The sequence below is a fragment of the Alkalibacterium putridalgicola genome, assembly GCF_040959045.1.
GTDB classification, from domain to species: domain Bacteria; phylum Bacillota; class Bacilli; order Lactobacillales; family Carnobacteriaceae_A; genus Alkalibacterium; species Alkalibacterium putridalgicola.
This window is the reverse complement of sequence record NZ_CP162615.1, coordinates 2,018,092-2,075,762: the sequence shown is the minus strand read 5'-3', so window position 1 is coordinate 2,075,762 and position 57,671 is coordinate 2,018,092. Positions and strand designations below refer to the sequence as shown.

Here is a 57,671-nt window from a genome sequence, read left to right as displayed (position 1 = left end):
CTGCATCAAAGTCATACATAATGGTATCCGATTTTCTGACTCCAAGGAACGATCCGCATCTGTCAGTCAGAAAAGGTTTACCCTTGTCACGGTGGGAAGGTTAACTAAAATAAAAGGGTACGACGTTCTCATGGATGCTCTAAGTGAGTTCACAGAACAGAACTGGCAGTGGGACATTTGTGGAGACGGAGAAGAGATGAATGCATTAAAGAGAAAAGGTGAAGCATACGATCTTATGGACCATCTCAACTTTAAAGGATGGCTGTCAGGTGCTGAGATAAGGGAAGCGTTACGGGAGGCGGATGTTTTTATATTACCGTCTTTGAGCGAAGGCTTTCCGATGATCCTGTTGGAAGCAGCGGATGAAAAGACGCCCGTCATTGCAACGGATGTGGGAGATGTCAGAGAAGTGATCAGAGATGCCAGTATGGGCTGGCTTGTTGCTCCCGGAGATGCGGATGCATTGAAGGACGCTCTGTCAGAAGCTTATGACCTTTGGAAAAAAGATCAGTTAAGTATAAAGGGTCATCACCTGCGAACCTTTGCCTCGCGTTTTTCAATAGAAAAACAGTCTCAGTCTGTCCTTGTTTTTTATAATGAAATCATGGCAGAACACCGGAAATAGAGAAAGTTTCTATTTCCGGTGTTTTGTTTTTTTATATGATATGTATGCGCATACTTCTGTCAGAATCGACGCAGGGAAGCGTGAATTATGATATACTTCAATACAGAGACACCTTATAATGAGGAGGAAAAAAGATGTTACAGACCTATGCAGATGACAGCATGGCATTGCATACTGATTTCTATGAACTGAATATGATCTACACCTACTGGAAAAAAGGGAACCATTTAAATACAGCTGTTTTTGAAGTGTATTACCGGAATAATCCTTTCGATATCGGCTACACTATCTTTGCGGGACTGGAAAGAGTCGTTGATTATGTTAAGAACCTCTCCTTCAGTGAATCGGATATCCAATACTTAAGAGAAGTAAAAGAGTTTCCTGAAGACTTCTTAATGTACTTAGAAAATTGGAAGTTTAAAGGGACGATCCGTGCATTTAGAGAAGGGGAAGTTGCTTTCGCTGATGAACCGCTTATCCAGGTAGAAGGGCCCATTGCAGACTGTCAGCTGATCGAAACAGCTTTGCTCAATATCATCAACTTTCAGACACTCATTGCCACGAAAGCTTCACAAATCAAGAGTGCAGCTGGAGATGATCCTGTCCTGGAATTCGGGGCCAGACGCGCTCAGGAATTTGACGCAGCCCATTGGGGAGCACGGGCGACTTATATAGGCGGGTGTGATGCGACAAGCAACACGAGAGCCGGTAAAATATTCGGGATACCGGCTTCAGGTACGCATGCGCATGCGCTCGTCCAGGCCTACAGAGATGAGTATCAGGCATTTAAGGCCTATGCTGAAACCCATAAGGATTGTGTGTTTTTAGTGGACACGTACCATACTCTGGACTCAGGTGTTCCCAATGCCATACGGGTAGCAAGAGAAATGGGAGATAAAATCAATTTTCTTGGTGTAAGGCTCGATTCCGGTGACTTATCTTACTTGTCAAAACGCGTGAGACAACAGCTGGATCAGGCAGGATTCCCTGATGCAAAGATATATGTCTCTAATGATTTAGATGCAGAAACGATTTTGAACCTTAAAATGCAGGGGGCAAAAATCGATGTCTGGGGAGTGGGTACCAAGATGATCACGGCGTTTGATCAGCCCGCACTGGGTGCTGTCTACAAAATCGTATCGGTTGAAGGTAAAAACGAAACAATGTACCCGACCCTGAAGCTGACCGCTAATGCGTCAAAGATCACGACACCCGGCAAAAAACAGGTCTGGCGGATCCGGTCACATGATAACAAAAAACCTGAAGGGGATTACATCACTCTTTATGAAGAAAGACCTGATCTTCAAGATGAGTTATTCATGTTCCATCCCCAGTACACGTATATAAATAAAACGCTGGATGATTTCCAGGCACGACCACTGCTGCATGATATTATTGTTGACGGCCAGCTTGTCTATGATATGCCTACGCTTGAAGAAATCAAAGCGTATGCCAAGGATAGTCTTTCTGAACAATGGGAAGAACATAAACGACTTTTAAATCCGGAACCTTATCCTGTTGATTTGTCACAGAAACTCTACGATGCAAAAGTGGAAACAATCAAATTGTTCAAAGAGATAGCTAAAGACCAGCCGAATGATCAGTCTATTTTTTAAGCCCTGACTTTAAATGTCAATTATAGAGGAGAGTAGATAAGATATGATATCTGATTTACAGAAAAAAATAGTAGAAGAAATGCACGTTTCACCGACGATCGATCCTGAAAAAGAAATTCGACGATCGATCGATTTCATGAAAGCCTATATGAAGAAGCATCCGTTCCTGAAATCATTTGTTCTGGGAATATCCGGCGGACAGGATTCGACCCTGCTTGGGAAACTGGCTCAAATGGCAGTCGAAGAACTGCGGGAAGAAACAGGGAACCAGGATTATCTGTTTATAGCCGTTCGTCTACCTTATGGCGTGCAGGCGGATGAAGCAGATGCGATGGATGCGATCGAATGGATGCAGCCAGATAAAGTGATGCGCGTAGATATCAAGCCTTCAGTCGACGCCACTGAAAAGAGTGTGGAAGCGAATCTGCTGACTTTGAGCGACTTCAATAAAGGAAATATCAAAGCGCGTGAACGGATGATCATTCAATATGCCATAGCCGGGGATACGAGCGGGGTCGTGTTAGGAACTGACCATTCTGCTGAATCTGTAACTGGTTTCTATACAAAATACGGTGATGGTGGAACGGATATCAATCCGCTTTTCCGTTTGAATAAAAGACAAGGGAAACAGTTACTGATCGAATTGAATGCACCGGAACATTTAGTTGAAAAAGTACCGACAGCCGATCTGGAAAGTGATAAACCCGGTATTGCAGACGAAGTCGCTTTGGGTGTGACTTACCACGACATCGACGATTACCTTGAAGGAAAAGAAATTTCAGAAGAGTCAGCAAAAAAAATAGAACAGTGGTATCTGCAGACACGGCATAAGCGTCACTTGCCAGTAACGGTTTTTGACGAGTTCTGGAAATAAAAAGACGGTCTCCATGCTCTTAAAAAGAGAATGGAGACTTGTTCATGTCGGAGAAACTGGTTTTCAGTTATAGAATAAAAAGGAGGAACACTTTTGATTAAAGTATACATTAACGCACATATATTCACGGGTGAAGGAGAAATCGAAAATGGCTTTATCCGATTCTCCAATGAGATCCTGGATGTAGGTAAAATGGAGCACTATGAAAAAAAGATAGACGAAGAGGAGTCGGATCTTAAAGGAAATTACATCATCCCCGGCTTTATCGATGTTCATAGTCATGGTGGCTACGGTATAGATAATATGGATGCGGATCCAAAAAAAATAAGCGACATGACTTATAAAATGCTGGAGGAGGGGATCACATCCTACTTCCCGACGACTATGACCCAGTCTGATGAAAATATTGAAGCGTCATTGAAAGCAATCAATGAAGCAGCACAGATGAATCCGATGATCCAGGGCATCCATGTTGAAGGTCCTTTCATTTCAAAAGATTTCAAAGGCGCTCAGCCGGAAGAATTTATTCGGCCCGCCCAGCTCGACACGTTGGAAAAATGGCAGAAACTGAGCGGTGAACGTATCCGTCTCATCACTTATGCGCCTGAAACAGGTGATGTGAAAGATTTCGAGACCTATTGTCAGGAAAATGATATTATATTGTCTGCGGGACACTCCGGGGCAACTTATGAACAGCTGAAAGAATCAGGAGCTACGCACATTACGCATCTGTTTAACGGTCAACTGGGACTGCATCACAGAGAAATAGGCGTCAGCGGTTTCGGCCTGCTGGAAGACAATGTAAAGGTTGAAATGATCGTTGATGGTCACCACATTTCCAAGGAAATGGTGAAACTTGCTTACAAAGCAAAAGGTGCCGAGGGTATCGAGCTGATCACGGATTCCATGCGTGCAAAAGGAAGCCCAGAAGGTGAGAGCGAATTAGGCGGACAGAAAGTGATCGTCAAAGACAAACAAGCCCGACTAAGCAACGGATCTCTGGCCGGTAGTGTCTTGACCTTTATCGATGCTTTCAACAATATGATGACATTTACTGAGTGTTCCATGCTTGAAGCAGTGAAAATGAGTTCATATAATCAGGCAAAAGAATTCAACTTGACCACCAAGGGAGAATTGAATCCGAACTTTGATGCCGATATGGTCATTTTGGATAAAGATCATAAACTGCAAGAAACCATTTTAGGAGGAAATATCCATGCATTCAACTAATTCATCCAACATCAAAATCGAAGTGGTGAAAAATAAAGAAGAAGGCGGCAAAGTAGCCTACCGACTGATAAAAGAGGCCTTGGAAGAAGGGGCTGAAGTTTTCGGACTGGCAACCGGCAGCACGCCGGAAATGCTTTATAAAGAACTGAGGGAAAGCGATCTGGATTTTTCAGATAAAATAGCTGTAAATTTGGATGAATATATCGGTTTAGAAGCGGATCATCCGCAAAGCTACGAACACTTTATGAAGGAACAGCTCTTCAATGACAAGCCTTTTAAAGAAACGCATATTCCCGACGGACTGGCTACTGAAGAAGATGAAAATGAACGTTACGATGAGATCCTTGAAAAAAATCCGATCGATGTACAAATTTTAGGTATCGGAACGAATGCGCACATCGGTTTCAACGAGCCGGGCACGCCATTCGATACAAAAACACATAAAATAAAACTGACTGAAGATACCATCCAGGCAAACAAACGCTACTTTGAATCTGAAGACGAGGTTCCTGACTATGCATACTCCATGGGGATAGCATCGATCATGGCCGCTAAAAAAATCATTCTGATGGCCTATGGAAAGAATAAAGCAGAAGCTATCGAAAAGACCGTGAACGGTCCTGTATCAGAAGACGTTCCTGCCAGTATCCTCCAGAAGCATCCGGATGTTGTTATTATTGTGGATGAAGAAGCTGCCAGCCAGTTATAAGCAGCCTGCTAATTCATTTTTAGGAAGGACAGACCATGTCAAAAAAAGTACCTGTATACATTGCAATGCATAATAAGCTGAGACAGAAAGTAATGTCAAATGAATGGAGCAAAGGGCAGAAGATCCCTTCTGAACGGGCACTTGCAGCTGATTTCAATGTCAGCCGCATGACAGCGAGGCAAGCAGTGAGTTCCCTGGTGGAAGAAGGACTGCTTGAAAGGAAACAGGGGGCTGGGACATTTGTAGCCTCTGACAAAGTCCGTGAAAAGCTGAGTGGTATCCCAAGTTTTACCGAAACGATCGAACGACTGGGGAAAACGCCATCAAGTAAGCTGGTTTCTTTCTACACTAAGTATGCAAGCGAGAGTGAATCGGAGAAACTTAAAATAGGTCAGAATGAAGAAGTGCTTGTTATGGAACGCATACGCTTTGCGGATGACCAACCGATATGTTTTGAAGTGGCAACGATTCCTTATCATATCGTGAGTGATATCAATAAAGATGAACTGAAACAGCACCTCTATCAGTCTCTTTCCGATAGAGGCTACCATGTTGCCCGAGCGGAGCAGATCATATCGGCTACATGGGCATCAGAACAGGTTGCCGATATGCTGAATGTGAAACGTGAGGCTCCGATCCTCAGACTGAAACAAGTCAGCTATACTCAAGAGGAAAACCCGTTCGAATATGTCAGGGCCCAGTACGTCGGGTCACGCTATGAGTTTTTTTTAGAAGCAAAAAGCAACTAAAAAATGTCACTTTTCTATCCAAGCTGACTGGGCTGTTTTGCTCCAGTCAGATTTTTAGAGAAGTGACATTCTTTTTTATCTAGTCTTCGTCCAGCAAATCTTCCGGATTTTCTATATCTTCCGGCTCGGTTCCTTCATCCAGTTCCAGATGTTCACGCAGAGTGCTGCGTGCCTCTTCCAGAGATTCATCGTAGGGATTCCAGACGTAAAGCTCCTGATTGTATCGTTCGATATACTCATAAGAAGCTTCACCTGAAAGAACGACTGATTCGATCGTATTTGCAGCCGGTCTGTAGTTTGTTGCGACTGTCATCATCTGCTGACCGGACATGTTTGTCTGAAGGTTTTGTCCGATGGCATCAAGGATGTCTGTGAAATTCGTGACTGAATTGATCGAGGCTAATTCATCGACGACCGCAGCGATCACCTCACGCTGTCGCTCTTGTCTGCCGAAATCACCTCTGGGATCCTGTTTTCTCATCCGTGCATAGCCGAGGGCTTCTTCGCCATCCAGTTCCTGTATACCTTCTTCGATAACGATAGCATCCGCGGTCTCTTCACTGTCCTGGACCGTGAACGAGAAGGGAGCATCTACAGTGATGCCGCCAACAGCATCCACCAGATCAACAAGACCTTCAAAATTCAATGTGGCATAAAACGAAATAGGGATCGTCAGGTAATCTTCTACAAAATCAATCAGCCCTTTAATGCCCACTTCAGGATAAACAGCATTGAATTTTTCCTGGGTATTGCTGTCTGGTAGAGTGATCAAGGTATCTCTGGGAATCGAGATGATTTTTGTCGATTCTTTATCAGGATTGACAGTGGCGACCATAATGGAATCTGAACGTCTCGATTCTCCTGCACCTTCTGCATCCAGACCTAAAATCAGGAAGGAGATCGGGTGGAGTTCACGCAGAGATTCATCCTGTTCACTTGTATCTCTCAACTCGTCAGGTGTCTCTTCATTGACGTCGTTTAAGAACACTCTGACTTCATTTGCGTAGTAGCCGGCGATGACGCCGATAACCAGAAAGATGAGTAGGCCTAAGCCCAAGGCTACGCCTTTTAAACGCTTTACTTTTTCTGCTTTATTTATGTGTTTGTCTGATCTCATATGGACCTCTTTTCTAAAGGGTGACTGATAGGATTTATCTTTTATAAGTTTAATCTAGTTACAGGGTAAATGCAATTGTATTTTGAAAGTTTAGAATGCTATAATGAGTGCAAAACAGCATGAAAAGAGAATGATTATGTTTGATATGTTCGTTGTACTCCTCGTAAGTATTTTTACTATGATCACGTCCCTGATCCTTACTCCAGTCTTTACTTGGCTGGCACATAAGTGGGGTATCATAGACGATCCTGAACCTAAAGAACGAAGAATCCATGAAAAAAGAATGCCGACAATGGGTGGGATAATCATTTACCTGTCCTTTTATCTGGCGGCTTTTTTTCTGCTGCCCATCCCGGACAGTCAATTGATCCCCTTATTTATTGCATCTACGATTATTGTCATTACTGGTGTCATCGACGACATATTTGAATTGTCTCCCGTCCTTAAATTACTTGGTATTGTTTCGGCAGCAGCATTAATGTATTTTCTGGGGGATGTGGCCTTGCAGACAATGACTTTTCCTTACTTTGGGACCTTGTCATTCGGTATATTACAGCTTCCTTTAACTATTCTGTGGATCATCAGTTTTACGAATGCCATCAATTTGATCGATGGACTGGACGGTCTGGCCAGCGGGATATCTGTGATCGCTTTGACTACTATGGGGATCATTGGTTTTTTCTTCCTGACTATTGAAGAAGTTTCTGTTTCAGTCATGATTTTTATTTTAGTGGCGGCTATTGCTGGTTTCTGGCCCTATAACTTTTATCCGGCCAGTGTTTTTCTAGGAGATACGGGAGCCTTGTTTTTAGGTTTCATGATAGGCGTGTTCTCACTCCAGGGTTTGAAAAATGCCACATTGATCTCGCTGGTCCTGCCCATTATCATTATGGGGATCCCTATTACGGACACTCTGTTTGCCATGATTCGAAGAAAAGTGAATAAACAATCTATTGTCGTGGCTGATAAAAGTCATATCCATCATCGTCTTATGACCCTCGGTATGTCACACAGACAGACAGTGCTGGCCATTTACAGTGTGTCTGTTATCTTTTCGATCATAGCGCTGCTATATAATTTCTCCACGCTGCTTGGTTCTGTTCTCCTTACGATCTTCGTCATCGTCGGCATCCTTCTGTTTGTGGAAATCATCGGTCTGGTAGGTGAGGACAAGCGGCCGATCCTCAATACATTAAAACGGTTTACCAAGAAGCTCAATAAGTGAACATAGTTAAAGACCTCTCGTATCGTTATCCAGACGATACGAGAGGTCTTTTATATTTGCCGATGCTGTGTGTACTTATGAGGCGGTATCATCAGATCGAGCTGAACCGGTTGAATCATTAGCCTTATTTAAAGTATTTTTCAATTCGGTTTGAATGGCCTCAAAGCTGTCTGGCTGGATACGGACAAGATCCATTCCCCGTTCAGTAAAACTCGACCATTCAAAGATGTGGGTCGAGATGGAAAAAGAATCGTTCAATCCCGTCTGAGCAATAGCAGTCATATCCTTCAAGCGCATATTCGTCTGCATATTGCTTCCGACAGTTTCAGCGATGCCTGTGTACTTCGTAATCGATTCAAAATTCAGTGCTTTTCTGATGATGGCCTCAATGATCAGCTGCTGACGTTCTCCACGCTTGACGTCATTGTCGATTTTACGAGTTCTCGCAAGGGCAAGTGCTTCTTCTCCGTTCAATGTCTGATAGCCGGGCTCAAGTTTAATGGACCCCGTCTGATCATCAGAATTCATCTCATTGATAGCTACCGGAACATTCATTTCGATACCACCAAGTTCATCTATGATATCAAGAAAAGCGGCAAAATTGAAAGTCGCATAATAATGTATAGGAACATCCAGCCATTCTTCAACAGTCTGTACCATGGCGCTCTCTTCCCCGACAGCATAAGCGGAATTTATCCGGTCATAACGGAGGGTCGTTCCTTTGTTGATGATGGGAACGAAAGTATCTCTAGGAATGGAAACCATATTCATTTCGTGTGTTGTCGGATTAAGCGTCGCATAAATGATCGAATCGGCACGGGTCGAGCCAAGCTGCCGGTCTTCATTATTGTCTACTCCAAGAAACAGGAACGAAACAGGTTCGTCTATCGGATTGACTTTTTCAACGGGTTGCTGGCGCTCGATTTCTGCAAAAGAGGCGTCGATTTCATTTTCCACTGTAGCAAAAAGTCTGGCAAGATAGACAGCACCAATGAGGATCAGGGTGAAAAGCGGGATCAGGATGCTTAAAATAATACGCTCTTTTCTTTTTTTCTTATAATTGTTTGTACGGGACGGATCAGACTGCTTTTTATATTTAGACACGTGAGTTACTCCTTTAAGATAAGTTGAAACACCTTGTTATTCATTACTATTATTATGGTAAATCGGACACTTGTCAATGCATGAAGACATACTGAGTGAACGATTCCTTGATCAGGAGCCAAATCCTGATCAAGGGACCCGAGTCTTCTGCCACTTTGACTCAGGCTCATTTTTCAACAGGGACTTCGATCCAGGCTTTTGCACCAACTTGAAAGGCTGCCTGTGCGCTTGTCCATTCGATGATTTCTCTTTTGAAAATATCTGTTTTATCAGCAGGAATCAGACAATGAAAGGTAACCTCCGCAGTGTAGTCGGTTGAGTGTATGGTATAAGCTGATTCTTCCAGTCTGTTTTGAAGCTTTCCACTGACAGGATAAGAAACAGTCACTGCTACAAACTGCTGAAGCTGCTTCTCGACGATGCCGATATGGTTCAGGGCCTCACTTGTCACCTGTCCGTATGCCCGGATCAGTCCCCCGGTCCCCAGTTTCGTACCGCCGAAATAGCGAGTCACGACAGCTGTCACATTCTGAAGGCGCCTTTTTTTCAGCACTTCCAGCATCGGTACACCGGCAGTGCCACTGGGTTCTCCATCATCGGAGGCACGCTGAATATGGTTGTTTTCACCGATCAAGTAGGCTGAACAGTTATGATTGGCTTTCCAATGTTCTTTTTTCATTTCTTCGATAAAGGCCTGTGCCTCATCTTCAGATTCAGTTCGTCTAAGGGTGCAGATGAATCGGGATTTTTTTATGATCAGTTCATGAGAACCGTATTCTTTAATTGTTCGATAATTTTTCATTTTATAGTCCCTTTCAAATCGTCTTTATGTTGGTGTATAATAAGAAACATGCTATAGTGTAAAGGTGATTACCAGGTTAACTCTTTTGGAAGCGAGGTGAAAAAATGCGTATAGCTATTGTAACAGATAGTACAGCTTACTTAAACAGGGAAGAATATGAACAGGACAACGTTTATATGGTCCCATTATCAGTTATTTTCAAAAATGAAGTCTATAAAGAAGAAGTGGATATCACATCGGATGATTTCTTTAAAATGGTGAGAGAATCAGAACAGCTTCCGACTAGTTCTCAACCGACCGTAGGGGAACTGACTACGCTTTATCAGGAACTGGAAAAAGAGTATGATGCAGTGATCAGTATCCATCTTTCCAGCCGGATTTCAGGTACGTTCCAGAACGCTTACAGTGTGGCTAAAACAATGGAAGGTCTGAATGTTTATCCTTATGATTCGGAAATGGCCGGTGCAGGTCAGGCTTTTCTAGTCAAAGCAGCTGCAAAACTGGCAAGAGAGAACCACTCAGTGAATGAGATCATTGAACAGCTGGATAAAATCAAAAAAGAAACAGCCATCTACTTTGTTGTCGATGATTTGACCAACCTGATCAAAGGCGGGCGATTGTCCCGAGTGGCAGGTGGTGTAGCAACAGCTTTGAAAATCAAGCCTGTTCTGACATTCAGAGGCGGAGAAATCATCGCCTACGATAAGATCAGAACAAAAAAGAAAGCATTGAAAAAAATCGAATCGCTGCTTGAAGAATCAGTTAGAGAAATGGATTATCCGATCGTTGCCACGATCGTTCATGCCTATTGTGAAAATGAAGCCGAGGCTTTTAAAGAACAGATGGAAGACAAGTTTCCTGATGTCCGGTTTACATCAAGCTTTCTGGGACCCGTCGTCGGTGTACACACTGGGGAAGGTGCTGTAGGGATGTCATGGACTATGGATATCAACAGACTATAACACGCTATTATTTTATATCGATTATTAAAAGTGCCAGTTATCTGGTGCTTTTTTTTAAAAAAAAAAGTCATTTTTCCTCGCGTTTGTAAATATATAGAGTAACGAATGTATTAAGGAGTGGAAAAGAATGACGAAAGAATCATTGGTTTACGGCAGAAGTCTGCTGAAAGAAGAGCTGCCGTTTTCACTGACAGATGAGAATATGGGGAAAGTGATTACAAAGCCGGCCTTCATGACTGTAAAAGGTGAACGTGTGTGTGCCAGATGCTCCACTGTGTCGACCTTGACCAGAGGCTATCCCTGCACCTGCGGGGGAGTTTGTCTATATTGCCGGGAGTGCATTGGCATGGGAAAAGTGAGAGAATGCGCCAAATTATACACCATGATCGATCCACGCCAGTTTGTATCCTTTGATAAGCCCTGTCTCAAATGGGAAGGTCAGCTGTCAGCCCAGCAAAGTGACGCATCAGATAAGGTCATAGAAAGTATACACAGCTGTAAAGAAACGATCCTCTGGGCCGTCGCGGGAGCTGGTAAAACGGAAATGCTCTTTCGCGGCATCCAGGAAGCTCTTGAATCCAACAAGCGTGTCTGTATAGCTTCTCCCCGAGTCGATGTCTGTCTGGAGCTGGCTCCGCGTATCCAAGAGGCCTTTCCTGATGTCCCTTTAGCTGTTTTATACGGTGGAGCAGAAGAGAGCTACGTGTATACACAGCTTGTCATTGCCACGGCACATCAGCTGTATCGGTTCGAAGCGGCTTTCGATATCCTGATCATAGATGAAGTGGATGCCTTTCCTTTTTATATGAACAAGGCTCTGCTCTTTGCAGCAGAAAAAGCCCGCCGAAACCCATCGTGTCAGATCTATTTAACGGCCACTCCAGATAAGCTCATGCAAAAGCGGATCAAAAACAAACAGATAGAGGCAGTGATCCTGCCGGCACGCTATCATGGGTTTGCCTTACCGGTACCCAAGGCTATATATCACAAGAACGATATCCTTGGTAACAGGTATGCTGAAAATACGATACTCATCCGGCATATGCTAGTGCTTATCGGACAGAAAAAGAGATTCCTCCTTTTTATTCCCACCATAGCTATGATGGAAAAGATGAGACTGATCTTTCAGAATGTATTCAAAGATGTGTCCTTTGAATGCGTTCACTCAAAAGATGACCAGCGCAAAGAAAAAGTGCTGAATATGCGTAAGGGGAAACTTGATTTTCTCGCCACCACGACCATTCTTGAACGGGGTGTGACATTTGATGATATAGATGTGATCGTGTGGTGTGCAGATCACACAGTTTATACTGAAGCTGCTTTAGTGCAGATTTCAGGGAGAGCCGGTCGTTCAAAAGAACACCCGGATGGACACGTCACTTTGTATCATCAGGGCTGGACGAAGGCGATGAAACGGGCACTCAAACAAATCAGAAGGATGAATGATCTGGCGCGCTGCCGAGGGCTGATTCAGTGAACAGGTGTCTGTGGTGTCAGGGAGCGATCGAGACATCCGTGACTTTTTCACAGATATTTTATGAGAAGCCACTTCATACTCATCTTTGCAGTGGATGCCGTCAGCTTCTGAAAGCTGTGGCTGATTCAGGGAATAAATGTATCAGCTGCTGCAAACTGTCGGAAAAAGAACAGTGTCTTGATTGTCTGAGGTGGAAAAAGATGTACCCCGACTATCCGTTCAAGCACGAAAGTCTGTTTTACTATAACAGCTTTGCAAAAGAATACATGGAAAAATATAAAATCATGGGGGACTGTGAGCTTTCCCTGCTCTTTGCCTGTGAGCTGCAAACATATTTCAAATCCAAGCTGAAGCAGTCTGTTATCGTACCGATCCCTACCAGTGAAAAGAGCCGGACAGCAAGAGGATTCAATCAGGTGGAACTGCTGCTGGAGAGTGCCGGACTACCGTATATAAAAGCATTGAGTCACATTGGTAAAGGCGAAAAACAGGCCAGGAAAAATAGGGGCGAACGGATGGAAATGACTCAGCCGTTCTCTCTGAATAGCAAGGAGATACCAGAACTTGAAGGTTACTCTGTCATACTGGTGGATGATCTCTATACAACGGGGCGGACAGTTTTTCATGCTGCTGATGCCCTGAGAAGTTGTTCTCCCAGAAGCATTCAAACGTTCTCTTTGTTCAGATGATCTTAATCATTTTTATAAGTGTACTTTGATTGAGAAAGCAAACGCTATCATGTATAATTAATTTAAGCAAACATAGTAGTTTTGCTTAGAGATGGTCCTGGTCAGTGTGTTATGATTAAGACTATACTAGATTTGGAAGGGTGAAGTATTATGCTTAGATACAATGTTAGAGGAGAAAACATTGAGGTGACTCAAGCCATAAGAGAGTACGTAGAGAAGAAAGTCGGAAAGATAGAGAAATACTTTAACGATGTGCCGGAAGCCAATGCACATGTTAATCTGAAAACATACTCTGATAAAACGGCAAAAGTTGAAGTCACTATCCCACTGCCTTATGTGGTTTTACGTGCAGAGGAAACTTCCCCAGATTTATATGGAAGCGTCGACTTGGTCGTCGACAAACTGGAACGTCAAATGAGAAAATATAAAACAAAAATCAACCGTAAGAACCGTCGTTCACAAGGCGTCGACGCACCACAGCCTGTCGATAATGACTTGTGGGCTGACCTTAATATCGAAGGTGATGAAGAGGACTTAAGCGCTGCGATCGTCCGTACGAAACGTTTGAGCCTGAAACCGATGGATGCAGAAGAAGCCGTCCTGCAGATGGATATGCTTGGACATAACTTCTTTATCTTTGAAGATGCAGATACAAATGGAACAAGCATCGTCTACAAGCGTAATGACGGCAAATATGGATTGATCGAAACAGATTAGATCGTCAAGAACCTGTGGTATTTATACTGATATATGAATGGAAAGAGGGTGGGACAAAAAGTCCCACCCTCTTTCCTGCGTTTAGCTAAAGTATAATCTCCGTCCATCGGAATTGTGACTAGTTCAATGACGTCCATTCACTTAAAGTAGTCACAAAAGCCGTTTAGTGACCAGTTTAGGCTGTGATTCTTCAGGAAGGAGTCTCAACACCCTTATAGTGACCAGTTGATACAATGATCTGCTGCTAGGAAGTAGTTGTTATGCAACGAAATCGATCATCAGAATGTTCTCACTTTCTAACAATTTCAAAAAAGATAAAAAGGCCGGGAACATTTGAGCCGGCCTCTATTTTGGTCTGTATTCATTCATTTGTTTCTTCCAAGTGTTCAGTGCCGTTCCACTTTTCCAGGGTGAAATGACCGTCTTCGCGGTTCAGTATGGTGATGCTGGTGTTATTGAGCGGTGGGAATGACCGGTAATCTTCCACACCTTTTCCCAGCAGAGAAAGCACTGTGCACATGATCAGGATACTGTGCCCCACAAAGAGGATATCTTCTTCGGGATACTCAGCAATAGCGTCCTGTATCGTTTTTCTACCTCTAGCTGTCAGCTGTTCATAGGTCTCACCACTGATCGTTTTTGGATCATATAATTCCGGCTGTTTCCTCAAGTGATGGAAAAGTGTGGGATACTGTTTCTCAATGTCTGGAATCAGTAAACCTTCCCAGTCACCATACATCATTTCTTTAAAGTCCTCAACGAAATCTACGGTATTAGATAATGTGAATTCTTTTGTGATCAGTTCAGCTGTTTGTACGGCACGCTCCTGGGGACTGACAATGACATGTCTGATGCCTTCAGTATTCAAGAATTCACCTGTCTTTCCAGCATCTTTCCGGCTTTCTTCCAGTAAAGGAGAATCGATGCCTCCTCCTTGAACATAATTCCCCTGATTCAACTCTGTTTTTCCATGTCGGACAAAAAATAAGCGCTGCATAACTCGTCTCCTTAGTATTATTATAGGTCGATTTTAACATAGATAAGCCATCGTTTGAAAACCCTTTCCCTCTATTGTCTGCAGGACACAGGAGTTCTATTAACTTCGGGTATATATGTATTAAGAGGCCTTTTATTTGCCCTTTAATAATGGTATGATAATACAGTATGAGAAATTCGAGAAGTATAGTAGTAGAAATGAAACAATAGAGGAGATTTACATTCATGGCTCACTTATTAAAGAGGATATTTGAAAACGATAAAAAAGTATTGAAAAGATATGGTAGAATCGCCGATAAAATCGAAGCATTAGGCAGTGAAATGGAAGCTTTGACGGACGATGAGTTGAAAGCTAAAACAGAAGCATTTAAAAAGCGCTATGCTGAAGGGGAAACACTTGACGACCTGCTTGTTGAAGCCTTTGCTACAGTGAGAGAAGCTGCACGCCGTGTGCTGGGACTTTATCCATTCAGAGTACAGCTTATGGGTGGCATCTCCTTACATGAAGGCAATATTTCCGAGATGAAAACAGGTGAGGGAAAGACCCTGACAGCCACGATGCCTGTTTACCTGAATGCCATCGCCGGTGAAGGTGCACACGTCGTCACGGTCAATGATTACCTGGCCACACGTGACGCGGAAGAGATGGGCGAACTTTACAGATGGATGGGACTGACTGTTGGTCTGAACCTTAACGCCAAGACGTCTGCCGAGAAAAGAGAAGCTTACCTGTGTGACATTACCTATTCAACGAATAATGAACTTGGGTTTGATTATCTAAGAGACAACATGGTTGTATATAAAGAACAAATGGTTCAGCGTCCCTTGAACTTTGCGATCCTGGATGAGGTCGACTCTATCCTGATCGATGAAGCCCGTACACCGCTGATCATCTCAGGACAAGCCAATAAATCCACGTCTTTCTATACACGCTGTGATTTCTTTGTCAAAGGACTGAAAGAAGAAGAAGACTATACGATCGATCTGTCATCTAAATCGATCTCCTTGACAGAAGAAGGTATCGAAAAGGCTGAACGTACTTTCCACGTACCGAACTTGTATGATATCGGCAACCAGGCTCTTGTGCATCACCTGGACCAGTCGCTGCGTGCCAACTACATTATGCTGCGCGATATCGATTATGTTGTCGACGATAATGCAGTTAAAATCGTTGACCAGTTTACCGGTCGTATCATGGAAGGCCGCCGCTATTCAGATGGACTGCATCAGGCGATCGAAGCGAAAGAAAACGTCGAGATCCAGAAAGAATCCAAGACGATGGCAACGATCACCTTCCAGAACTATTTCCGTATGTATAAAAAACTGTCCGGGATGACGGGTACAGCTAAAACGGAAGAAGAAGAATTCAGAGAAATCTACAACATGAACGTTATTGCTATTCCAACGAACCGTCCACTGATCCGTGATGACCGTGATGATCTGCTTTATCCAACGCTTGAAAGCAAGTTCAACGCTGTGGTATCGGACATCAAAGAACGTCATGCCAAAGGCCAGCCTATTCTTGTAGGTACAGTAGCTGTCGAGACTTCTGAACTGATCAGTGATTTGTTGAAAAAAGAAGGCATTCCTCATGAAGTGCTGAATGCGAAAAATAATTTCCGTGAAGCAGAAATCGTCGTTAACGCCGGGCAGCCTGGAGCTGTAACGATCGCTACCAACATGGCCGGTCGTGGTACTGACATCAAACTAGGCCCTGGTGTGAAAGAACTGGGTGGTCTGGCAGTTATCGGTACAGAACGTCACGAATCCCGTCGTATCGATAATCAGTTGAGGGGACGATCCGGTCGACAGGGAGATCCTGGTGTTTCTCAGTTCTATCTATCACTTGAAGATGATCTGATGAAACGTTTTGGTTCCGAACGTATCCGAATGGTTCTTGAGCAGCTGAAAATCGCTGAAGATGATGCTGTCATCCAAAGCCGTATGATCAGTCGCCAAGTGGAATCTGCCCAGAAACGTGTTGAGGGTAACAACTATGATACCCGTCGTAACGTTCTGAAATATGATGACGTCATGCGTGAACAGCGTGAAGTGATCTATTCTCAGCGTCAGGAAGTTATCATGGAGACAGAATCACTGAATTACGTGACCGTGCCTATGATCAAGCGTACGATCCAGCGTTATGTTCAGCTGAATACACAGCAGGAAGATTCGTCTAAATGGAATCTGGACCATATCGAAGACTTTGCGCACACGACACTTGTGCACCCTGAGGATTTGAGTGTAGAAGACTTGAAAGGCAAATCAGCCGACCAGATCGAAAAACTTCTCGTTGATCTGTCACTGGCCAATTACGAAGAAAAAACATCTCAGTTAAATGGGAAAGAACAGGTTCTTGAATTTGAAAAAGTTGTCGTTCTGCGTGTCGTTGACAGAAAATGGACAGATCATATCGACCAGATGGATCAGTTGAGACAGGGGATCGGCCTGCGTTCTTATGGCCAGTTCAACCCGCTAACTGAATACCAGCAGGAAGGCTTCACACTGTTTGAGGAAATGATCGGGGAGATCGAACACGATGTTACCCGTCTGCTGATGAAATCTCAGATCAGACAAAACCTTCAGCGCGAACAAGCTACACCAAGCTCGGATAAAAAACAAGTGAAACGCAAGTCGGAAAAACCAACATTTTCTCATGACGAAAAGACACATACACGCATGGGATAATAAAAACCTGGAAAAGGAACGGATAGCTTATCTGTTCCTTTTCCGCTATGTAAAATGGAGGGGCAATATGGAAATAAGTGAAATGACAAATAAATTAAATGAAGCCAGAACAAAAGTTGAAGACTTTAGGGGGTCTCTTTGACTTAGAAAAACTGGAAACAGACATAGCTGAATTCGATCATATGATGGCTGACCCCACTTTCTGGGACAATCAGGAAAAGGCTCAGAAAATCATTCAAGAAGCCAACGAAAAAAAAGATGTCTATCAGACGTTCAATAAGATGGAAGAAATCATTGAAGAGACGTCTATTCTGTTGGATATGCTGCGGGATGAAGATGATGAAGACGTCCGCTCTGAGATCGAATCGAATTTAACAGAGCTTGACCAGACGATCAATCAGTTTGAATTGGACTTACTCTTGAGTGAACCCTATGATAAAAATAATGCGATCGTAGAACTGCATCCGGGAGCCGGCGGGACGGAATCGCAGGACTGGGGTGAAATGCTCTACCGTATGTATACACGCTGGATAGAAAAGAGAGGCTTCTCATATGAAGTTTTGGATTATCAGAGCGGAGACGAAGCGGGCATCAAGAGTGTGACGATACTGGTCAAAGGGATGAATGCCTATGGATTATTGAAGGCAGAAAAAGGTGTTCACCGTCTGGTTCGTATCTCGCCTTTTGATTCAAGTGGAAGACGCCACACCTCATTTGTCTCCATCGATGTGATCCCTGAAATCAACGATGAGATCGACATTGAAATAAATCCTGACGATATCCGTGTCGACACATTCCGTGCAAGTGGCGCCGGTGGACAGCATGTCAACAAGACAGACTCCGCCGTACGTATCACACACAAAGAGACGGGATTCGTCACTTCCAGTCAGGCTGGCCGTTCACAAACTGCGAATAAAGAGCAGGCAATGAACATGATGAAAGCCAAGCTTTATCAAAAGGAAATGGAAGAGAAAGAACAGGAAATGGCTGAGATCAGAGGCGAACAGAAAGAAATCGGCTGGGGTTCTCAAATCAGATCTTATGTCTTTCATCCTTATTCTATGGTCAAGGACCATCGGACAGATGAAGAGACAGGGAATGTGGATGCAGTCATGGACGGGGATATCGATCCATTCATCGATGCCTATTTAAGACTCACGATGAACCGGTAGTAGCTGAACTAGTTTAGAGTGAACTCCAAGGAAAGAAATAAGCTTAGTACTATATGCTTTTATAAAATGTCGAAAGAGGTTGGGACAAAATCCCCAGCCTCTTTCCCATGTAGAGATTAAAATCACTAAATTAAAGTGAAGCGGGTCATGCCGTTTTCTTTATCCGTCACTGGTACTGGATAAATGTAAGTGTTTCACAGACAGAACAGGGATGGCACAAGTTATTGAGTGTAAGGAGATAGAAACATGTCACTAAACCGGGATTAGAACATGTTTTTGAATGCAAAGTGGCAGAAACGTGTTACTAAACGGGGATTAGAACATGTTTTTGAATGCAAAGTGGCAGAAACGTGTCACTAAACAGGGATTAGAACAAGTATTTGAATGCAAAGTAGAAGAAACATGTCACTAAACCAGTATTAGAACATGATTCTGAACGCAATGAGACAGAAACATGTCACTAAACGGATATTAGAACATGATTCTGAACGCAATGAGACAGAAACATGTCACTAAACTCGCATGAGAGCAAATCACCTGAACCACATCATAAACAGTATAAGTCGACCGGTGGTTACTGGGGTCTTTGAACCGTTCAGGGAAAAATAAAACTCCAGCTCCTCGTCTTTTTGAGAAACAAATCACATTCTGTCACATTTCAGACATAGACGAAGGGGCTATGCGGCGTCTTGTAATATTCAAAAAAAGCCTCTATATCGTGACTTTGCTGTAATCATCAAAATGTGTGTGGGCCATACAGCCTGTTCTTATAACAATTTGAGCATCAGATAGAAGTTTTTCAGCAAATTGACCATATATTGATTTCAACGACTCGAATGATTTTTTGTCTCTTGCATTGAAACAGAATTGTAATTTTATTAAAACAGACATCTGACAAAATGATGATATACTAAGTAAGGTTACAAAAAGCAAGTGAAACGCATTATAGATTGCTTACCAGAGTGAATCAAAATAAAAAATAGATAGGTGATATATTTAATGATAGAGATGAAAAATGTCTATAAAAAATATCCAAATGGCATTACAGCTATTAATGGGTTGGACGTCACGATCGACCAGGGCGAATTTGTTTATGTCGTTGGTCCAAGTGGTGCAGGGAAATCGACCTTTATTAAAATGATCTACCGTGAAGAACTGCCAACTAAAGGAACAGTTAAAGTCGGCGAATTTGATTTGATGAATTTAAAGAATAAAAAAATCCCTTTCCTGAGAAGACACGTCGGCGTGGTTTTCCAGGATTTCAAACTGCTGCCGCGTTTGACGGTATATGAAAACGTGGCATATGCCATGCAGGTCGTGAACAGAAATCCAAAGCAGATCCAGAAAAGATCACTTGAAGTTCTGGACTTAGTCGGCTTGAAGCATAAAGCCCGCATGTTTCCTAATGAACTTTCCGGCGGGGAACAGCAGCGTGTAGCTATAGCCCGAGCGATCGCCAATATGCCGCGTGTCCTCATTGCTGATGAACCGACAGGTAACCTGGATCCGGAAACGGCTTGGGGCATCATGGACCTGCTTGAAGAAATCAATAATCAAGGAACAACGATCATTATGGCCACACACAACAGCGAAATCGTTAACCGCGTGAGACACCGTGTCTTGGCTGTTGAAAATGGACGCATAGCCCGTGACCAGGAAAGAGGGGAGTACGGTTATGAAAATTAGAACCGCAGGAAGACATATAAAAGAATCATTTAAAAGTATCATTCGTAATGGATGGATGACGTTTGCCGCTGTCAGTGCCGTAGCGATCACATTATTGCTTGTAGGCAGCCTGATCGCACTCTTGATGAACGTGAATAAATTAGCTTCAGATGTAGAAGAAGACGTAAGCGTCAGAGTTTATGTGGCAACAGGAACAGAAGAAGAAGAACGTGAAGCTCTAAGAAGCGAACTCGAAGGAATCGACAATGTTGATACGATCGAGTATTCCAGCAGGGAAGATGAGCTGGATAATGTTATGGGCAGTTACGGTGAGGAATTCGGCCTGTTTGAAGGTGACGACAACCCACTGCACGATGTCTTCATCCTGAATACGACAGAACCGGATTTAACGTCAGAAGTTGCGGAAGAAGCTGCAGCGATCGGTCCAGTTGTAGACGATGTCAACTATGGCGGCGCAGAAGCCGATCGACTTTTTGAAATTATGGAAACCGTAAGAAATATTGGAGCAGTTATCATTATCGCACTGATCTTTACCGCCATATTCCTGATCTCAAACACGATCCGCATCACGATCTTTTCTAGAAGAACAGAAATCGAGATCATGAAACTTGTGGGTGCAACAAACTGGTTTATCAGATGGCCGTTCCTTATTGAAGGTGCGCTTATCGGATTCGTAGGAGCCTTGATTCCGGTATCGATCATTTCATATCTATATTTAAGCGGATTTGATACATTGATGGGTTATCTATCCGGGACTTACTTCGGTCTGCTTCCACCTAACCCATTCCTGATTCAGATCGTCGCCTTGCTTTTAACTATCGGCGTGGTCATAGGAAGTATCGGTTCATCATTATCTATACGAAAATTTTTGAAAGTTTAACAAAAAGGAGGGACATATTCCCTCTTTTATACATATAAAAGACATATAAAAGATATTAGCAGAGAAGAGGAACGCAGTCGTGGGAAAGAAAACAGTATTGAAGTGGGTCATGATAAGTATCACAGGTTTGATTATATTAGGGGTATCTCCAGAGTCGATTGAAGCAACACCTTCTGAAGCGGATCATTCAGAAAAAATAACGGAACTGAAAGCCCGTGAAGAAGATGCACAGGACGAGCTGGTATCCATCATTTCAGTCATTGAAGAAACAGAAGCAGAGGCTGAAAAGCTAGTTGATGTTATGGAAGAAACGAGCCGGGAACTCGAAAAGACACAAGAAGAGATTTCGGTCCTGACCAATCAAATCAATCAGAGAGAAAGTAAGTTAGATGCTCAAGTAAGGTCGGTACAAGTATCAGGCCGGTCATCAGAAATATTGAACTTTCTAATCGAAGCGGAATCCCTGTCAGATATACTGGCACGACTAGGTGTGGTCAATACCTTGTTTTCTGCTAACCATGAGGTAATGACCAGCCAGATCGAAGATCAGGAAGAAGTCAGAAAAAAAGAACAGCAAATGATTGAGAATCAGGAGAAACAGACATTGCTGGCTGCAGAACTGGAAACAAAAAAAGCAGAACTAGATGAGAAACGACTGGAACAGGAAAGTCTAGTGGCTGCTATTGCCGCTGAGAAGTCAGAGGTCGAAGAAGAACGAGCCGCTTATCTTGCACAGCAGCGAAGAAGTGAGCGTCGTTTACAGGATATTCAGACAGCCCGTACGTCAGCACGCTCGGCTGAACCCGTGACTGTTTCCGTTTCAGGTGGGAAAGATGAAACAGTGTCACCCTCGTCAAGCCAGAACAGTACGCCTGCATCAGGTTCTATAGTGACTGCTGCGCATAGTCTGACCGGTGTACGCTATTCTTATGGCGGTTCTTCAACTTCCGGTTTTGACTGTTCCGGCTTTACTCAGTTTGCCTTTCGTCAAGCCGGTAAAAGTATTCCGCGAACGGCAGCTGCTCAGTTTGGCGCGAGCCGACGCCTGGCCCAGTCAGAGGCCAGACCCGGCGACTTGATCTTTTTCAATCAGTCAGGATCCATCGATCATGTCGGTATCTATTTAGGTGGCGGCAAATTCATTGGGGCACAGACATCAACGGGTGTAGCTGTTGCTTCATTCACGTCAGGATACTGGTCACGCTATGTGGCCGGGTTTGGACGTCCTTAAATTAAAAGAGTAACTCCTTACGTGAAGCGACCGTTCTCACATAAGGAGTTTTTTTCTATAAGCACAGTAAGTTGCCTCTTAATATGATAAAATAAGATTAATAATGAGTCGAAGGGATGAAAGTTATGACACTGTTTCAAAATAGTTTACTTGCACTTTTAGTATTTGTACTGCAGCCGACGTTTATAATCGGTGTTGTATTAGCCATTTTAGCCAAAACCAGACGATTTAAATATTCCAGAAGCAAGCTGCGAACAACGATATATAAAGACAATTTTGAAATCAAACGATTCCTTACCTGGGGACTCGTTCCCGGAGTCATACTTTCCCTGTTTTCCATTTTCATCGGCATGCCGGTAACGATCGACTGGATGATTATTTACCAGATCGTGACCATCCTCTTTCTAGGGCTGGGCTACCGGTTCATCCATCCTATTTTCACATTCAGTGCCTCAGGATTAACTGTCCTGATTTTAAATATGTTTGTTACTGATGCCTCATTGTTCGGGCAGATATTGGACCGATGGAACAGCCCAATCGTCAGCCAGACTGCCATGAGTTACGGGAGTGTTCAGATTATTTATCTGTTTGCTGTCTTAATTCTTATCAGTACGATCGGAGTGCTCTATAAAGGAAATATGAAGCAGTTCGTTCCAAGATTCTTGAAAACGAAAAGAGGGAAACTGGTTGCCCGCTACCGTATGACACCGTTATGGCTGATGCCTTTAGCCGTGGTTGTCCCAGGCGATACCTTTACCGCTCTTTTCGAATGGTGGCCAGTTTTTTCTATTGGAAGTCAGACCTATTCATTTCTACTTATACCGGTGCTCCTAGGGTTCAGGTACACCGTTCAGGCACAGCTTCCATCTGAAGCGAAACAGGCCTTGATAAAAGATTTTGCCATACTCAGTGTACTGAGTGCTGTTCTTTTTGCTTTGACCTTCTGGATGGAAGAACTGAGCGCTGTAGGATTGAGCATCCTTTTGGTCGGGGGGATATACGTGCTGTACAGACACAGACAGCGTGAAAGGAAATGGGCCTTTAAATTCGGTCCTGATCCGGCCGGTCTCAGAGTCGTTGCAGTAAGACCGAACAGTCCAGCAGAAAGAATGTCGCTGGAAATCGGCGATGTACTGGTAGAATCCAATCAGATGTCCTTGTCAACAGTTGAGGATTTTACGGAGTCTTTATTCAATAACCGCTCCTACAGCAAACTCAAAGTGAAACGCCTCGATGGTGAGCTAGTCATCACCGAAACGCCTATTTACGAGGAAGATTCTCATGACTTGGGGCTTGTTACACTTGAAGACATTCAGTACTAATATATAAGAGGTGCCTCAGGTACAATCACTGGAAGAACTATTCTTTCCTGCTGATTTCGCCTGAGGCTTTTATTATAGACAAAGGTGTGGTATCATCTACACATCAACATATGAACATAAGTACATATAAAAGGAGAGGAACCGTATGATCGATAAAGAAACTCTGGAGAATGCATCGCTTTTATTTAAAGCATTAAGTGATTCGACGCGCTTAACGATCGTTTATCAGCTTTCACTATCAGAGATGAATGTGAATACGATAGCCCGGACACTTCATATGGAGCAGTCGACTGTTTCCCATCAACTGAAGATATTAAAATCGGCGCGACTGGTGAAATCTCGCCGAGAAGGCAAAACACGTATTTATTCTATCAGTGACGAACATGTGCAGGAACTGATCAGTCAAGTAACGTCTCATGTTCAGGAAAAGAGGGATTAGAATGACAGAATACACATTGAATGGTCTCCATTGCAGTAACTGCTCAGATGACCTGGAAAAGAAACTGAATCAGTTCGCGGGGAGTTCAGAAGTGACGATCGATTACGACACGAGCAAGTTGACTGTAGATGAAACAGATGCTGATATGGAGCAGATAAAGAAAGTGCTGGAATTTGAAAAAATCACCCTGAAACCTTTGGAGAAGGGGGATGAGGAAAGTCATAGTGAACATTCCAATCATCATGGTCACCATCACGGACATCAGCATGGTATGGGATCGATGATGGATCAGGAATCATCAAAGAAAATGCTGATCGTCTTTGGAGTGAATCTGGCTTTTTCCGCTCTCGAATTCATTTTCGGTTTTCTTTTCAATAGTATCGCCATCATGACTGATGCAGTTCACGACTTGGGGGATGCTCTATCTATCGGACTGGCCACGTATTTTGAAAGAATCTCTACCAAAGAAGCAAACGACCAATACAGTTTCGGTCATCAGCGTTTTTCCTTATTAGGCGCTTTAGTGACGGCGGTCATCCTGCTCGGCGGCTCGGCTGTTATCCTCGTTACAGCGGTGCCGAGACTTCTTGATCCCGTAGAAGTGAATCATGAAGGCATGTTCTGGCTCTCGCTTTTCGCTATCGCTGCTAACGGGTTCTCTGCCTGGTTGATGAGCCGGGGCGACTCACATAACGAATCTCTCCTCAACCTTCATATGATGGAAGATGTACTAGGCTGGATAGGGGTATTAGCAGTGAGTATTGTTTTGAACTATACAGACTGGTATATTTTGGATCCAATCCTGTCTATCGCGATCGCCTCATTTATCATCTATAAAACCTGGCCGCTGTTCAGAGAAACGATCGAAATTTTTCTGGAAGCCACGCCAAAAGAATTATCAAGAGAAAAAATCGAGGAGGCGATCCTTTCCATCAAAGGTGTAACGAATGTCTAGCATCTGCATGTCTGGTCCATAGACGGCAAAGAACATGCGATGACTGTGACGGTGAGTACTTCCCTGGAAGGAATGGAAGATATAGAAACGATCAAGGATAAGATCAGAGACAATCTTTCAGATTATGCTGTGCATCATTCCACTATAGAGGTCGTCTATGATCCTGGAAAGACACTGATGAAAAGTAAAAGTTGAAAACAGGAAGTGAAGTCTGATAGTATAAGGTAACTTTAAATAAAAAAGGGGAGATCAAGATGGGGATTCATGAATACTTCAAAAGTTTGAGTGATCTGGAGAAAATTTACCGCTGTCCGGGGAAGTTCAAGTATGAAGAACATTCTGTCGCAGAGCATTCATTTAAAGTGACAAAAGTTGCTCAATTTCTAGGGACTGTGGAAGAAAACAGAGGCAGCGAGGTGAACTGGCAAGCCTTGTATGAAAAAGCATTGAATCATGATTATGCAGAAATTTTTATTGGAGACATCAAGACGCCTGTTAAGTATGCCGATCCCGATCTGCGTGACCGACTGGCACATGTGGAAGAATCCATGACTCATCATTTCATACAGCAGGAATTTCCGGAAGAATTCCAAGCCATCTATCATGAACGTCTGAAAGAAGGCAAAGATGAATCGCTGGAGGGCAAGATCCTGTCAGTCGCTGATAAGGTCGATCTTCTTTACGAATCTTTCGGGGAAATCCAAAAAGGGAATCCAGAGCCTTTGTTCAATGAAATTTACCGGGAATCACTAGATACCATCCTGAATTTCAAAGGAATGAAAAGTGTCCAGTATTTTCTGGCAGAGATTCTGCCGGATCTATTAAGAGGAGAATTTACCAATCAGTCGGAACTGGAAAAAATCACGCAGGGAATATTAAAGACTCACAAAGTAGAACAGACATTCGCAATAGACGAATGAATATGGTAGAATATAGGATGAAAGAGAGGGAAGAGTCACGACTCTTTCCTCTCTTTTGACAGTCAATGAAAGTGTAATAGTCGCATAACGTAGACAAAAACTTTACAATATGAGTAAGAGCTCATGAACGGAAAAGACGAATAACAAAGGTAGGATGAAAGCATGGCTAATGATAAAATTGAGGTGCGTGGGGCACGGTCCCATAACCTGAAAAATATTGATATAACAATTCCAAGAGACAAACTGGTCGTCATGACGGGATTATCCGGTTCTGGAAAAAGTTCACTCGCATTTGACACGCTTTATGCTGAAGGACAGCGTCGGTATGTCGAATCCTTGTCTTCTTATGCGAGGCAGTTTCTGGGTCAGATGGATAAACCGGATGTCGATAGTATCGAAGGGCTCAGCCCGGCCATTTCCATCGATCAGAAAACAACGAGCAATAACCCGCGTTCCACTGTCGGAACCGTGACCGAAATAAATGACTTTTTACGACTCATGTACGCCAGGATCGGGACACCGATCTGTCCGAATGACGGGACAGTCATTTCTAGTCAGTCCATCGAACAGATGGTCAACCGGCTTCTGGAATACCCGGAAAAGACCCGACTCCAGATCCTTGCCCCCGTCGTGAAAGAGAAAAAAGGGCAGCATAAAAAAGTGCTCGAAAAGATCAAGAGCGAAGGGTACGTGAGAATGAGGATCGACGGAGAACTCGTCGATATCGATGAGGAGATCGAGCTGGATAAAAACCTCAACCATTCTATTGACGTCATCATAGACCGCATCGCTATAAAAGAAGGTATCCGAACACGGCTGTTCGATTCTTTAGAAGCCGCCCTGCAACTGGGAGAAGGCTATGTGATCGCAGATATCATCGGGGAAGAAGAGGTGCTGTTCAGTGAGCACTATGCCTGCCCGGTGTGCGGATTTACATTGCCGCCCCTGGAACCGCGTCTGTTTTCCTTTAATGCACCCTTTGGGGCCTGCCCGGAATGTGACGGACTGGGTACAAAGCTGGAAGTGGATATCGATTTAGTGGTTCCTGACAAAACGCTCTCACTAGATGATGGAGCGCTGCTTCCCTGGCAGCCGATCAGTTCGAACTACTATCCGCAAATGCTCTCACAGGCTTGTGAGACCTTTGATATCGATACGACCATTCCTTTCAAGGATCTGCCAAAAAAACACAGGGATATCGTCTTGTACGGATCGAAAAAGAAAAAATTCCATTTCCACTATAAAAATGATTTCGGCAGTGTCAGAGACACGATGATTCCTTTTGAAGGTGTCATCCCGAATGTCAACAGACGCTATCATGAAACAAACAGTGACTATACCCGCCGAGTGATGCAGCAGTATATGACTGAACTGGAATGTCACGTCTGTCACGGCAAACGACTGAACAGAGAAGCTCTGGCTGTGAAGATCGAAGGACAGGACCTGGGAGAGGTCAGTCAGCTCTCCATTGAGAATGCGAAGGCGTTTTTCGAATCCCTTGACCTTTCAGCCAATGATACAGCTATAGCTAAACCGATCAGAAAAGAAATCAATGACCGGCTTTCTTTCCTGAGAAACGTCGGGCTGGATTATCTGACGCTGAACCGTAAAGCGGGGACACTGTCAGGAGGAGAAGCTCAGCGGATCCGACTGGCAACTCAGATCGGATCAAATCTTTCCGGCGTATTGTATATTCTGGATGAACCTTCCATAGGTCTGCATCAGAGAGACAACAATCGTCTGATCGATTCATTGAAAAAAATGCGTGATCTGGGTAATACCCTTATCGTTGTGGAGCATGATGAAGACACGATGCGCGCGGCAGATTATATTGTCGACATAGGTCCGGGTGCTGGAGAAAAAGGCGGACAAGTCGTAGCTGCCGGCTCTCCAGCTGACATCGAATCGAATCCTGACTCGATCACCGGTGCCTATCTATCTGGAAAAAAAGAGATACCTGTACCAAAAACCAGACGCACGAATGATGACGGGATCATTAGCATCAAAGGTGCAGAAGAAAATAATTTAAAGAATATCGATGTCGACTTTCCACTGGGCCGCTTTATCGCTGTCACGGGTGTTTCGGGCTCAGGCAAGAGTTCGCTGATCAACGAGATCCTCCACAAGGCACTTGCCCGCGAAGTGGGACGGTCGAAGAAACGTCCCGGCAAATTCAAGTCTATTGAAGGTTATGAACAGCTGGAAAAAGTGATCGATATCGACCAGAGCCCGATCGGACGTACACCAAGAAGTAACCCGGCGACATATACCAGTGTGTTCGATGATGTCCGCGATCTGTTCGCCAAGACGAATGAAGCCAAAATGCGCGGTTACAAGAAAGGCCGATTCAGTTTCAACGTCAAAGGTGGAAGATGTGAAGCCTGTAAGGGTGACGGTATCTTGAAAATAGAAATGCATTTCCTTCCGGATGTGTACGTTCCGTGTGAAGTGTGTCACGGGACACGCTACAATTCCGAGACGCTGGAAGTGAAATATAAAGGCAAGAATATCGCTGACGTACTGGCCATGACGATAGAAGAAGCTGTCGACTTCTTTTCCAACGTGCCTAAAATCGAACGCAAGCTGCAGACGATCATTGATGTGGGACTCGGTTATATGACACTTGGTCAGCCGGCAACGACACTTTCAGGTGGTGAAGCCCAGCGAATGAAACTGGCAAGTGAACTGCACAAGAGACAGAATGGTCATAATTTTTATATTCTGGATGAACCGACGACCGGACTCCATGCAGATGATATCGCAAGACTGCTGCAGGTCCTTGACCGTTTAGTGGAAGCTGGGAATACGGTGCTCGTCATCGAACACAACCTGGATGTCATCAAGGTGGCTGATCATGTGATAGACCTAGGTCCTGAAGGCGGTGAAGGGGGAGGTACCATCATTACGACCGGCACACCCGAAGAGGTTGCTGAATGTGAAGAGAGCTATACAGGTCACTACCTGAAAAAGATCCTGACTAAGCATAAGAGCGGGTGAGGTGCGGTTTCCTCTAACAAGATGAATGATGTAAGCTGTTAATACGTAAAAATCAGTCGTAAGTCCTATGACATTTTAAAAAAGTTGATGCATAATAAGTATAGAACGACAAATACTATGATGTATCGATTAAAGGAACCTATATAGGAGGGCTTTGAATGAACGAAAGAGAACGTATTATAGATCTGATGAAAAAAGGCATATTATCAACTGAAGAAGGGCTGGATCTGCTGGAAAATACGATCAGTAAAGAAGGCAGAAAAGTCGAAGCAGAAGAGTTTACTGACGAAGCTGTCGACAACGCTGAAACAGAGAAAGTCGGCGAAGAGACAGAGAGCAAAGAAGCAGCGAAGGATCAAAACGAAGCGGAAGCTGAACTTGAAGCATTGGTCAAAGAAATCAATGCCTGTTCTGTGAAACTTGACACCTTGAATCAGCAACTCAGTGACGTGGATGCTGAATTGAATGAAAAGAATACAGAATTGAATCAGCTGACCAAAGACAGCCAGTCTGACATCACAGAAAGAAAAGAAGCTATTTCAGAAGAGATCAGACTCGTTCAAAAAGAACTGGAATTGATCAAGCAATTGGATGAAGTGGATAACACAGACGAGATCGTTTCGCTTCGCAATAAAATAGACAAGCTGTCAAAAGAACTTGAACAGGTCGAAATGACTGAACAGGACTTTGAAGATGACAGCTATATTAAAGAACTGAGTGCTGCAGTCGATCGACTGGAAGAGAAAAAAGCGGAACTCAGCCGTGAAAAAGAGGAATGCGTCAAACAGCTGAATCGTTCAAAAGTCAGACAGTGGACGCTGAAAGCAAAACAAGCCACCTCAAGTTTTGAAATTCCTGAAGACTGGAAGAAAGAAGCCAGCGAAGAATTGACTAAGGCCGGGAAACGAATCGAAGAGGCAAGTAAAGAAATGTCTGCTCTCTTTAAAAAGAAAGTGAACCAGACTTCTGATAAAGATGTGAAACAGACGATCCGTACGTCTTTCGACAATGTGCTTGAGAATTTTGACTGGAAGAATGTCAGTCTGAAATTTCCTACACTGGCATCCAAAGAGTACAGCAAAGACTGGGCGTTTGATGATTCCACAGCAACGATCATCGACATTAAAGTTGCTAACGGAAAAATCACGATCAATAAAGGCGACACCGAGACGATTTCTCTATCAGCCAAAGGAAAACTTTATGGCAGAATGGATGAGGATACACCAGAGGAATCATTCGCCGCACGCAGTACCGTCAATGCGGATGAAGACAAACTGATCGTTCACGTACCGAATAAACGCGTTTATGTCGACTTAACTTTAACGTTACCTGAAAGAACATATGATTATCTTTCGATCAACACGTTGAATGGAAAAGTGATGGTGAACGAACTTGACGTCAAAGATGTTTACGCTAAATCGACGAACGGGTCCATTACATTTGATAAGTTGAGCGGCACGATGCTGGAAGCAAAAGGCTCAAATGGCTCAGTGACCGTTAAAAACAGCCAGCTGAAAGATCTGCTAGCCAGTACTGTCAATGGTTCTTTGGCATATGATGGGGATCTGGAAAGTGGTGATCTCTCTACAACCAATGGTGAAGTGAAAGTGACAGTCAAAAATAATTCGATCGCCAGACTCAAAGCAGCGACAGTTAATGGTAACGTGAAACTGGCTGTTCCAGATAATGTCACTCTTGAAGGTCAGGCAAAAACAACGTTCGGTAAGGTCAAAAGTCGCTTAAGTCATGTTGAAATCAATGATGATTCAGAAAATACGAAACGGTTTAAAAGAGTTGTAGATGAAACGTCCTTTGATTTCAATGTATCAACCACAACTGGAAATGTCTTACTAAAAGATACTGACAAATAATTTGAAAGGGAATGAGGTCAAAAATGAATAAACTAACTAAATCAAAAAACAATGCTGTTATATTTGGAGTCCTGGGAGGAGTCGGTGAATATTTCAATATCGATCCTGTCCTCCTCCGTGTCATCGTCGTTGTTGCGACTTTTGCAGGTGTAGGAATCACTGTGCCGATCTATCTCCTGATGGCACTGGTTATGCCGGATGGTAATCAGACTTCACAGAGCGGGGACAAACCGCGTTCATCCTCACCATTTGGTCAATATAATGAAAAACCAAAAAGGAAAGAGGCAGAAAAAGTAGAAGAAGAGGATTGGAGTGACTTTTAATCAATGAAATGGTGGCAGCGTATCTTAGCTAATACATTGATTTTTCTGGCATTAGCCGGTTTTCTCGATGGTTTTATGATCGCCTCCTGGCTGACCGCCTTAGTGGCTGCTGTCGTTTTCGGGATATTGAATGTACTGGTCAAACCGATTCTGGTTATCCTGTCATTTCCGATAACGATCATGACATTAGGCCTGTTCTACCTGATCATCAATGGCCTGATGCTATGGCTGACCGCCGCTTTAGTCGGTGGCTTCGGATTCAGTTCATTTGGACTGGCACTACTGGTGGCTTTGATCGTATCAGCTTTAAATGCTTACTTCAATAACGCTTAGTAAAAAAGGCTTAATGCAGGTGTTCGCATTAAGCCTTTTTTGTATGCCTTGCCTCCGGTTTTTCTATTATGACCTAGCCAAATATGATATGATGAAGGTATGTTTATATCAATGAATAAAGGAGATAATCAATGACTGCTTCAGTAAAAGTACATGAGCTTGTAGATTCAATGGATGATTTGCTTGTCATTGTCGGCGAAGAGAATCTGGATAGAAATATTATGATCAGTGATTTATCAAGACCTGCGTTGGAGCTTACCGGATACTTCAGTTTTTATCCTCAAGATAGAATTCAACTGTTAGGTAAAACCGAACTTTCATTTGCGGAAAAAATGACTAGCGATGAACGCTATATTGTCATGAAGCGTATGTGTCAGGCGGAAACACCAGCTTTTCTGATTTCGAGGAATCAGGAACCACCGAAAGAACTGTTAAAAGCGGCAGAGGAAAAAGGCATTCCCGTCCTTCTCTCAAAACGCTCAACGACTCGTTTGTCTTCAAATGTGACAAATTTTTTGGAAGAACGCTTAGCTGAACGTATATCTCAACATGGTGTCCTTATAGATATATACGGTATGGGAGTACTGATCATAGGCGATTCAGGGATCGGTAAATCTGAAACGGCCCTTGAACTTATACAGCGTGGACACCGTCTGGTCGCAGATGACAGAGTAGAGCTTTACATGATGGATGAAAGACGTATCATTGGGGAACCACCGGAAATTTTGAGAAATCTGATCGAGATCAGAGGGATCGGTGTCATCGATGTCGTCAATCTGTTTGGTGTCGGTTCGATTCGTACGAAAAAACGCGTAGACCTTGTTATTAATCTTGAGCACTGGGATCGTAACAGACAGTATGACCGTTTAGGGCATAATCTGGACAAAATGCGCATATTCAATGTCGATATTCCGAAACTCTCTATTCCAGTTAGAGTCGGGCGTAATCTGTCGATCATTATTGAAATTGCTACAATGAATATACGTGCCAAGGAAATGGGATATGATGCGACTAAAACATTCGAGAATAATCTGAATAAACTAATAGAAAAGAATACGCGGGAAGAATAGATGGAGGCTCATAAATGTATAGTGTTATAGGTAATATAGATCCGGTTGCTTTCAGGTTAGGTCCTTTAGAAGTAGCCTGGTATGGGATCATTATTGTTATAGGGATGTTTCTTGCTATCTGGTTAAGTATGCGTGAAGCAAATAAGCAGGGAATAGGCGAAGACTTCATCATTGATCTGGCATTTTGGCTTATCCCGATGGGGCTGATCGGTGCACGAATATATTATGTCTTATTTGAACTGCCGACATATTTAGCTGATCCACTCAGTGTTTTTTATATTTGGGAAGGGGGGATAGCGATTTATGGAGGCTTGATCCTTGGGTTTATCACGATGTATTGGTATAGCCGGAAGAATGATGTCCCCGTCTGGCTTTTAGTCGATATCCTGGCTCCCCATGTTATGATCGCCCAGGCCATTGGTCGATGGGGGAACTTTGTCAATCAGGAAGCCCATGGTGAGGCAGTCAGTCGTCAGTTCCTTGAGGGACTTCAGCTCCCTGACTTCATCATCGAACAGATGAATATCAATGGAACGTATTACCATCCAACCTTTTTATATGAATCAGTATGGAATATCGTCGGCTTTATCCTTCTAATGCTCTTGAGAGCAAAAGACAAGCTGCTGCTTAGAGGAGAGGTCTTCTTAGGTTATCTTGCCTGGTATGGTCTAGGCCGATTTTTCATTGAAGGCATGAGAACGGATAGTCTTTATATTGGAGCTTTCCGTGTTTCACAACTGCTTTCTCTACTGCTGCTGGTTTCAAGTATTGGCTTGATCATCTATCGACGCTTTTATGTTTACCCAAGACCGCCTTATTATTCAGAGGGCATAGAACCTGAAAAAGTGTTTGAAGAGAAACAGAAAAAGTATCATCAGAAAAAAAGATGAATAAATGACACGAACGTCAACAATCAAAGGATGGGATAGAATGGGAAGAAAACTGGCTGTTTTAGGCGCTGGCTCCTGGGGCAGCGCTTTAGCGAACGTTTTAACTGAAAATGGTCATCATGTCAGTATCTGGACCAGAGATCAGGCTCAAAAGAACGAAATCAATTCCAGTCATACAAACAAACATTATTTGCCTGAATTTATATTTCCGAATGAAATCGTTGCAACAACAGATTTGAAAAAGGCGATTGAAGATGTTGAGGCCATTGTCATAGTGATACCTACAAGTGGAATCCGAGAACTGGCCCAGCGGTTAAATACGATCCTGGACAGAAAAGTAACGATCGTCCATGCATCAAAAGGACTTGAACGAGAAACACACAAGCGCATCTCCACTATCCTTGAAGAAGAACTGTCTTCTGAAAGCGTCACAGGGATCGTAGCCTTGTCGGGCCCCAGTCATGCCGAAGAAGTGATCAATCGTGACTTGACGACTATCACTGCGGCATCTGTTGATACTGAAAGTGCCCGATATGTTCAGAAACTGTTCATCAATGATTACTTCAGAGTCTACACAAACACTGATATTGTTGGCGTGGAGATCGGTGCAGCTTTGAAAAATATCATTGCCATCGGAGCGGGCATAATTGCAGGACTTGGGTATGGAGATAATGCTAAAGCCGGCCTGGTAACCCGCGGCTTAGCTGAAATCAGCCGTCTCGGTGTAGAGATGGGGGCTGATCCGCTGACTTTTATGGGGCTCAGCGGTGTAGGAGATTTGATCGTCACCTGTACCAGTCCACATTCACGTAACTGGCGGGCAGGTTACCAGTTAGGTAAAGGAGAAGCTATCCAAACTGTTCTGGATAACATGGGGATGGTCGTTGAGGGTGTATCAACGACACAGGCTGCCTTCGAACTGGCCAGAGAGCATGAGATAGAAATGCCGATTACTGAAGCTATATATGATGTGTTATACAAGGATGCTGAAGTTAAATATGTTATACTGAATCTGATGCAACGTGAAGGCAAGGCAGAGTAATAGGTTTTGCCTGAAAATCTATATAAAGGAGTAGAGCGAAAATGAAGAAAGTAAGAAAAGCGATCATTCCTGCCGCAGGATATGGGACTCGTTTTTTACCTGCAACAAAAGCAATGCCTAAGGAAATGATCCCCATTGTGGATAAGCCGACGATTCAGTTTATTGTAGAAGAGGCGATTGCCTCCGGTATCGAGGACATCCTTATCATAACAGGGAAGCTGAAAAGACCGATCGAAGATCACTTTGACTCTAATCCGGAACTGGAAGAAAATCTGCGTAAAAAAGGCAAAGAAGAGCTGCTGGAACTAGTGGAAGAGACGACAGGACTCAATCTATATTTCGTCAGACAACCGTATCCTTTAGGCTTGGGTCACGCTGTCCTGCAGGCTAAAGCATTTGTGGGAGATGAACCCTTCGTTGTTATGCTTGGAGACGATGTGATGGCCGATGAAGAGCCATTGACAAAACAATTGATTGAAGGGTATGAAAAGACCCACGCTTCTAATATTGCAGTTATGCGTGTGCCACATGAGGAGACATCAAGTTACGGGATCATCGATCCAGAAGCGGAAGCGGAAGACGGATTGTATAATGTACGCAAATTCGTTGAAAAACCGGCTCCCGAAGATGCGCCAAGTGATCTGGCAATCATTGGCCGTTACCTCCTGATGCCTGAAATTTTCGGTATCCTGGAAAATCTTGAACCGGGTGTCGGGGGAGAAATCCAGCTTACCGATGCAATAGATGAGCTGAACAAGACTCAACGTGTTTTTGCCAAAGAGTTTAAAGGTGAACGTTATGACGTTGGAGATAAATTCGGATTCTTAAAAACAACGATTCAGTACGGACTCAAGCATCCTCAGGTAAAGGATGATCTGAAAAAGTACATCCTGGATTTAAGTAAAGAACTGGAATCTGGATCGATCGTAAACAATATGGATCCTGAAGCCCATGAACTCGAGTCAGCGAAGATAGACGAAGAATGAACGCTCAGTTAAGCTCCATTTATAATGAACAGGATGAGTTCATGCTGTTCATTATGGAAGGAGCTTTTTTCGCTTGACAAATACATAGAATCTGGTAAACTATATAAGGTGAATCACTTACAAAAAGTAAGTACATGATTCTGAAAGCTTATTATGATAAACTAACTACTATAAATCAACTAATTTAATGCTTAGTGAGAGGAGCATGTCTGAATGGAAAAGGTAAATACTGTTTATGATGTCATCGTGATCGGGGCAGGCCCCGGCGGACTGACAGCGGCTTTATATGCTTCACGTTCAAATTTAAAAACACTGATGCTTGAAAAAGGGATCCCCGGTGGACAGATGAATAACACTGCTGAAATCGAAAACTATTCTGGTTTCAAGAGTATCATGGGACCTGATCTATCAATGAAGATGCTTGAAGGTGCAACACAGTTTGGTGCGGAACATGTCTATGGAGATGTTCGGGAAATCGTTGATAAAGAGACGGTAAAAGAAGTTATTACATCTGATAAAACGTATCAGGCGAAAGCTGTTATTATTTCAACTGGAGCTGAACACAAAAAGCTTGGCGTCAAAGGCGAATCAGAATTTAATGGCCGCGGCGTATCATATTGTGCTGTATGTGATGGAGCATTTTTCAGAAACAAACACGTTGTTGTCGTGGGCGGAGGAGACTCAGCTGTTGAAGAAGGAGCTTACCTGACACAATTTGCTGATAAAGTAACGATCATCCACCGTAGAGACGAACTGAGAGCACAGAAAATCCTGCAGGATCGCGCGTTTAAAAATGACAAAATCGACTTTATCTGGGATTCTGTTGTTGAAGAGATCGTCGGCGATCAGAGTGTCACCGGAGTCGCAGTGAAAAACGTGCAAAACGGAGAAACGTCTCTCCTTGAAGCTGATGGTGCATTCATTTATATCGGTCTGCTTCCGAACTCCGAAGCATTCCAGTCACTGCCGATCACCAATGAAGAAGGCTGGATCGAAACGGATGCCAACATGATGACACAGGTGCCTGGGATTTTCGCTATCGGAGATGTCAGAGACACTGTCTTGAGACAGGTTGCCACAGCTGTTGGAGACGGATCCGTTGCCGGAAACGCGGCATACCAGTATGTAGAAGAATTGAAAGAAAAAATGGAAAAGCAGAACGTATGAAAGAATGATGAAGAAGAGCAGGAGAGGTGAATCTCCTGCTCTTCTTTTTTTGCGTATACGTTCTGAAATGAGGCTGATCCTTTTGGAAGACTCCCCAAATGAAATAACAGGAAAGGGCAAAGCAGGTGAAGCAAACGTTTCTTTATTTTATAGCTTTGATTTTAATAATGATCATAGCTTCTCCTGTTAAATTGTTAACATGTACTCTTTTCTTATGCAAGATAGTGATAAACATGATACAATTAATTTATAAGGGTCACCTGAAAGAAATCATATAGAGACGAGGGATTAATATGGATTGGAAAGAAACATATCAGACTTGGTTGAACTATTCAAAATTGGATAAATCACTGAAGAAAGACTTGGAAAAACATAAAGAGGATGAATCGAGGCTCGAAGATGCTTTTTATACATCGCTTGAGTTTGGCACTGCAGGTATGCGTGGGATCATAGGAGCTGGAACGAATCGTATGAATATTTATACTGTTCGCCAGGCTACCGAAGGACTGGCTCTGTTTATAGAAGAGCAAGGCGAAAAAATGAAAGAGCGTGGCGTCGCCATTGCTTACGATTCACGTCATATGTCTAAAGAATTTGCAGTGGAATCAGCTCTGACATTGGCTGCCCACGGCATCAAAGCTTATGTCTTTGAAGAATTGAGACCGACACCTGAATTATCTTTTGCTGTGAGACACCTGAAGGCAGCCGCAGGGATCATGATCACTGCCAGCCATAATCCGCCGGAGTACAATGGATACAAAGTTTATGGCGAAGACGGGGGGCAATTGCCGCCAAAAGAAGCAGATGATTTAACTACTTATGTCAGAAGTGTAACGGATATCCTTTCGATCGATGCTTTGGATAGAGAAAAAGCAGAAAAAGAAGGTCTTTTAACATTCGTCGGTAATGATATTGACAGAAAATATTTAGAAGCTCTTCGAACAGTAACGATCGATCAGGACCTGATCGACAGACAAGGAAGATCTTTAAAAATAGTATTCACTCCGCTTCACGGCACAGGACAGATGCTTGGGGAAAAAGCATTAAAGCAAATCGGCTTCAAAAATGTATCATTTGTAGATAAACAGTCCGAACCGGATCCTGATTTTTCAACAGTGAAGTCACCAAACCCTGAAGATCCTGCAGCCTTCAAGCTGGCTATTGAAAAAGGTAAAGAAATCGATGCGGATGTTCTGATCGCTACTGACCCGGACGCTGACCGTCTGGGACTGGCAGTGAGAACGGCTAAAGGGCATTATGAAGTGCTCTCAGGTAATCAGATCGCTGCGCTGATGGTCGAGTATATCTTTAAAGCTCATTCACTAAAGGAGTCTTTGCCTAAAAATAGTGTGATGTTAAAATCTATCGTTTCAAGCAATCTGCCGAGTGTGATTGGGGACAAATATGGTGTAGAAACGATCGATGTCCTGACAGGATTCAAATTCATTGCTGAGAAAATAAAAGAATTTGAAACAGATCATTCTAAAATATTCATGTATGGATTTGAGGAAAGCTATGGCTACCTCATTCAGCCTTTTGTAAGAGATAAAGATGCGATTCAAGCATTAGTAATGGTTGCTGAAATGACAGCCTACTTTAAAGAACAAGGATACAGCTTGTTTGATGCCATTCATGAGCTCTATCATGAACATGGTCACTACGAGGAAAAAACGATCTCAGTCAAAATGGATGGAATGGAAGGCACAGAGAAAATCAATGAAATCATGAGTAGCCTCCGTTCACAGACACCTGAAAAGTTTGGGGATATCCAGGTCATCATGGTAGAAGATTTCAAGACGCAGACACGACAAAAAGGGTCTTCTGAAGAAAGTATCGAACTGCCGCCAGCTAATGTACTGAAGTATACACTGGCTGATTCAAGCTGGATCGCCGTGCGTCCGTCAGGTACAGAACCGAAAATCAAGTTCTATATCTCAGCATGCGATGACTCGGGTGTGGCAGTCAAAGAAAAAATAGAAGCATTCGAAGCAGATATCCGTTCACGAATCGATTTTTAATTTTACTCTAAGTTCACAAGCAGGAGGCAGCAAATATGAAAAAGAATGTCGGACGTACAGATAGAATCATTCGCATCACTTTGGGGATTATTCTTTTCCCGCTTTTATTTCTGCGATCAACTTTGTACAAGCTGATCGGAATAGCTTCCATTCCACTGATTGTGACTGGCCTGACTCAAAGGTGCGGTGCTTACGCATTGATGGGAATGGACACATGCGAAAGAGACTAAGCAAAAACGAAACGCGAACAATAGGTGTCCTTAGTAAGGATACTGGACTTAGTAATTAGAAAAACACCGTCGAATCAAGGATCACATTTCCTCGATTTGACGGTTTTTTCTTTTCATTCCTATTTTACCAGATACATTCCAGTGAAAATCTGTCCGCAGCACTATGACCAAGATGTGACTTTTTGTTAATGTGGTAGTAATGACACACCAGGGATGTTATAATAAATAGAATGAGACAGGAAAGATGAAACACAAGACTGAAAGAGTGAACAGGAGTGAGAACATTGAATGAAAAACTTGAACTTGTCATAATAACCGGTATGAGCGGAGCCGGGAAAACGGTCGCCATGCAGAGTTTTGAAGACATGGGATACTATTGTATCGATAATATGCCTCCGAACCTTCTGCCGACATTCTGGAAACTGGTCCGGGAATCGGGGCAATTCAGCAAAATTGCTCTTGTTATGGATCTAAGAATGAAAGACTTTTTTGAAGAAGTTAATCAGGTCCTAGTGACCATGGATAATACTCCTCATATCACTACGCGTATTGTGTTCCTGGAAGCGACAAACGAAGAGCTGGTCACACGATATAAAGAAACACGACGAGCTCATCCGTTGGCCAAAAACGAGCGGACAATAGAAGGTATAAAAAAAGAACGGCAATTATTAAATGACATAAAAATGCGTGCACAGCTGGTCATAGATACCACATCTCTGACTCCACGGGAATTAAGAGAACAGCTGATCAAGGAATTTAAAGAAAAAGAAAGACAGATGTTCCGAGTAGAAATCGTTTCGTTCGGTTTCAAATATGGTCTCCCTATCGATGCAGATATCGTCATGGATGTCCGTTTTCTGCCGAATCCACATTATATCGAAGAACTCAGACCGCAGACAGGACTGGATAAACCCGTCTATGACTATGTGATGCAGCAGACAGAAACTGAAATGTTCTATAAGAAGTTCACTGACTTGATCGATTTCACCTTACCGGGTTACAAAAAAGAAGGAAAGAGCAATGTTACTATTGCTATAGGTTGTACCGGCGGAAAACACCGGTCCGTTGCATTAGTTGAGCGCATTGCAAAACAAATCAAAGCAGATGGGTATCATGTCAACGTGTCTCATCGCGACAAAGATAAAGTAAAGGAGTCTGTTGTGCGATCATGAGACTGGAGACGTTTAAAAAGAGAAAACCCAAAATAGTAGTGATCGGTGGCGGCACAGGTTTGCCTGTCATTTTGAAAAGTCTAAAAGAAAAGGATGCCGACATCACTGCCATCGTGACGGTTGCAGATGACGGTGGAAGCAGCGGCGTTTTACGCAGAAGCTTCAATGCGGTCCCGCCTGGCGATTTAAGGAATGTGCTCACGGCCCTCTCTGAAATCCCGGAACTGCAGCGGGAGATATTCCAATACCGCTTCCGTACGGATGATCAGAGTTTGTCGGGCCATACTATCGGTAACCTGATCATATCAGCCATGGCAGATATGCGGGGAAATATCTATGAGGCCATCCAGCTGCTTGCCAAAATGATGCATGTCAAAGGACATGTATATCCAGCAGCTGAAGAGCCATTGAACTTGCATGCAAGGTATATGGATGGCACGACTCAAAGCGGAGAATCTCAGATCCCCAAAAAAGGAAAAATGATCGATAGAGTATCTGTAACCTGTGTTGAAGAGGAACGTCCTGTGCAGGCGAGCAGAAAAGTCATATCAGCGATCATGAATGCTGATATGGTGGTGCTCGGACCAGGGAGTCTCTTCACCAGTATTTTGCCGAATATCATGATTCCCGATATCGGTAAAGCCTTGGTCGAAACAGAAGGGAAAGTCGTTTACATTTCCAATATCATGACACAGTTAGGTGAAACCGAAGGCCTGAATGATGCGGACCATATCAAAGTACTGCACAAGCATCTCGGAACAAAATTCATAGATATTGCCCTGACGAATATTGGAGATGTACCTGCCGAATACATCGAACAGGAAAAAAATGAAGACTATCTTCTTCAAGTCGAACATGATTTCAAGAGTCTGCAAGAAGAAGTTCCGATGATCATATCCGATGACTTTTTACTGCTGACAGGTAGAAGCGTCTATCACAATGGTGAAAAGGTTGCTGAAGAAATATTTAGAACGGCATTCAACAGCCAGAGAAAAATGAAAGAATACCTATAGAAGTGAGTACTGAATCATCAGTCTTGCAGTTAAAAGGAAGTGAAAGCAATGTCATTTGCGTTTGATGTAAAAAAAGAATTAACACTGCTTGAAGTGCATCCGGAACATGCCAAGGCTGAACTGGCTGCCTTGATAAGAATGAACGGTACGTTAAGCATCCAGGATCATGATTTTTTATTAAATGTACAAACTGAAAATGCCGCTATCGCTAGAAGGATCTATTCCTTGATCAAAGATAATTTTGATGTGGAGTCAGAACTGCTTGTCAGAAAAAAGATGAAACTGAAAAAAAATAATGTGTATATCGTCAGGCTGAAAAGCGGCTGTAAAGTCATCCTTAAAGAATTGGGGATAATGGATGGCATGCTGTATCACGGTCATGTTCAGGAAGAAATCAAGACCAATAAACAGAAAATCAAATCTTATCTAAGAGGCGCTTTTCTGGCCGGTGGATCAGTGAATAGCCCAGACACGAGCCGTTATCATCTGGAGATCCATTCAAGCTATGAAGAACATAATAATGATATCTGTGAAATGATGCAGGTATTTGAGCTGAATGCACGGGTACACGAACGAAGAAATGGTTATATCGTCTATCTGAAAGAATCTGAAAAGATCGCCGATTTTCTGGCATTAATAGGTGCTACCGGAAGTATGTTCAGATTTGAAGATGTACGTATTGTACGAGACATGCGTAATTCAGTTAACCGTTTAGTGAATTGCGAAAATGCAAATCTGAATAAAACGATCGATGCAGCATCCAAGCAAATCGAAAATATCCGCCTGATCGAAAGAGCAAGGGGATTAGATACTTTGCCTGAAAAACTTAAAGAAATTGCCGTGGTGAGGGTGGATAATCCGGATATCAGCCTGAAGGAGCTGGGTGAGCTGCTTCCTAATGGCGGGGTTTCTAAATCAGGTGTCAACCATCGTTTGAGAAAGATAAACCAAATCGCCGAAGAAATAAGGCAGAAAAATCCTGCTTAATAAATTAGTGGTGCATAGCTTGGCGCATATAAAATAAAAAACGGGGGACTTCCGTATTTATAAATGCTCGAAGGGTACAATTTACTGAATATCTAACGATATTAGATTTGCACTTTTGGATTCCATTGCAGATATAACCCCCTCGTATATATAAGCAGCTCTGTCCGACTATGATTTAAATGGACTGCAATGTTCTATGGCAGGAGCTTCGCAACTCGTCGACGATTAGTTTTCTTTCTACAGGATCACTGAGCCGATAGAGTGTTTAATCTTTTCTAGAATAAGAAGCGCGTGTGAACTTAAGATGTCGCGAGTTAAACAGGGGCGCCACGATCCACGGATGTCTAGCTAATCATCACTTACTAAAAAAATCAGTTCTCGTTTTATGAGAATTGGTTTTTTTAGTTATCCTTGAGATATCAGGCCGTGAATATATTTTTTCCTTCTAATTTTTAGTATAGTATACATATATAGTAGAGGGGGTGAACGTTTTGATACTGAAAAGAAAGTATATCCTGAATCTTACATTCATTATATGTCTGTTTTTATTAGGGGCATGCACCGAAAAGGAAGCGGAACCATCTCCTTATGAAGAGGTGAATACTATGGAAAATGTGAGGATCGAACTCGAGAAAGATGTGTATGATCCTGAAGGTGAGACCTTTATCTTAAATACCATCAATGATTCTGAAGATGAGATCTCCTATGGGGCAGCCTTCAGTCTGGAAAAAGAGAAGGCTGGTGAATGGTATGTTGTCGAACCGAACGAAGAGATGGCATTTATTATGATCGTATATTCTCTGGATCCTGGTAAAAAGGCTCAGGAAGAACTGTCTATGGAGTATTATGAACCTCTGAAAACGGGTAACTACCGCATAGTTAGAGAAATCGAAGGAGAAGTGCTTGCTGCTGAATTCGAAGTGCAGAAATAAAAGACGAATCATTTGAGCAATGATTCGTCTTTTATTTAATTATCAAAATTTGTTTTTATCGTGTTTATTTTCAGGACATTGGGATTCGATCCCACTTTTGAAATATAGTCCATAGTATCAAAATTGTTCGGCAAGTGTAAGGTATATAGATCTTCGCAGAAGGTCGTTCCGTCTTCCATATACGTAATGGTATGGTCAGTTGAAACAACGGAAATATTATTTTCTGTGAAACTGTTTTCCAGATACTTCAATGTTTCTTCACGGTATTTATACGTTATCCCCAGCTGCTTGGTCCGGTCTATTTTGAATATTGTTTTTAAAAGACGCAGAACGACCAGCATGATAAACGCGCCTGAGAGGGCCATAAAGTAATATCCCATTCCGACTGCGATACCTAAACTTGCAACAGCCCATATGGAAGCAGCCGTTGTTAACCCAGTGACAGTGCGTTTACTAACGATGATGGTTCCAGCGCCCAGGAAACCAATACCGTTGACGATTTGAGCAGTGAGCCGTGTAATATCAGAGGTCAAAATATTGGCTAAGTCTGGATTGTCTTTAGAAAAATCCAGCAGCCAGCTGCTGGTTTCCAGTTGAATCATGGTGATGATGGCCGCGCCTAAACTCACCAGCATATGCGTACGTATACCGGCATCCCGACCTTTTAATTCTCTTTCGAATCCGATAATTCCTCCCACCAGTGCCGCCAGTAATAAACGTATAAGCATTTCGCGTTGATCTATAGCCATAGTATCCTCCTCTGTGATCTTTATACTATTATGATAAATTAATGCATAAATTTCAAGTCAGATTTGTTAGATTAGTACAAGAGTAAATCTCATCTTTTTCTGTGTGTGTTTATGTAACCTTATGCGATCAAGCAGCCATTGCGTTAATATACGTAATGATTTATACGTACGGGATCAAAAGAGGAGGCAGACTCCAAGTTGCTTGTTTTAGGAGAAGGATGCATGATGAGGTTATATCGAACATCACATGAAAATAATAGGACTAAAAGTTAAGATAAAGGTTGTAATAAAGAACTTAGCTAGTAAAAAAGAGTGGTGCAACGTTCAAATAAACTTTGCGCCACTCTTTTTTGTTTTATATTAGTGAATAGACGATGCCGCCAAGAGTACCTGTAATAATCATAACATGAATGGGACTGGCTTTAAATTTTCTCATTAAAAAGATAGCTATGGCAAAGAAAACGATGGAAACATAATTGAGTTCGCCCAGATCGAGCGGCCAGTCACTGTGTCCGAACATGGCAGTGAGAAAGATGGTCAGTCCGGCAGAAGCGATCAAGGCAACGACGGCAGGTCTCAAGCCTTGAATGATTCCCTGAACCATTGTGATGTTTTTATATTTGAAATAGAAATAAGCCAGCAACTGAACGATGATGACGGAGGGAAGTGTGACACCGATCGTTGCCACGACTCCACCGAACACACCCGTTATCTGGTTTCCGGAAAAGGTAGCGGCATTGATGGCGATAGGCCCAGGCGTCATTTCTGAGAGAGTCAGAATATCAATAAACTGCTGATTGGTTATCCACCCTTGAACAGAAATAAGTTCCTGTTCGATCAATGGCAAGGCAGCATATCCACCACCGAAACTAAATATGCCTATTTGAAAAAAACTGAGGAATAATTCCCAATAAATCATTTTTTCTCCACCTCATTGTCTTCATGTGTCAGTTTCCAGATCGTAGTCAATGCGCCGATGATCCCTGAAAACAGAAGTAGCCAAAGGATATTGACTTGATAGACGATGCCTGCTACCAAAGCAGCTATCATAACGAGGATGGGAATGATTTTCTTCTGCACGACGATACGTTTCCCCATATTGTAAACGACATTCACGATAATGGCTGCCACACCGGCCTGCATGCCGAGTAATACGTTATTGACGATGGCATTATCTCTCACAGCTATGTAGATGTATGCTAAAGCTGTCATAATAAATAATGGAGGCAGAATAGTTCCTAAAACAGTGACCATGGCACCCGGGACGCCAGCCATTCGATAACCGATAAGAATCGAGGTATTGACCGCAATAGGTCCTGGAGAAGATTGTCCCAATGCAATAAGGTCCAGCATTTCATCTTCATTGATCCAGCCTAACTCATTGACGAATTTTTTTTCCATAAGCGGAACAATGACATATCCTCCACCAAACGTAAACATACTTAAAAAGAATGTCGATTTAAAAAGTTTTATATACAATGTCTTATTATCCATCTTCTCCATCGTTTTCTCTCCTTTGCAATCTAACTTTAATTATAGTAGAATTCAAAGTTGTTTCAAAGAGAAAGAATTAAAAAATGCCATTTGTGTGTGTTTTGATCAAATAATCGGTATAATGTCATTAACAATGTACATGCTTGGAGGCGTTAGTATGATTAATTTATTGTTTTCCTTAGATGAAAATTATATTTATCCTTTAAAAGTGCTGATTCAATCACTTGTAGAAAATCATCCGGATGAATCATTTCGCATGTACCTGTTGCATGCTGGAATAAATGAGCGGAAATTGAAAGAATTGCAGGAGTTTGTGGACCGCGAAGGAGATCATGAGCTGATCGCTATTTACAGTAAAGACTTCTTCAAATCATCTGATAAGCTGGCTATTACCCGGTACTATGCATTAGAAATGTATTTATGGATGTTTGCACCGTATATCCTGCCTGAGGATGTCGGCCGAATCCTGTATTTAGATCCGGACATTGTCAATGTCGGTGACATTCGACCGTTTTACAACAAATCATTTAGCGGTCATTCTTTTATCGCAACAAATTATAAATATAAAACTAAATGGGTCCAGCCATTCAACAATCTGCGCCTGAGAAATTTTGAATCGGAAAATTATTTCAACTCTGGTGTAGTTTTGATGGATCTGGAAAAGTTGAGACGTGTGGGAGACCCGGATCGGCTGGTGGAAGCGATAAGAGAGAATAAATCCATTCTCATTCTTCCAGACCAGGATATTTTTAATATGCTTTACGTGAACGATATTAAGGAAGAAGACTGGCGTATTTACAATATGAATCCGAAGGTATACGAGAAGCTTAAAGTCATCTTTCCTAACAAGTATAATCTTAAGATGATTGAAAATGACGTTGTGTTCATTCATTATTCAGGTAAACACAAACCATGGAATGAACGTGATAAATATAAATACACACTGGGAGACTATTACTTCGATGCTGAAAAAAGAACATATAATTTGGTTGAACAGCAGCCATTAATGAATAAGGGGAGTAGAATATGAATAAGAAATATGATTTTGATTATCTGGTTATTGGCGGAGGAAGCGGGGGAATAGCCTCCGCTAATCGTGCAGGGATGCATGGTGCACGGGTGGCTTTGATCGAGGAAGATCAGCTCGGAGGGACCTGCGTCAATTTAGGCTGTGTACCGAAGAAAGTCATGTGGTATGTTGCTGAAATGATGGAGTCTTTACATTTATACGGAGAGGACTATGGAATCGAATTCAAACAGGAACCGGTCTTTCATTATAAGCAGATGATGGAGAACAGAGATAAATATATCTCCTTTCTACATACTGCCTATAAAAAGGGACTGGATTCAAACAATGTTAAACATATCAAAGGAAAGGCCTCCTTTATAGATGACTCTACGGTGGAAGTCAATGGCCAGAAAATTACGGCAGAACATATCCTGATCGCTACAGGCGGCAAACCGAAACGTTTGGATATACCGGGGGGCGATTTAGGCATCGTATCGGATGATGTTTTCCAACTCAAGGAACTGCCTAAAAGCATCGCAGTCATTGGTGGCGGCTATATCGGTGTTGAAATGAGCGGGATAATGAATGCCTTAGGTGTAGAAACACATCTGTTCGTCAGGAAACCGGCACCACTTTATAATTTTGATTCGATCATCTGTGAAGGCTACCAGGCTATCTCGGAGAGTGAAGGCCAGCATGTGCATGTGAACAAAACAGTGATCCGTCTGGAAAAAAAGAGTGAACAGTCGTATGTTCTGCATTTTAAAGACGGTACCATGCATGAAACGGAACAGGTCCTGTGGGCAACAGGACGAGTGCCGAATACCAGCGGACTGAATCTGGAAGCAGCGGGTGTGAATGTCTACCCTGGTGGATACGTCGAAGTCGATCGTTTTCAGAACACGACTGGAGATAAGATATATTCAGTCGGTGATGTGACTGGCCGTGCTGAATTGACTCCCGTTGCGATCGCAGCCGGACGACGGTTATCAGAACGATTGTTTAACAAACAGGAGAACGAGTATTTAGAGTATGATAATATTCCGACCGTTATTTTCACTCATCCGCCAATCGGTACAGTGGGGATGACTGAAGAACAGGCCCGAGATCTGTTTCCGGATGAGTATATAAAAATATACCGCTCCACGTTTACTTCAATGCACAGCGCCATTACCGGTAACCGACAAAAAGCCTTCATGAAACTGGTCTGTGTAGGGAAAAGGGAAAAAATCGTCGGCTTACACGGTATAGGTAAAGGGATGGACGAAATGCTCCAAGGTTTTGCAGTCGCAATTCAAATGGGTGCGACAAAACGAGACTTTGACCGGACAGTAGCGATCCATCCGACAGCAGCTGAAGAGTTCGTCACGATGCGATAATCATACGTGTTTAGGTCGACTGACAAGGCTTTCAGAAAAATAAATGTTCGGATTCTGGTTAAATGCGAACTATTTACATTAAAATATAATTAATTTTACGTATATTGTTGCTTTTTGAGATTGGGTGTACTATGATTAAACCATCTTAATAAGTGTTATCTAATATAATTTAGCGATATGGGCTATAGTTTCTACCAATCCCCTTAAAGGATTGACTATTAGATTAAACAATTCGTATTGTTTATGATGTAGTTGATTAAAGACGGGAAACCGTCTTTTTTTCATTTACATGTGTATTTCCCATTGTTTTATTAGATAACCCTTTGCAGTAACTCCACGGAAATGGAGAAAACATACGAAAGAGGGTTTTATCTTTGTTAGAAAAATTCTTTCACTTGAAAGAGAACGATACCACCGTAGGAACAGAAATCGCCGCCGGATTGACTACGTTTTTTGCCATGTCATATATCATATTCGTTAATCCACAAATTTTAGCATTGACCGGTATGCCGACACAAGCGGTATTTTTAGCGACAGTCATATCCGCTGCAGTAGGCACACTCATTTTGGCTTTATATGCAAATGTACCTTATGCACAGGCCCCGGGGATGGGCTTGAATGCTTTCTTCACATACACAGTTGTTTTTGCACTAGGCTTTACCTGGCAGGAAGCACTGTTCATGGTCTTTTTAACTGGTGTTGTAGGGATATTGATTACCGTTACTTCGATCAGAAAGAAAATCATTCATGCGATTCCAGAATCACTGCAGCATGCCATCGGCGGGGGCATTGGCGTGTTTATTGCGTACATTGGACTGAAAAATGCAGAACTGCTGTCGTTCACTTCTGAAGGACAGTCGATCATCTCTGTAAACAATGAGCCGTATACTGCAGGAACGGAGATCAATGGAGCTATCGATTCGATCGTGACTGGAGGCGGTATAATTCCGGATATGGGAAGTTTCACTAATCCATATGCCTTGCTTGCATTGATCGGTCTAGTTGTGACGATCATTCTGATGGTAGCTAAGGTCAAAGGTGCTATTCTGATCGGTATCGTCTTCACGACCATTATGGGGATTCCAATGGGCGTGACTGACTTATCTGGATTAAGCAATCCGGCGAATTCTATCGGATCCGCTTTTGGGGAGTTAGGAACAACATTCGGCGCAGCTTTTGGTTCGGAAGGACTGGGGTCTTTATTGGCTGATCCCTCACGTTACGCCATTATATTAATCACGATTTTTGCTTTCACACTGACCGACATCTTCGATACGATCGGTACCTTTATCGGGACGGGAAGAAAAGCGGGAATCTTTACTTTAGACGATGAGAAGTCGATGGATAAAGGAAACGGCTTGAATACGAAAATGGAAAAAGCGTTACTTGCAGATACAGTCGCAACTTCCATCGGGGCAGTATTCGGGACATCACCTGTCACTACCTTCGTTGAAAGTGCTGCAGGCATTGGAGCCGGCGGGCGCACAGGTTTGACAAGTCTGACGACGGGTACACTGTTCCTGCTTACAGCATTCTTCTCTCCGGTCATGTCGATCGTACCAGGCGCTGCAACAGCACCGGCATTGATCGTTGTCGGTATTCTAATGATGTCTGCTTTTTCAGAAATCGACTGGAATAATCTGGAAGAAGCTATTCCGGCATTCTTCGCATCGATATTTATGGGATTCACTTACAGTATATCTTACGGTATCGCAGCTGGTTTCCTGTTCTACATTATTACAAAAGTCGTCAAAGGGAAAGTACATGTCGTTCATCCGGTTTTATGGGCCACGACAGCGCTGTTCATCTTCAACTTTGTTATTCTAGGCTTAATTTAATATGAGTTAATCTGGTAAAGGAGCGGAGCCCGGGGAGGCTCTGCTCCTTTTTTTATGAGTTGATAAGAGTAGAAGAGAGGCGTGGTTCGGCGTTTTGGAATGACTGTGATCACTGTAAGTGTCGAAGACGGGAAAGTTCGGTAAGTAGAAGGAATTGAATGATTTCAAACGACCGAAGTAGGTGCCGGTTCGGTCGATAGGAATAAAGATAAACATCCTAAGTGTCGAAGAAGGAGAAGTTCGGTAAGTAGAAAGTTTTGAATGATTTCAAACGACCGAAGTAAGTGCAGATTCGGCGCTTAGAAATAAAAACAAGCGTGGAACCAACCGAAGACACATTCATAATGTAAAAACCCGTGAGATCATTAGAAACTGATCTCACGGGTTCTTTTATACTAAAAAAAATCTTTATTCGAATCGTAATGCATCGATCGGGTTCAGCCTTGCCGCTTTACGTGCAGGATAGATACCGAAGAAGATACCGACTGCTGTTGAAAAGACGAGAACAAGTGCCACGCTGCCGAGCGTATAAATCGGTACGATATTTAACGCACCCGCAATGATATTCGAGAGAAGAATACCCAAAGTCAGACCGATCATTCCACCAATGAGACTTAAGATGATGGCTTCCATCAGGAACTGAATCAGGATGGTTCTGGTCGTTGCCCCCAGTGCTTTACGGGTTCCGATTTCTCGCGTTCGCTCAGTCACGGACACCAGCATGATATTCATGACGCCGATACCACCGACAAGCAAGGCGATGCCGGCAACTGCTGCGATGAAGTTGATAAACAGACTCAAGACATTATTGACCTGATCGAGTGCCTGCAGGAAGTTTCTGGCGTTATAAATGTTTTCACCAACCGCATCATTTCGAAGTTCCAAAAGCCGGACGACTTGATTCGAGATAGGTTCGATCTGTTCCGTATCTTCGACTTCGATGATGACGGAACTCATTCCGGCAAACTGAGGAATCTGCTGGCCAATTGTGGATTGAGGCATGGCCATAAATAAGGGGATCTGATCAGCATCAAATGCTCCCTGCATATTGGCGAAAGAGCCTTCCACCACGCCCACGATCCGCAGGTCAAAACGAGACTGAGTGATCGTCATAGACAGTGTTTCGCCCACGACATCAGTCCGTCCAAAGAGAGCTTCAGCACCGTCAGTATCGATCACGACGACTTCATTGCTTTCGTCAAAGTCGACTTGATTGAAGTAGCGTCCGTGGATCAGATTGGAACTCATCGCCTGACTGAGAAACTGCAGATCAGGTGTACCGTAGGAGATGACCGACTGGCGGGTATCCATATCCGTCGATGCTGTTCCAGTGATCGTTTCGTTAGGAGAGATATACCTGATTTCATCGATGGAATCCTTCAGCACAACTAAATCTTCCTGCTCTAGGGCTTTGTCCGGTTCGTCCACCGTATTTGCTGTCAGGTTGATCGTTGTCGCACCCAGGTCACTGAAAGTTGAGGTGATCTCTTGTGCGGCACCATTTCCAACGGCTAGAATCGCAATAACAGAAGCGATCCCGATAATGATACCAAGCATCGTCAGGAATGAGCGCATCTTGTTTGCAAAAATACTGTCGAGTGCCATTTTAAAATTTTCTTTTATAAACACTTAATCCACCTCCGTATGTGAGAGCTGTTTCGGTGTCACTTTTTCATCTTCTATGATTTTTCCATCGCGGAAATGAACGATACGTTTTGTGTAGGCAGCCATTTCCGGCTCATGAGTGACCATGACGATCGTCGTACCTTCTTCGTTCAATTCCTGAAAAATATGCATGATATCTTCTGTCGTTTTTGAATCCAGGTTTCCTGTCGGTTCATCTGCCATGAGAACAGAAGGACGATTGACGATCGCCCGGGCTATAGCCACACGCTGTTTCTGTCCACCGGATATTTCATTGGTGAAATGATACAACCGGTCGCCCAGACCCACTTTTTCCAGCGCTTCTGTCGCGCGCTCCTTGCGTTCATTATAAGGAACTCTAGCGTAGACCAGGGGCAGCATGACATTTTCCAGGACATTCATACGGGCCATCAGGTTAAAAGACTGAAAGACAAACCCGATCTCTTTATTTCTGATCCCGGCCAGCTGCGAATCCGATAGACCTGTCACGTCCGTCCCATTGAGCAGATATTTGCCACTGTCAAAACGGTCGAGCAAACCCAGAATGTTCATGAGCGTGGATTTTCCGGAACCGCTGGGACCCATGACGGAGGTGAATTCTCCTTCTTTGATCGAGAGCGTCACTTTATCCAGTGCTTTGATCGTTTCTCCGCCCAAACGATATATTTTCTCTATATCGGTAATTTCTATCACGAGATATCCTCCTTCTAGTTTTCCAGCTCGACTTCGATTCCATCTTCAATATCTGCGCCGGGAGATAGAACGACCTGATCTCCTGCTGAAACGCCGTTCACCACTTCGATAATGGCTTCAGACTGGATACCAGTTTCTATATCGGCACGCTCTGTGATACCGTCGTTAACGATAAATACATAGGGTTCGTTGTTTTCATTGTAATTCAGTGCTTCTACTGGTATGACTAAAGCCCCATCTTGTGAATCCACGATAATGTCGACATCGATCTCAAAACCGGCAATCAGGTCAGACGTGTCGGAATCAAAGGTGACTCGTGCACCCAGTTGTGATGTGGCGCCAGTCTGAGTCTGCTGCTGAGTGGCGACTGGATCGATTTCTGAAACAGTGCCTCCGAATTCATCGTCATTGTAAGTTAAGATTACTTCCTGATCGACCGCGACTTCGCTTGCATCGGAACGTGATAACTGAAGTGCGACATTTAAATCGTTCAAGTTCGCGATGACGAGCGACGGACGTCCCTGCTGCGCACTCGTGTCCGCGGCGTCTTCTGACACATTTACTTGAGTCACTGTCCCGTCAAAGTCCGCTTCAAAAGCCGTACCGTCCATATAAGTGACGAGTGTATCGCCTTCTTCAACGGTATCTCCGACAGCCACGTTCAGTTCTGTCACGAGACCCTGACCGATGATTTCCTGTGTCTCACTGGGTTCGATCGTTCCAGAAGTTACTATCGTTTCAGTAATATCTTGTTCCATGACCTCAGCTGTTCTGACAGTCGCTATGTCATCTTCCTGCTGACTGCTGTAGATGCTGTAACCCACGAAGCCGACAAAGGCCAGAAAGACTATTAATCCTATCCATTTTTTTCCTCTCATAATTAAGCGTCCTTTCTCAATTCTTATTCTTATTAAATAAGTCACAACGTTAATTATACAGGTTGACAGAGTGTGTTTCTATGAATACGAGATAAAATCATGAAATCTTCACGCTTTGATAAAGATGGAGTGTTGACTTGTATATAATAAACAATGACTCAAGAGGGTCCGTTTAGTGTGTGGTTTTGATATGTGGTAAACTATAAATACAATCAGCTTAAATATAAACGATGAAAGTAATGGGGAAGGAGAAACTCTAATGAAAGATAAAGTTTTTGCAGAAGGATTCATAATCAGTATGAGAATAGGCACATTATCGGATCTGCACATCGATCGCAATAAATGGGAGCTGGAAGATGGAGAAACCACGCTTTCTATCTTGTCAACTTTGATTAAAGAAAAAGCTGTAGATGTTCTGCTCATAGCTGGAGATATTTCCAATCATTATTTGGAAAGTCATGCTTTTCTGGAAAAACTTGCGGAAGAAAGTCGGATCCCTGTAAAATTCGTTCCCGGGAATCATGATTACTGGGCAAAGGAACACGACATTACAGATAGTCATGAAATCAACGATTTTTTCAATAAGCAGTCGTATTCGCTTGTCGGGAAGCCTTACGATATTGATGACAATTGGGCAGTGGTGGGAACTCCTGGCTGGTATGATTACGGTTATGCTGATCAGGATAAATACAGTGAAGCCCAGTTTGAAAAGAAGAAGTACGGTTTTGCTTCGTGGAACGATCTGCATTTCGTGAACTGGAACCAAAAAGATAAAGATGTGAGTCAGGCTATGCTGAACCAGCTTTATAGAGATCTGCATTCAGTCAAGGATAAAAAAATCATTCTGATGACGCATGTAGCAACGCATCCGGAATTCGTCGTTCCGCTGCCGCACCGTATCTATAACTATGCGAATGCTTTTCTTGGAGCCAAAGGATATGAAGCCGTTTATAATGACTTTGAGTCCATCAAGTACAGTATCATGGGCCATGTCCACTTCAGAAAAGTCGTCCGTGAATCAGAACGGACCTTTATATCACCTTGTCTGGGGAGCAGTAAGCATTGGACGGATAAGCGGCTGAAAAATCAGCTGGAAAAAAGTCTGGTCACGTTCGACCTTTAAGAGGGCGGATCCCAAATTATGGATTCGCTCTTTTTTGATTTTATGATAAACTGAATAGGATGAACGAACATATTGGAGATGAATAGATTGACAGAAGAAAACAAACATGTAATGAATTTACTGATCAAAGATTTGAAAGGCTATTCTAAAAAACAGATCACCTCTGTACTGGATCTGCTGGACGACGGCAATACGGTCCCTTTTATAGCCCGTTACCGTAAAGAGGCGACAGGGTCACTGGATGAAGTGCAGATCAGAGAGATCGAAGAGCGGCACACGTATCTGACGAATCTGGAAAAACGAAAAACAGATGTCCTGGCTTCCATTGAAGAACAGGGCAAGCTGACCCCGGAGCTTGAAAAAGAGATCAAAACAGCGAATCAGATGCAGCGTGTGGAAGACCTGTATCGTCCGTACAAACAGAAACGCCGCACGAAAGCAACGATCGCCAAGGAGCAGGGACTGGAACCACTGGCTGAATGGGTACTGACTTATCCTTCAGGCTCTTTAGAGGATGAAGCTGAGAAATACATCGACGAAGAGAATGGTGTGACTTCAGTCGAAGAGGCTCTGGCAGGTGTCCATGAGATCTTAGCGGAATATATTTCCGATAATCCGACCTATCGTGAATGGATTCGCGACTATACCTATAATAAAGGGCAGATAGTCTCCAAAGTCAAAGATGAAGAGGCCGATCAAAAAGGCGTCTTTGAGATGTACTACGACTACTCAGAATCGCTCGATACCTTAGTTTCTCATCGTATACTGGCACTGAACCGTGGGGAGAAGGAAGACATCCTTTCTGTCGGGATCGCGGTGGATGAAGACTATATCAACCGTTATATGGCTCGTCAGGAGCTGCCTGGCGACGAGTCGACAGAAGCAACTGAAAAAGTAAAAGAAGCCATCAGTGATGCCTATAAACGCTTTATCGGTCCGGCGATCGAACGGGAACTAAGAAGTGACCTCTTCGAAAAAGCGGAAGAACAGGCCATCCAAGTCTTTGGAGAAAACCTGCGTAACCTGCTGCTCCAGGCACCTTTAAAAGACCAGACGATTTTAGGACTGGACCCGGCTTACCGTACGGGATGTAAGCTAGCTGTTATCGATGCAACGGGTAAGGTATTAGGCATCGATGTGATCTATCCGCATAAACCGGCATCAGCCTCAAAACGCCAGGAAGCTAAAGGCAAGTTTTTGGATATGGTCAAGAAATTTGATGTGGATACTGTGGCCATCGGGAATGGGACGGCGAGTCGCGAATCCGAGACCTTTACCGCTGAAGCACTGAAAGAAGTAGATAAAAAAGTAGCCTACGTCATTGTCAACGAAGCAGGGGCTTCTGTTTATTCGGCCAGTCCGGAAGCACGGCGGGAATTTCCTGACCTGCAAGTCGAACAGCGCAGTGCCGTCAGCATTGCCAGACGTCTCCAGGATCCTTTAGCCGAACTGGTCAAGATCGATCCGGAAGCTATCGGCGTCGGTCAATACCAGCACGATGTGTCTCAGAAAAAACTGAGCGACCAGCTGGACTTTGTCATCGAAGTCGTGGTCAACCAGGTGGGCGTCAATGTGAATACCGCAAGTGCAGCTTTGCTGAAACATATCTCCGGGCTGACAAAAACGACAGCTGAAAACGTCGTGACCTACCGTGAAGAAAACGGAAAATTCACCAGCCGATCACAGCTGAAGAAAGTAAAGCGCCTTGGTCCTAAAGCCTTTGAACAGTCGGTCGGTTTCCTGCGCATCCCGGACGGGAAAGAGCCGTTCGATAATACCGGTATCCATCCGGAAACGTATAAAGAAGCAAAACAAATCATCGAATTGACCGGCTTGACTAAAGACAGTCTAGGATCAGGTGAGCTAAAAGCCCGATTCAAACTCGTGGATGATGAAAAGATAATGGAAGAAACAGGTCTGGGTCAGGAAACGATCGAAGACATCAAAAAAGCCTTGGTCGCCCCAGGACGAGACATGCGTGACGACATGCCGGCACCGCTTCTGCGTACTGATGTCCTGACAATGGAAGATTTGAAAGAAGGCATGGAGCTTGAAGGGACCGTGAGAAATGTGGTCGACTTTGGAGCCTTCGTCGATATCGGTGTGAAACAGGACGGTCTTGTCCATATCTCAAAACTGAGTAATTCTTACGTAAAACATCCAAGCAATGTGGTCGCTGTCGGGGATATCGTGAAAGTCTGGATCGATTCAGTTGATCTGAATAAAGGACGTATCTCACTCAGCATGGTCGAAAAAGAGAATAAATAAAAAATATTCAGAGAGGTCAGGAAAGACGCCTGGCCTCTGACTTTATAAAAGGCGGAAGTTTAATGGAAACACATGAGCTGCAGCGTTTAGTGGAAGAGGTTTCGCTGAAACACTTCAAACGGCCGTTCAGACACAAAGCATCATTCAACCGACGACTGCGAACGACTGGCGGCCGTTACCATCTTGGCTCACATCATCTGGACTTTAATCCGAAAGTTTTCGAAAAAGCAGGGATGGAGACCTTCATAGGGGTCATCAAACATGAACTGTGTCATTATCATCTGCACTTAAATGGTAAAGGGTATCAGCACAAGGACAGAGACTTCAAAAATTTGCTTGAAGAAGTGGATGGACTGCGCTACACGCCGTCGCTTAAGGATTCGAGCCAGCCGATCAAAGTCTGGAAGTATCAGTGCGGAAAGTGCGGGAGCGTTGCTCAGAGAAGGAGGCGGTTCAATACGGCCAAATTCGTCTGCGCCAGGTGTCAAGGAAGATTTGAACTGTTGGGAGAAACCGAAACGAAAAAGACAGCCGTTGACTAAATCAGCGGCTGTCTTTTTTTATCAAATGACGATTCCGACTTGCATGAAGTGATTTTTGAGGTCATCGATATTCCCATCAAAAACATGACCTTTCATGCCCAGAGCGCTTGCCCCTTCGATATTGACTCTTAAGTCATCGACAAAGAAGCATTCAGACGGATCGAGATCGAAGTGACTGAAAAATTTCTGGTAAAGCTCTTTTTCCGGTTTAAGACCTTTCCAGTCAGAAGAAAGGAATAGCCCGTCAAAGTACCCCAGTCCTGGAATGATCTGTTTGAATTTGTGGAAATCTTGAGACACGTTCGAAAACAAATAGAGGTCGTATCCATTAGCTTTCAACCGTTTAAGAATATCTTCCATTTCGGTAATGGGTGTCATTTTTTCATACCAGGTGTCTAGGATATCACTCACGGATGAATGGAGTTCTTCAGGTAGGTTTTCCGAGGCTCTTTCGACTAGTTCCTCTTTAGTTATGGTCCCCCGGTCAAACTGCTGCCATAAGTCAGCGTAAAAGATTTCGTCTAATAAGCGTTTCTGGTGCTCTGTATTTGTTGTGTAGCCCTGGATAAACTCTTCAGGTGCATAGTTGATCAGCACATTTCCCATGTCGAATACTACATTTTTTATCATCTTGCCTCGTCTCCTTTATGTATTTTCAGTTGATGTTCTTCTGTTCAAGCATACCATACAGAGTGGAAATTAATAACTGAACCGCATGTTTTTACATAAAGGATATTGACAATCAGGCAAAACATTGATATGATGACATTTGTTGAGTATAAAGCGCACGTGGCGGAATGGTAGACGCGCCAGCTTGAGGGGCTGGTGGGGCGATGCC

Annotated in this window: 53 protein-coding genes, 1 tRNA gene and 1 riboswitch (2 of these 55 only partly in view); of the genes, 43 read left to right on the top strand and 11 right to left on the bottom strand. The window is 43.3% G+C overall.

Annotated elements, in window-relative coordinates:
• The 6 genes from AB4027_RS09875 to AB4027_RS09850 form a co-directional block, all read left to right on the top strand.
• Positions 1 to 625, top strand: the 3' portion of a protein-coding gene (locus AB4027_RS09875) for a glycosyltransferase family 4 protein (RefSeq protein ID WP_091488275.1). It extends 473 nt beyond the left edge of the window; only the last 625 of its 1,098 coding nucleotides appear in the window; its start codon lies beyond the left edge, outside the window; it ends in the stop codon at positions 623 to 625.
• A 134-nt stretch (positions 626 to 759) separates the two neighbouring features.
• Positions 760 to 2,241 carry a nicotinate phosphoribosyltransferase gene (locus AB4027_RS09870; protein WP_368645206.1) on the top strand — a complete coding sequence of 494 codons (1,482 nt, stop codon included), beginning with the start codon at positions 760 to 762 and terminating at the stop codon, positions 2,239 to 2,241.
• Between the two features lie 46 nt (positions 2,242 to 2,287).
• Entirely contained in the window at positions 2,288 to 3,115 is an 828-nt protein-coding gene (gene nadE, locus AB4027_RS09865) for an ammonia-dependent NAD(+) synthetase (RefSeq protein ID WP_091488340.1), read from the top strand.
• A 93-nt stretch (positions 3,116 to 3,208) separates the two neighbouring features.
• A complete protein-coding gene (gene nagA, locus AB4027_RS09860; protein ID WP_368645205.1) occupies positions 3,209 to 4,345 on the top strand; it encodes an N-acetylglucosamine-6-phosphate deacetylase in 1,137 nt (378 codons plus the stop codon).
• A 10-nt stretch (positions 4,346 to 4,355) separates the two neighbouring features.
• Positions 4,356 to 5,054: a glucosamine-6-phosphate deaminase gene (locus AB4027_RS09855; protein WP_368646426.1), complete on the top strand. Its 699-nt coding sequence runs from the start codon at positions 4,356 to 4,358 to the stop codon at positions 5,052 to 5,054.
• A 35-nt stretch (positions 5,055 to 5,089) separates the two neighbouring features.
• On the top strand, positions 5,090 to 5,803 hold the full coding sequence (locus tag AB4027_RS09850; RefSeq protein ID WP_368645204.1) for a GntR family transcriptional regulator: 714 nt from the start codon (positions 5,090 to 5,092) through the stop codon (positions 5,801 to 5,803).
• 79 nt (positions 5,804 to 5,882) lie between these two features.
• Here the strand turns inward: AB4027_RS09850 and AB4027_RS09845 are convergent, their stop codons facing one another.
• Positions 5,883 to 6,920 carry an LCP family protein gene (locus tag AB4027_RS09845; protein WP_368645203.1) on the bottom strand — a complete coding sequence of 346 codons (1,038 nt, stop codon included), beginning with the start codon at positions 6,918 to 6,920 and terminating at the stop codon, positions 5,883 to 5,885.
• Between the two features lie 145 nt (positions 6,921 to 7,065).
• On the opposite strand from AB4027_RS09845, the gene AB4027_RS09840 reads away from it, so the two are divergent.
• Positions 7,066 to 8,145, top strand: a complete 1,080-nt coding sequence (locus AB4027_RS09840) for a glycosyltransferase family 4 protein (RefSeq protein ID WP_368646425.1) — start codon at positions 7,066 to 7,068, stop codon at positions 8,143 to 8,145.
• 75 nt (positions 8,146 to 8,220) lie between these two features.
• Here the strand turns inward: AB4027_RS09840 and AB4027_RS09835 are convergent, their stop codons facing one another.
• The gene (locus tag AB4027_RS09835) at positions 8,221 to 9,249 is read right to left on the bottom strand and encodes an LCP family protein (RefSeq protein ID WP_368645202.1); all 1,029 of its coding nucleotides are present in this window, start codon (positions 9,247 to 9,249) and stop codon (positions 8,221 to 8,223) included.
• Between the two features lie 166 nt (positions 9,250 to 9,415).
• Entirely contained in the window at positions 9,416 to 10,051 is a 636-nt protein-coding gene (locus AB4027_RS09830) for a YigZ family protein (RefSeq protein WP_368645201.1), read from the bottom strand.
• A gap of 104 nt (positions 10,052 to 10,155) precedes the next feature.
• On the opposite strand from AB4027_RS09830, the gene AB4027_RS09825 reads away from it, so the two are divergent.
• From AB4027_RS09825 to raiA, 4 genes are all read left to right on the top strand, one after another.
• On the top strand, positions 10,156 to 11,013 hold the full coding sequence (locus AB4027_RS09825; protein ID WP_368645200.1) for a DegV family protein: 858 nt from the start codon (positions 10,156 to 10,158) through the stop codon (positions 11,011 to 11,013).
• Positions 11,014 to 11,140: 127 nt separating this feature from the next.
• The gene (locus AB4027_RS09820; RefSeq protein ID WP_368645199.1) at positions 11,141 to 12,490 is read left to right on the top strand and encodes a DEAD/DEAH box helicase; all 1,350 of its coding nucleotides are present in this window, start codon (positions 11,141 to 11,143) and stop codon (positions 12,488 to 12,490) included.
• A gap of 200 nt (positions 12,491 to 12,690) precedes the next feature.
• Positions 12,691 to 13,179, top strand: a complete 489-nt coding sequence (locus tag AB4027_RS09815; RefSeq protein ID WP_368645198.1) for a ComF family protein — start codon at positions 12,691 to 12,693, stop codon at positions 13,177 to 13,179.
• A 150-nt stretch (positions 13,180 to 13,329) separates the two neighbouring features.
• Positions 13,330 to 13,896, top strand: coding sequence for a ribosome-associated translation inhibitor RaiA (raiA, locus tag AB4027_RS09810; RefSeq protein ID WP_091488290.1), 567 nt, complete (start codon positions 13,330 to 13,332; stop codon positions 13,894 to 13,896).
• A 361-nt stretch (positions 13,897 to 14,257) separates the two neighbouring features.
• On the opposite strand, the gene AB4027_RS09805 is transcribed toward raiA, so the two are convergent.
• Complete coding sequence (locus tag AB4027_RS09805) at positions 14,258 to 14,893, bottom strand: histidine phosphatase family protein (RefSeq protein ID WP_368645197.1); 636 nt, start codon at positions 14,891 to 14,893, stop codon at positions 14,258 to 14,260.
• Between the two features lie 224 nt (positions 14,894 to 15,117).
• On the opposite strand from AB4027_RS09805, the gene secA reads away from it, so the two are divergent.
• From secA to AB4027_RS09680, 25 genes are all read left to right on the top strand, one after another.
• Positions 15,118 to 17,580 (top strand): preprotein translocase subunit SecA, encoded by a 2,463-nt coding sequence (gene secA, locus AB4027_RS09800; protein WP_091488293.1) that lies wholly within the window; start codon positions 15,118 to 15,120, stop codon positions 17,578 to 17,580.
• Between the two features lie 67 nt (positions 17,581 to 17,647).
• Positions 17,648 to 18,752 (top strand): peptide chain release factor 2 gene (prfB, locus tag AB4027_RS09795; protein WP_177165494.1). Its coding sequence is split into 2 segments (ribosomal slippage): positions 17,648 to 17,710 and positions 17,712 to 18,752, totalling 1,104 coding nucleotides; the frame shifts between segments, so codons are not numbered across the junction.
• 999 nt (positions 18,753 to 19,751) lie between these two features.
• A complete protein-coding gene (ftsE, locus tag AB4027_RS09790; RefSeq protein ID WP_091488296.1) occupies positions 19,752 to 20,438 on the top strand; it encodes a cell division ATP-binding protein FtsE in 687 nt (228 codons plus the stop codon).
• Positions 20,428 to 21,318, top strand: coding sequence for a permease-like cell division protein FtsX (gene ftsX, locus AB4027_RS09785; protein ID WP_368645196.1), 891 nt, complete (start codon positions 20,428 to 20,430; stop codon positions 21,316 to 21,318). Before ftsE ends, ftsX begins: the two co-directional genes overlap by 11 nt.
• Positions 21,319 to 21,397: 79 nt before the next feature.
• Positions 21,398 to 22,549: an NlpC/P60 family protein gene (locus tag AB4027_RS09780; protein ID WP_368645195.1), complete on the top strand. Its 1,152-nt coding sequence runs from the start codon at positions 21,398 to 21,400 to the stop codon at positions 22,547 to 22,549.
• A 125-nt stretch (positions 22,550 to 22,674) separates the two neighbouring features.
• Complete coding sequence (locus AB4027_RS09775; RefSeq protein ID WP_368645194.1) at positions 22,675 to 23,871, top strand: PDZ domain-containing protein; 1,197 nt, start codon at positions 22,675 to 22,677, stop codon at positions 23,869 to 23,871.
• Between the two features lie 145 nt (positions 23,872 to 24,016).
• Positions 24,017 to 24,310 (top strand): ArsR/SmtB family transcription factor, encoded by a 294-nt coding sequence (locus AB4027_RS09770; protein WP_368645193.1) that lies wholly within the window; start codon positions 24,017 to 24,019, stop codon positions 24,308 to 24,310.
• A gap of 1 nt (position 24,311) precedes the next feature.
• Complete coding sequence (locus AB4027_RS09765; RefSeq protein ID WP_368645192.1) at positions 24,312 to 25,265, top strand: cation transporter; 954 nt, start codon at positions 24,312 to 24,314, stop codon at positions 25,263 to 25,265.
• A gap of 51 nt (positions 25,266 to 25,316) precedes the next feature.
• Positions 25,317 to 25,460 carry a hypothetical protein gene (locus AB4027_RS09760; RefSeq protein ID WP_368645191.1) on the top strand — a complete coding sequence of 48 codons (144 nt, stop codon included), beginning with the start codon at positions 25,317 to 25,319 and terminating at the stop codon, positions 25,458 to 25,460.
• 59 nt (positions 25,461 to 25,519) lie between these two features.
• A complete protein-coding gene (locus AB4027_RS09755) occupies positions 25,520 to 26,185 on the top strand; it encodes an HD domain-containing protein (RefSeq protein WP_368645190.1) in 666 nt (221 codons plus the stop codon).
• Positions 26,186 to 26,347: 162 nt separating this feature from the next.
• Positions 26,348 to 29,182: an excinuclease ABC subunit UvrA gene (gene uvrA, locus AB4027_RS09750; RefSeq protein ID WP_368645189.1), complete on the top strand. Its 2,835-nt coding sequence runs from the start codon at positions 26,348 to 26,350 to the stop codon at positions 29,180 to 29,182.
• A 158-nt stretch (positions 29,183 to 29,340) separates the two neighbouring features.
• Positions 29,341 to 31,053, top strand: a complete 1,713-nt coding sequence (gene liaX, locus AB4027_RS09745) for a daptomycin-sensing surface protein LiaX (protein ID WP_368645188.1) — start codon at positions 29,341 to 29,343, stop codon at positions 31,051 to 31,053.
• A gap of 23 nt (positions 31,054 to 31,076) precedes the next feature.
• The gene (locus AB4027_RS09740) at positions 31,077 to 31,376 is read left to right on the top strand and encodes a PspC domain-containing protein (RefSeq protein WP_368645187.1); all 300 of its coding nucleotides are present in this window, start codon (positions 31,077 to 31,079) and stop codon (positions 31,374 to 31,376) included.
• A 3-nt stretch (positions 31,377 to 31,379) separates the two neighbouring features.
• On the top strand, positions 31,380 to 31,709 hold the full coding sequence (locus tag AB4027_RS09735) for a phage holin family protein (RefSeq protein ID WP_091488310.1): 330 nt from the start codon (positions 31,380 to 31,382) through the stop codon (positions 31,707 to 31,709).
• A 131-nt stretch (positions 31,710 to 31,840) separates the two neighbouring features.
• On the top strand, positions 31,841 to 32,779 hold the full coding sequence (gene hprK / locus AB4027_RS09730) for an HPr(Ser) kinase/phosphatase (protein WP_368645186.1): 939 nt from the start codon (positions 31,841 to 31,843) through the stop codon (positions 32,777 to 32,779).
• Positions 32,780 to 32,793: 14 nt separating this feature from the next.
• A complete protein-coding gene (lgt, locus tag AB4027_RS09725) occupies positions 32,794 to 33,669 on the top strand; it encodes a prolipoprotein diacylglyceryl transferase (RefSeq protein ID WP_368645185.1) in 876 nt (291 codons plus the stop codon).
• A gap of 40 nt (positions 33,670 to 33,709) precedes the next feature.
• Positions 33,710 to 34,711 carry an NAD(P)H-dependent glycerol-3-phosphate dehydrogenase gene (locus AB4027_RS09720; RefSeq protein WP_368645184.1) on the top strand — a complete coding sequence of 334 codons (1,002 nt, stop codon included), beginning with the start codon at positions 33,710 to 33,712 and terminating at the stop codon, positions 34,709 to 34,711.
• A 41-nt stretch (positions 34,712 to 34,752) separates the two neighbouring features.
• Entirely contained in the window at positions 34,753 to 35,697 is a 945-nt protein-coding gene (gene galU / locus AB4027_RS09715; protein WP_368645183.1) for a UTP--glucose-1-phosphate uridylyltransferase GalU, read from the top strand.
• A gap of 213 nt (positions 35,698 to 35,910) precedes the next feature.
• Complete coding sequence (gene trxB, locus AB4027_RS09710; RefSeq protein ID WP_091488318.1) at positions 35,911 to 36,864, top strand: thioredoxin-disulfide reductase; 954 nt, start codon at positions 35,911 to 35,913, stop codon at positions 36,862 to 36,864.
• A gap of 293 nt (positions 36,865 to 37,157) precedes the next feature.
• The gene (locus AB4027_RS09705; RefSeq protein ID WP_368645182.1) at positions 37,158 to 38,882 is read left to right on the top strand and encodes a phospho-sugar mutase; all 1,725 of its coding nucleotides are present in this window, start codon (positions 37,158 to 37,160) and stop codon (positions 38,880 to 38,882) included.
• A 35-nt stretch (positions 38,883 to 38,917) separates the two neighbouring features.
• On the top strand, positions 38,918 to 39,112 hold the full coding sequence (locus AB4027_RS09700) for a DUF2892 domain-containing protein (protein ID WP_091488321.1): 195 nt from the start codon (positions 38,918 to 38,920) through the stop codon (positions 39,110 to 39,112).
• A gap of 284 nt (positions 39,113 to 39,396) precedes the next feature.
• Positions 39,397 to 40,284, top strand: coding sequence for an RNase adapter RapZ (gene rapZ, locus AB4027_RS09695; RefSeq protein WP_091488323.1), 888 nt, complete (start codon positions 39,397 to 39,399; stop codon positions 40,282 to 40,284).
• Positions 40,281 to 41,297 (top strand): uridine diphosphate-N-acetylglucosamine-binding protein YvcK, encoded by a 1,017-nt coding sequence (yvcK, locus tag AB4027_RS09690; RefSeq protein WP_368645181.1) that lies wholly within the window; start codon positions 40,281 to 40,283, stop codon positions 41,295 to 41,297. The genes rapZ and yvcK overlap by 4 nt, the downstream gene beginning before the upstream one ends.
• A gap of 48 nt (positions 41,298 to 41,345) precedes the next feature.
• On the top strand, positions 41,346 to 42,284 hold the full coding sequence (whiA, locus tag AB4027_RS09685; protein ID WP_091488326.1) for a DNA-binding protein WhiA: 939 nt from the start codon (positions 41,346 to 41,348) through the stop codon (positions 42,282 to 42,284).
• 605 nt (positions 42,285 to 42,889) lie between these two features.
• Entirely contained in the window at positions 42,890 to 43,216 is a 327-nt protein-coding gene (locus tag AB4027_RS09680; RefSeq protein ID WP_368645180.1) for an immunoglobulin-like domain-containing protein, read from the top strand.
• A 35-nt stretch (positions 43,217 to 43,251) separates the two neighbouring features.
• On the opposite strand, the gene AB4027_RS09675 is transcribed toward AB4027_RS09680, so the two are convergent.
• The 3 genes from AB4027_RS09675 to AB4027_RS09665 all read right to left on the bottom strand — a co-directional run bounded on the left by AB4027_RS09675 (position 43,252) and on the right by AB4027_RS09665 (position 45,468).
• Positions 43,252 to 43,965 carry an MgtC/SapB family protein gene (locus AB4027_RS09675; protein ID WP_368645179.1) on the bottom strand — a complete coding sequence of 238 codons (714 nt, stop codon included), beginning with the start codon at positions 43,963 to 43,965 and terminating at the stop codon, positions 43,252 to 43,254.
• A gap of 355 nt (positions 43,966 to 44,320) precedes the next feature.
• On the bottom strand, positions 44,321 to 44,884 hold the full coding sequence (locus AB4027_RS09670; protein WP_368645178.1) for a chromate transporter: 564 nt from the start codon (positions 44,882 to 44,884) through the stop codon (positions 44,321 to 44,323).
• The gene (locus AB4027_RS09665) at positions 44,881 to 45,468 is read right to left on the bottom strand and encodes a chromate transporter (protein WP_368645177.1); all 588 of its coding nucleotides are present in this window, start codon (positions 45,466 to 45,468) and stop codon (positions 44,881 to 44,883) included. The genes AB4027_RS09670 and AB4027_RS09665 overlap by 4 nt, the downstream gene beginning before the upstream one ends.
• Before the next feature lie 148 nt (positions 45,469 to 45,616).
• On the opposite strand from AB4027_RS09665, the gene AB4027_RS09660 reads away from it, so the two are divergent.
• From AB4027_RS09660 to AB4027_RS09650, 3 genes are all read left to right on the top strand, one after another.
• Positions 45,617 to 46,489 carry a glycosyltransferase family 8 protein gene (locus AB4027_RS09660; RefSeq protein WP_177165495.1) on the top strand — a complete coding sequence of 291 codons (873 nt, stop codon included), beginning with the start codon at positions 45,617 to 45,619 and terminating at the stop codon, positions 46,487 to 46,489.
• Positions 46,486 to 47,847: a glutathione-disulfide reductase gene (gene gorA, locus AB4027_RS09655; RefSeq protein WP_368645176.1), complete on the top strand. Its 1,362-nt coding sequence runs from the start codon at positions 46,486 to 46,488 to the stop codon at positions 47,845 to 47,847. Before AB4027_RS09660 ends, gorA begins: the two co-directional genes overlap by 4 nt.
• A gap of 140 nt (positions 47,848 to 47,987) precedes the next feature.
• A riboswitch (purine riboswitch) is annotated at positions 47,988 to 48,085 on the top strand.
• Between the two features lie 136 nt (positions 48,086 to 48,221).
• Entirely contained in the window at positions 48,222 to 49,685 is a 1,464-nt protein-coding gene (locus tag AB4027_RS09650; protein ID WP_368645175.1) for an NCS2 family permease, read from the top strand.
• Between the two features lie 408 nt (positions 49,686 to 50,093).
• Here the strand turns inward: AB4027_RS09650 and AB4027_RS09645 are convergent, their stop codons facing one another.
• Genes AB4027_RS09645 through AB4027_RS09635 form a run of 3 tightly spaced genes read right to left on the bottom strand, consistent with a single transcriptional unit; the run spans position 50,094 to position 52,900 of the window.
• Entirely contained in the window at positions 50,094 to 51,314 is a 1,221-nt protein-coding gene (locus AB4027_RS09645; RefSeq protein ID WP_368645174.1) for an ABC transporter permease, read from the bottom strand.
• Positions 51,315 to 52,022: an ABC transporter ATP-binding protein gene (locus AB4027_RS09640; protein ID WP_368645173.1), complete on the bottom strand. Its 708-nt coding sequence runs from the start codon at positions 52,020 to 52,022 to the stop codon at positions 51,315 to 51,317.
• A gap of 14 nt (positions 52,023 to 52,036) precedes the next feature.
• On the bottom strand, positions 52,037 to 52,900 hold the full coding sequence (locus tag AB4027_RS09635; protein WP_368645172.1) for an efflux RND transporter periplasmic adaptor subunit: 864 nt from the start codon (positions 52,898 to 52,900) through the stop codon (positions 52,037 to 52,039).
• A gap of 259 nt (positions 52,901 to 53,159) precedes the next feature.
• On the opposite strand from AB4027_RS09635, the gene AB4027_RS09630 reads away from it, so the two are divergent.
• The 3 genes from AB4027_RS09630 to AB4027_RS09620 all read left to right on the top strand — a co-directional run bounded on the left by AB4027_RS09630 (position 53,160) and on the right by AB4027_RS09620 (position 56,833).
• Complete coding sequence (locus tag AB4027_RS09630) at positions 53,160 to 54,023, top strand: metallophosphoesterase (protein ID WP_368645171.1); 864 nt, start codon at positions 53,160 to 53,162, stop codon at positions 54,021 to 54,023.
• 87 nt (positions 54,024 to 54,110) lie between these two features.
• Entirely contained in the window at positions 54,111 to 56,291 is a 2,181-nt protein-coding gene (locus AB4027_RS09625; protein ID WP_368645170.1) for a Tex family protein, read from the top strand.
• A gap of 62 nt (positions 56,292 to 56,353) precedes the next feature.
• On the top strand, positions 56,354 to 56,833 hold the full coding sequence (locus tag AB4027_RS09620; protein WP_368645169.1) for a SprT family protein: 480 nt from the start codon (positions 56,354 to 56,356) through the stop codon (positions 56,831 to 56,833).
• 21 nt (positions 56,834 to 56,854) lie between these two features.
• Here AB4027_RS09620 and AB4027_RS09615 read toward each other — a convergent pair whose 3' ends face one another.
• A complete protein-coding gene (locus AB4027_RS09615) occupies positions 56,855 to 57,463 on the bottom strand; it encodes an HAD family hydrolase (RefSeq protein ID WP_368645168.1) in 609 nt (202 codons plus the stop codon).
• Between the two features lie 153 nt (positions 57,464 to 57,616).
• Here AB4027_RS09615 and AB4027_RS09610 point away from each other — a divergent pair.
• Positions 57,617 to 57,671: transfer RNA gene (locus tag AB4027_RS09610), tRNA-Leu, on the top strand; it runs 29 nt beyond the window's last position.

Excerpts from the sequence above, each read along its gene's own strand:
- liaX (WP_368645188.1), top strand. The coding sequence starts at position 29,341 with ATGAACGAAAGAGAACGTATTATAGATCTGATGAAAAAAGGCATATTA.
- AB4027_RS09850 (WP_368645204.1), top strand. The coding sequence starts at position 5,090 with ATGTCAAAAAAAGTACCTGTATACATTGCAATGCATAATAAGCTGAGA.
- AB4027_RS09740 (WP_368645187.1), top strand. The coding sequence starts at position 31,077 with ATGAATAAACTAACTAAATCAAAAAACAATGCTGTTATATTTGGAGTC.
- AB4027_RS09870 (WP_368645206.1), top strand. The coding sequence starts at position 760 with ATGTTACAGACCTATGCAGATGACAGCATGGCATTGCATACTGATTTC.
- whiA (WP_091488326.1), top strand. The coding sequence starts at position 41,346 with ATGTCATTTGCGTTTGATGTAAAAAAAGAATTAACACTGCTTGAAGTG.
- AB4027_RS09845 (WP_368645203.1), bottom strand. The coding sequence starts at position 6,920 with ATGAGATCAGACAAACACATAAATAAAGCAGAAAAAGTAAAGCGTTTA.
- AB4027_RS09635 (WP_368645172.1), bottom strand. The coding sequence starts at position 52,900 with ATGAGAGGAAAAAAATGGATAGGATTAATAGTCTTTCTGGCCTTTGTC.
- trxB (WP_091488318.1), top strand. The coding sequence starts at position 35,911 with ATGGAAAAGGTAAATACTGTTTATGATGTCATCGTGATCGGGGCAGGC.
- gorA (WP_368645176.1), top strand. The coding sequence starts at position 46,486 with ATGAATAAGAAATATGATTTTGATTATCTGGTTATTGGCGGAGGAAGC.
- AB4027_RS09735 (WP_091488310.1), top strand. The coding sequence starts at position 31,380 with ATGAAATGGTGGCAGCGTATCTTAGCTAATACATTGATTTTTCTGGCA.
- AB4027_RS09840 (WP_368646425.1), top strand. The coding sequence starts at position 7,066 with ATGTTCGTTGTACTCCTCGTAAGTATTTTTACTATGATCACGTCCCTG.
- AB4027_RS09720 (WP_368645184.1), top strand. The coding sequence starts at position 33,710 with ATGGGAAGAAAACTGGCTGTTTTAGGCGCTGGCTCCTGGGGCAGCGCT.
- AB4027_RS09665 (WP_368645177.1), bottom strand. The coding sequence starts at position 45,468 with ATGGAGAAGATGGATAATAAGACATTGTATATAAAACTTTTTAAATCG.
- AB4027_RS09820 (WP_368645199.1), top strand. The coding sequence starts at position 11,141 with ATGACGAAAGAATCATTGGTTTACGGCAGAAGTCTGCTGAAAGAAGAG.
- AB4027_RS09675 (WP_368645179.1), bottom strand. The coding sequence starts at position 43,965 with ATGGCTATAGATCAACGCGAAATGCTTATACGTTTATTACTGGCGGCA.
- lgt (WP_368645185.1), top strand. The coding sequence starts at position 32,794 with ATGTATAGTGTTATAGGTAATATAGATCCGGTTGCTTTCAGGTTAGGT.
- AB4027_RS09755 (WP_368645190.1), top strand. The coding sequence starts at position 25,520 with ATGGGGATTCATGAATACTTCAAAAGTTTGAGTGATCTGGAGAAAATT.
- yvcK (WP_368645181.1), top strand. The coding sequence starts at position 40,281 with ATGAGACTGGAGACGTTTAAAAAGAGAAAACCCAAAATAGTAGTGATC.
- AB4027_RS09825 (WP_368645200.1), top strand. The coding sequence starts at position 10,156 with ATGCGTATAGCTATTGTAACAGATAGTACAGCTTACTTAAACAGGGAA.
- uvrA (WP_368645189.1), top strand. The coding sequence starts at position 26,348 with ATGGCTAATGATAAAATTGAGGTGCGTGGGGCACGGTCCCATAACCTG.
- AB4027_RS09670 (WP_368645178.1), bottom strand. The coding sequence starts at position 44,884 with ATGATTTATTGGGAATTATTCCTCAGTTTTTTTCAAATAGGCATATTT.
- raiA (WP_091488290.1), top strand. The coding sequence starts at position 13,330 with ATGCTTAGATACAATGTTAGAGGAGAAAACATTGAGGTGACTCAAGCC.
- AB4027_RS09615 (WP_368645168.1), bottom strand. The coding sequence starts at position 57,463 with ATGATAAAAAATGTAGTATTCGACATGGGAAATGTGCTGATCAACTAT.
- AB4027_RS09700 (WP_091488321.1), top strand. The coding sequence starts at position 38,918 with ATGAAAAAGAATGTCGGACGTACAGATAGAATCATTCGCATCACTTTG.
- ftsX (WP_368645196.1), top strand. The coding sequence starts at position 20,428 with ATGAAAATTAGAACCGCAGGAAGACATATAAAAGAATCATTTAAAAGT.
- AB4027_RS09770 (WP_368645193.1), top strand. The coding sequence starts at position 24,017 with ATGATCGATAAAGAAACTCTGGAGAATGCATCGCTTTTATTTAAAGCA.
- AB4027_RS09830 (WP_368645201.1), bottom strand. The coding sequence starts at position 10,051 with ATGAAAAATTATCGAACAATTAAAGAATACGGTTCTCATGAACTGATC.
- AB4027_RS09805 (WP_368645197.1), bottom strand. The coding sequence starts at position 14,893 with ATGCAGCGCTTATTTTTTGTCCGACATGGAAAAACAGAGTTGAATCAG.
- AB4027_RS09815 (WP_368645198.1), top strand. The coding sequence starts at position 12,691 with ATGTACCCCGACTATCCGTTCAAGCACGAAAGTCTGTTTTACTATAAC.
- secA (WP_091488293.1), top strand. The coding sequence starts at position 15,118 with ATGGCTCACTTATTAAAGAGGATATTTGAAAACGATAAAAAAGTATTG.
- hprK (WP_368645186.1), top strand. The coding sequence starts at position 31,841 with ATGACTGCTTCAGTAAAAGTACATGAGCTTGTAGATTCAATGGATGAT.
- galU (WP_368645183.1), top strand. The coding sequence starts at position 34,753 with ATGAAGAAAGTAAGAAAAGCGATCATTCCTGCCGCAGGATATGGGACT.
- AB4027_RS09680 (WP_368645180.1), top strand. The coding sequence starts at position 42,890 with ATGGAAAATGTGAGGATCGAACTCGAGAAAGATGTGTATGATCCTGAA.
- AB4027_RS09775 (WP_368645194.1), top strand. The coding sequence starts at position 22,675 with ATGACACTGTTTCAAAATAGTTTACTTGCACTTTTAGTATTTGTACTG.
- AB4027_RS09765 (WP_368645192.1), top strand. The coding sequence starts at position 24,312 with ATGACAGAATACACATTGAATGGTCTCCATTGCAGTAACTGCTCAGAT.
- AB4027_RS09620 (WP_368645169.1), top strand. The coding sequence starts at position 56,354 with ATGGAAACACATGAGCTGCAGCGTTTAGTGGAAGAGGTTTCGCTGAAA.
- AB4027_RS09660 (WP_177165495.1), top strand. The coding sequence starts at position 45,617 with ATGATTAATTTATTGTTTTCCTTAGATGAAAATTATATTTATCCTTTA.
- AB4027_RS09630 (WP_368645171.1), top strand. The coding sequence starts at position 53,160 with ATGAAAGATAAAGTTTTTGCAGAAGGATTCATAATCAGTATGAGAATA.
- AB4027_RS09705 (WP_368645182.1), top strand. The coding sequence starts at position 37,158 with ATGGATTGGAAAGAAACATATCAGACTTGGTTGAACTATTCAAAATTG.
- ftsE (WP_091488296.1), top strand. The coding sequence starts at position 19,752 with ATGATAGAGATGAAAAATGTCTATAAAAAATATCCAAATGGCATTACA.